Source organism: Corynebacterium sp. HMSC066C02, from assembly GCF_001814945.1.
Lineage (GTDB): Bacteria > Actinomycetota > Actinomycetes > Mycobacteriales > Mycobacteriaceae > Corynebacterium > Corynebacterium aurimucosum.
In genome coordinates, this window is the sequence record NZ_KV818474.1 from 123360 (window position 1) to 167968 (window position 44609).

General features: G+C 60.7%; 35 protein-coding genes and 4 tRNA genes. 29 read left to right on the forward strand and 10 right to left on the reverse strand.

Features of this window, described 5'->3' with window-relative positions; all coding sequences use genetic code 11:
- Positions 1-145: 145 nt before the first annotated feature.
- From cas2 to dcuC, 4 genes are all read right to left on the reverse strand, one after another.
- Complete coding sequence (cas2, locus tag HMPREF2996_RS10980) at positions 146-475, reverse strand: CRISPR-associated endonuclease Cas2 (protein WP_070533915.1); 330 nt, start codon at positions 473-475, stop codon at positions 146-148.
- Complete coding sequence (cas1, locus tag HMPREF2996_RS12540; RefSeq protein ID WP_083313811.1) at positions 459-1376, reverse strand: type II CRISPR-associated endonuclease Cas1; 918 nt, start codon at positions 1374-1376, stop codon at positions 459-461. The genes cas2 and cas1 overlap by 17 nt, the downstream gene beginning before the upstream one ends.
- Positions 1376-4675, reverse strand: a complete 3300-nt coding sequence (gene cas9, locus HMPREF2996_RS10985) for a type II CRISPR RNA-guided endonuclease Cas9 (RefSeq protein WP_070711043.1) — start codon at positions 4673-4675, stop codon at positions 1376-1378. Before cas9 ends, cas1 begins: the two co-directional genes overlap by 1 nt.
- Before the next feature lie 186 nt (positions 4676-4861).
- Positions 4862-6271 (reverse strand): C4-dicarboxylate transporter DcuC, encoded by a 1410-nt coding sequence (gene dcuC / locus HMPREF2996_RS10990; protein WP_070711044.1) that lies wholly within the window; start codon positions 6269-6271, stop codon positions 4862-4864.
- Positions 6272-6370: 99 nt separating this feature from the next.
- Here dcuC and HMPREF2996_RS10995 point away from each other — a divergent pair, with 99 nt between their 5' ends.
- Genes HMPREF2996_RS10995 through HMPREF2996_RS11025 form a run of 7 tightly spaced genes read left to right on the forward strand, consistent with a single transcriptional unit; the run spans position 6371 to position 14431 of the window.
- Positions 6371-7381 carry an o-succinylbenzoate synthase gene (locus HMPREF2996_RS10995; RefSeq protein WP_070731392.1) on the forward strand — a complete coding sequence of 337 codons (1011 nt, stop codon included), beginning with the start codon at positions 6371-6373 and terminating at the stop codon, positions 7379-7381.
- Between the two features lie 48 nt (positions 7382-7429).
- Positions 7430-9781 (forward strand): ATP-binding cassette domain-containing protein, encoded by a 2352-nt coding sequence (locus tag HMPREF2996_RS11000; RefSeq protein WP_070731364.1) that lies wholly within the window; start codon positions 7430-7432, stop codon positions 9779-9781.
- Between the two features lie 10 nt (positions 9782-9791).
- Positions 9792-10394 (forward strand): hypothetical protein, encoded by a 603-nt coding sequence (locus HMPREF2996_RS11005; RefSeq protein ID WP_070447990.1) that lies wholly within the window; start codon positions 9792-9794, stop codon positions 10392-10394.
- Positions 10387-12078, forward strand: a complete 1692-nt coding sequence (gene menD, locus HMPREF2996_RS11010; RefSeq protein ID WP_070731366.1) for a 2-succinyl-5-enolpyruvyl-6-hydroxy-3-cyclohexene-1-carboxylic-acid synthase — start codon at positions 10387-10389, stop codon at positions 12076-12078. Before HMPREF2996_RS11005 ends, menD begins: the two co-directional genes overlap by 8 nt.
- The gene (locus HMPREF2996_RS11015; protein ID WP_070718934.1) at positions 12079-12522 is read left to right on the forward strand and encodes a DUF3592 domain-containing protein; all 444 of its coding nucleotides are present in this window, start codon (positions 12079-12081) and stop codon (positions 12520-12522) included.
- 8 nt (positions 12523-12530) lie between these two features.
- Positions 12531-13730 carry a glycosyltransferase family 4 protein gene (locus HMPREF2996_RS11020; protein WP_070731394.1) on the forward strand — a complete coding sequence of 400 codons (1200 nt, stop codon included), beginning with the start codon at positions 12531-12533 and terminating at the stop codon, positions 13728-13730.
- 11 nt (positions 13731-13741) lie between these two features.
- Positions 13742-14431, forward strand: a complete 690-nt coding sequence (locus HMPREF2996_RS11025; protein ID WP_070731367.1) for a demethylmenaquinone methyltransferase — start codon at positions 13742-13744, stop codon at positions 14429-14431.
- Positions 14432-14451: 20 nt separating this feature from the next.
- Here HMPREF2996_RS11025 and HMPREF2996_RS11030 read toward each other — a convergent pair whose 3' ends face one another.
- A complete protein-coding gene (locus HMPREF2996_RS11030; protein WP_070731369.1) occupies positions 14452-15690 on the reverse strand; it encodes a geranylgeranyl reductase family protein in 1239 nt (412 codons plus the stop codon).
- Between the two features lie 93 nt (positions 15691-15783).
- Here HMPREF2996_RS11030 and HMPREF2996_RS11035 point away from each other — a divergent pair, with 93 nt between their 5' ends.
- Positions 15784-16788 carry a polyprenyl synthetase family protein gene (locus HMPREF2996_RS11035; protein WP_070447998.1) on the forward strand — a complete coding sequence of 335 codons (1005 nt, stop codon included), beginning with the start codon at positions 15784-15786 and terminating at the stop codon, positions 16786-16788.
- Between the two features lie 76 nt (positions 16789-16864).
- Positions 16865-16947, forward strand: a tRNA-Tyr gene (locus tag HMPREF2996_RS11040).
- 91 nt (positions 16948-17038) lie between these two features.
- Here the strand turns inward: HMPREF2996_RS11040 and HMPREF2996_RS11045 are convergent.
- On the reverse strand, positions 17039-18160 hold the full coding sequence (locus HMPREF2996_RS11045) for a glutathione S-transferase C-terminal domain-containing protein (RefSeq protein ID WP_070731371.1): 1122 nt from the start codon (positions 18158-18160) through the stop codon (positions 17039-17041).
- 244 nt (positions 18161-18404) lie between these two features.
- On the opposite strand from HMPREF2996_RS11045, the gene HMPREF2996_RS11050 reads away from it, so the two are divergent.
- The 7 genes from HMPREF2996_RS11050 (at position 18405) to rplA (ending at position 21600) form a co-directional block, all read left to right on the forward strand.
- Positions 18405-18480: transfer RNA gene (locus tag HMPREF2996_RS11050), tRNA-Thr, on the forward strand.
- 34 nt (positions 18481-18514) lie between these two features.
- Positions 18515-18586 (forward strand) — tRNA-Met (locus HMPREF2996_RS11055).
- Between the two features lie 127 nt (positions 18587-18713).
- Positions 18714-18789, forward strand: a tRNA-Trp gene (locus HMPREF2996_RS11060).
- A gap of 25 nt (positions 18790-18814) precedes the next feature.
- Positions 18815-19141 carry a preprotein translocase subunit SecE gene (gene secE / locus HMPREF2996_RS11065; RefSeq protein ID WP_070448002.1) on the forward strand — a complete coding sequence of 109 codons (327 nt, stop codon included), beginning with the start codon at positions 18815-18817 and terminating at the stop codon, positions 19139-19141.
- A gap of 139 nt (positions 19142-19280) precedes the next feature.
- Complete coding sequence (gene nusG / locus HMPREF2996_RS11070) at positions 19281-20189, forward strand: transcription termination/antitermination protein NusG (protein WP_070731373.1); 909 nt, start codon at positions 19281-19283, stop codon at positions 20187-20189.
- A 165-nt stretch (positions 20190-20354) separates the two neighbouring features.
- Positions 20355-20798 carry a 50S ribosomal protein L11 gene (gene rplK, locus HMPREF2996_RS11075; RefSeq protein ID WP_010189723.1) on the forward strand — a complete coding sequence of 148 codons (444 nt, stop codon included), beginning with the start codon at positions 20355-20357 and terminating at the stop codon, positions 20796-20798.
- Between the two features lie 97 nt (positions 20799-20895).
- Positions 20896-21600, forward strand: a complete 705-nt coding sequence (gene rplA / locus HMPREF2996_RS11080; protein ID WP_070731374.1) for a 50S ribosomal protein L1 — start codon at positions 20896-20898, stop codon at positions 21598-21600.
- Between the two features lie 102 nt (positions 21601-21702).
- Here the strand turns inward: rplA and HMPREF2996_RS11085 are convergent, their stop codons facing one another.
- The 4 genes from HMPREF2996_RS11085 to HMPREF2996_RS11100 form a co-directional block, all read right to left on the reverse strand.
- Entirely contained in the window at positions 21703-23091 is a 1389-nt protein-coding gene (locus tag HMPREF2996_RS11085) for a type III PLP-dependent enzyme domain-containing protein (protein WP_070731376.1), read from the reverse strand.
- A complete protein-coding gene (locus HMPREF2996_RS11090) occupies positions 23088-24389 on the reverse strand; it encodes an FAD/NAD(P)-binding protein (protein ID WP_070731378.1) in 1302 nt (433 codons plus the stop codon). The genes HMPREF2996_RS11085 and HMPREF2996_RS11090 overlap by 4 nt, the downstream gene beginning before the upstream one ends.
- Positions 24386-25402 carry a pyridoxal-phosphate dependent enzyme gene (locus tag HMPREF2996_RS11095; RefSeq protein WP_070644698.1) on the reverse strand — a complete coding sequence of 339 codons (1017 nt, stop codon included), beginning with the start codon at positions 25400-25402 and terminating at the stop codon, positions 24386-24388. The genes HMPREF2996_RS11090 and HMPREF2996_RS11095 overlap by 4 nt, the downstream gene beginning before the upstream one ends.
- Positions 25403-25877: 475 nt before the next feature.
- Complete coding sequence (locus HMPREF2996_RS11100; RefSeq protein WP_070448018.1) at positions 25878-26672, reverse strand: siderophore-interacting protein; 795 nt, start codon at positions 26670-26672, stop codon at positions 25878-25880.
- A gap of 125 nt (positions 26673-26797) precedes the next feature.
- Here HMPREF2996_RS11100 and HMPREF2996_RS11105 point away from each other — a divergent pair, with 125 nt between their 5' ends.
- The 13 genes from HMPREF2996_RS11105 to HMPREF2996_RS11160 form a co-directional block, all read left to right on the forward strand.
- Positions 26798-27742 (forward strand): ABC transporter substrate-binding protein, encoded by a 945-nt coding sequence (locus tag HMPREF2996_RS11105; RefSeq protein WP_070731379.1) that lies wholly within the window; start codon positions 26798-26800, stop codon positions 27740-27742.
- Positions 27743-28810, forward strand: a complete 1068-nt coding sequence (locus HMPREF2996_RS11110) for a FecCD family ABC transporter permease (protein ID WP_083313812.1) — start codon at positions 27743-27745, stop codon at positions 28808-28810.
- On the forward strand, positions 28807-29859 hold the full coding sequence (locus HMPREF2996_RS11115; protein ID WP_070731381.1) for a FecCD family ABC transporter permease: 1053 nt from the start codon (positions 28807-28809) through the stop codon (positions 29857-29859). The genes HMPREF2996_RS11110 and HMPREF2996_RS11115 overlap by 4 nt, the downstream gene beginning before the upstream one ends.
- Entirely contained in the window at positions 29837-30661 is an 825-nt protein-coding gene (locus tag HMPREF2996_RS11120) for an ABC transporter ATP-binding protein (protein WP_070731383.1), read from the forward strand. Before HMPREF2996_RS11115 ends, HMPREF2996_RS11120 begins: the two co-directional genes overlap by 23 nt.
- A gap of 338 nt (positions 30662-30999) precedes the next feature.
- Positions 31000-31521, forward strand: a complete 522-nt coding sequence (gene rplJ, locus HMPREF2996_RS11125; protein WP_070644693.1) for a 50S ribosomal protein L10 — start codon at positions 31000-31002, stop codon at positions 31519-31521.
- Between the two features lie 86 nt (positions 31522-31607).
- Positions 31608-31994: a 50S ribosomal protein L7/L12 gene (gene rplL, locus HMPREF2996_RS11130; protein WP_046647762.1), complete on the forward strand. Its 387-nt coding sequence runs from the start codon at positions 31608-31610 to the stop codon at positions 31992-31994.
- A gap of 222 nt (positions 31995-32216) precedes the next feature.
- Positions 32217-32450, forward strand: a complete 234-nt coding sequence (locus HMPREF2996_RS13035; protein ID WP_246815784.1) for a type II toxin-antitoxin system RelE/ParE family toxin — start codon at positions 32217-32219, stop codon at positions 32448-32450.
- A complete protein-coding gene (locus HMPREF2996_RS11135) occupies positions 32428-32772 on the forward strand; it encodes a HigA family addiction module antitoxin (protein WP_186312136.1) in 345 nt (114 codons plus the stop codon). The genes HMPREF2996_RS13035 and HMPREF2996_RS11135 overlap by 23 nt, the downstream gene beginning before the upstream one ends.
- Before the next feature lie 117 nt (positions 32773-32889).
- Positions 32890-33846, forward strand: coding sequence for a cell envelope lipid trafficking protein PgfA (locus HMPREF2996_RS11140; RefSeq protein ID WP_070644692.1), 957 nt, complete (start codon positions 32890-32892; stop codon positions 33844-33846).
- A gap of 277 nt (positions 33847-34123) precedes the next feature.
- The gene (locus tag HMPREF2996_RS11145; protein ID WP_070448029.1) at positions 34124-37603 is read left to right on the forward strand and encodes a DNA-directed RNA polymerase subunit beta; all 3480 of its coding nucleotides are present in this window, start codon (positions 34124-34126) and stop codon (positions 37601-37603) included.
- Between the two features lie 104 nt (positions 37604-37707).
- The gene (locus tag HMPREF2996_RS11150; protein ID WP_070731385.1) at positions 37708-41703 is read left to right on the forward strand and encodes a DNA-directed RNA polymerase subunit beta'; all 3996 of its coding nucleotides are present in this window, start codon (positions 37708-37710) and stop codon (positions 41701-41703) included.
- A gap of 123 nt (positions 41704-41826) precedes the next feature.
- Positions 41827-42252 (forward strand): ECF transporter S component, encoded by a 426-nt coding sequence (locus tag HMPREF2996_RS11155; RefSeq protein WP_246823035.1) that lies wholly within the window; start codon positions 41827-41829, stop codon positions 42250-42252.
- Positions 42253-42594: 342 nt separating this feature from the next.
- A partial coding sequence (locus HMPREF2996_RS11160) for a hypothetical protein (protein ID WP_210398931.1) occupies positions 42595-44609 on the forward strand: 2015 nt, incomplete at its 3' end.

Genomic DNA, 44609 nt, shown 5'->3' on the forward strand with positions numbered 1-44609 from the left:
GGTTCAGTTCTCATTACCCCTGATAGACTTCCCATACGAGGCCCTGCCAACTCCAACGCGCTGGGGTTCAGTTCTCATTACCCCTGATAGACTTCAGTGTGGCCCCAAAAGGGTCGTTTAACTGGAGTTTATCGGTGATCCTCCGCTAGAAAATCGTGAGCTGAGGTGGGGTATTCTCCATTTCGGAAGGCTCTGATTTGGAAAAGCGAATCGCTTTCGACCATTGAATATCAGTGACGGATATGATTCTCACATCTCCGCCTTCTGGTAGACCAGACTTGATTTGCTTGACGGTTGTCGCGATACGGGAGGCGAGGGGGAAATACTGAACGTAAACGCTTAGTTGGGATCTACAAAAGCCAAGGTCTAAGAGGTGGTTTCGAAACCGGTTGGCCTCTCTGGTTTGAATTCTTGATTTAACGGGAAGATCGAACATGACCACGCACCACATTGGTTCACTATCTTTCGCCGGCATCGAGTTTTCCTTCCCAGACGGGAACGTTTAGGTGTTTTAGATTTCCCTCGATATATAGGCCATATTGTTGGCTGAACTCATTAAAAGCTGTGCTTAAGGATTTTCCACTGGAATTGAAGGGGCTGTTTAGATACTGCGATATGAGGGTCTTTTGCGGAGATCCTAATGCTTGTCCGTCACTAGAAACGGTGAATACAACCTGATCAACCATTGGTCGAAATGGTTCAATAAGGTCATCGACCAATGCCCACTTGTTGCCGCGGCCGTGGTGGAATACGCCTAATGCTCCAGATAATCCAGCGCTAGCTACAGCTCGAATGCCGTGGCCGCGCAAAAGTGTGTAACCGTAATCGAGCGCAGAATTCCAGCCAGGTTCTCCGCTGCCAGGTAAACGTAAGTAAGCATGACCATGGGAGATGCAAGACCAGTATTTGCGCGCTGCCTGTGCTTCAAGATTCTCTGGATCGCCAGATTTAACGGTACGAGAGAGGGCGTAGAGTTCCTTGGCTCCAGGCTTAGCTAGTGCTTTTAGAACGGAAGCTTGACCAGAAATTTTGGCTGCGACAATTCGAGACCAAGCTTGCTTCTTTTTGGGCAAAGATAATTGTGATTGGGCTTGGTGGCGAGCACCGATCCGGGAATGTTCGTTCCATGGGTAAGCACCGGCGACCGGAACGTTTCTCCAGTCGCAAACTAAGAGGGCGATGTCGTAGTCACTGAGCTTCTGGAGAACGGCACCGCTGATTGTGCTTTCTGAGCCAATGAGGACGACTGCGATTTGGGCTAGCGGCAGCGAAACATCGGTTGGAGTATCTTCTCGATGGATGATGAGCTGGCCCCGGGAATACCGGAGAGACCCCTTCAAATTGAGACAATCAATGACCCGCCACCCAGAGTTCATTATTCTGCCTTCCAAGAAATGGGCAGATGAGCCTTGCTAGTCAGCCTTATTCTTCCCAGAGCATCTCGACGGACCACAGTCATGTTGCCTTCACCAAAAGCTTTGTTTACGGCTGGCAGCCAGCCCGGTCTATCTATTACTTTCTTGGAGGCTTGAGACACATCGGAAGATAGTCCCTCGGCACTCATATAAAGTGGGCGCAGTCGCAACTTAGAGTTTGAGAAGAACCCATCTAGGCGCCAGCGTTGAATTTGTCCAAACTCTTTTTGCACTTCCGCAATCTGTCCGGTGTTGAAGCTTGAGGTGTCGATGACTAGCTCATCGTCTACAACCAACCAACCAATATACTCTGCCGTGCCGTCGGCAAGGGCCTTGCGCAGTTTGGGCTCTGCCTGGCGGACTGACATTGTCTGCGGTTTGATCTCAGCGGAGAACAGGTCCCCATGTCGGTGCTGCATTAGATCGACATTATAAACCCGCAACATGCTGAAGGAGGAAGCCTTTTTCCCGGGGATTTTATAGATCCGGGCATGGTGGAAACGGCTTAGTTCAGCGTAACCACCTCGTACCTTGATAGCGCCTGCACCAACTGGAAAGACTTCGATTTCGTCGTCGGCATCGTACCAAGTGCCGTGCACACGAATTCGTCGTTCGGGATTCTCTGGCAGACCTTCTTTAGGATCGAAGTCTTCTTCGCGAGTGAGTGCACACCATAATGCTTCGGTGGATGCCCTGTCGATATCGGTGACCGAAATAGCATCGCCGACGCGTATCTTCTTTAACTCTCCGATTGTGTCCTCGTGGGCGCGTCCGTTGCCGATGCGTAGCCTTAGATTCGAGGTAACTACGACTCGGTCTTCATCCAACGCCTGCTGCAAGAGCATGGCGAGTTTTCGCATCTTAGGCAGCCAAGCATTCCACGCCGCGCGATGTGCTTCATCAGCTCCAGTGAATTCTTTCCACTGGGGTGCAGAGCGAAGCAGCTCAGCTTCTCGCTTTTTGTTTGAACGAATGGCAAGAGTTTCTGCGACGTAGTTTTGAGTAAAAGCTACTACTGCAGCATCGACAGCATGATGACGACGGTCGAGGCGAGATTTTCCAGTGCCATCGATGAAACGTAGTTGGCCTGATATTCCCGAAGCACGGCGAGCTTCCGCAGTGAGTGCACCTCGATAGACACTTACGGTAGTGCCGTTATCTTGAAAGCGCTGCGCAACTCTGCCGCGTAGTTCGTTCGCCATCCAAGCAACAGATTCCATCGAGCGGGCGTCGATCGGTTCATCCATGGCGGTTCGCTTCAGTCGCTCGCGGACGCTGGTACGGAATTTGTTGAAGTCCTTTGCTGACATGCCGGAATCTTCGGCCCAGTGGCGCGTACGGTCGAGTGCCTCCTTAACGCTCACACCTGGAATTCCAGACTGGGCTGCCCAAACAGCAAAGGGGAAGTTTTTCTTGGACAGATTACAGCGATGACACACAGCCACGAGGTTGTCACGAGTATTGGTGGAGCCTTGGCCAGCGCGGGGGACAATATGATCCATCTCGCACGTGGAATAAGTGATTGGTTCCCCGCAGTAGGCGCATTGGCAATTTTGGCGTTGTACTGATTGGAACCGCCAAAGGTCGGCACTGCGTGGCTTTCCTTCGATGCCTAGTTTCTCCTGCATATCTTGGAAAAGCTTTTGGTTGCGTTTATGGCGCGCGTTGTTCTCGCGATCAATTTCGTTAGCCTTCGATTTACTGACGAACCCATCGCGGACGTGTTCAATTACGACGGACTTTGGGGCACCCCATACGTCTGCGGCTGCTTCCAGCCACCTTGCCACGCCTTTCAGAACGCGATCTACAGCTGGGTTTCCTACTGGTTCACCAATTCGAGGAGCGGGAGGGGTCCAATCCTTGGGGATGTTAAATTCCGCCAAACGTGCCGCGTAAAGATCAAGATTTTCGTCCAGCATGCGGCTAGTTAGTCGCTTCAGAGTGTCTTCGCAGTATGCGGCACGGCCCATCGGCAGATGTAGAGAATCGAGCTTCTCATGCTCGGTCTCGTCGAGCTCCGCGAAGAAAGCTTGAACTTGAGCTCCTTCAGGGGAATCGAAATCATCAACTTCGGCATTCGACAGAGACTTGAGCATGGCGGCGCGTTCGTCATCCGAGGCCCGCTCCCACCAGGCAGCTAAAGGCTTCACCTTGCAGCCGAGAATCGTCCGGTTGGTGTCATGCACAGGTGGTCGAGCGCCTGCACGTTCGCCATCGTCAGTCATTATGGCCGTTCCTCTTAGTTGGCCACGGTCAATGCGCAAAAGCTCGGCTATGTCTAACCAGGTGGGTTCTTTCTTGTGAGAAAGATTGACAAGGTAATTAAAAACAATCAGCCGCTCATCGCGATCAAGGGGAGAGGTATCGCCGCCGCGGTTGATACGGAGGTTTCCGGTGAGAGCAGCGATACGGTACTGCTGAAAGACGTCAGAAGCTTTTAGAGCTCGGTCTTGACTGGGTTGCAGGGGGTCCTTGCCGACGCGCCCTTGTTGAGCACCTTTGGGGGATTCAGCCTCGAAGACTAGTTCTAAAATGTTTTTCCGTAGTGTGTCGTCTATCTTTTGGACACGGCAAATCTCGTTGATTTCGCGCGCGTGGTCTATCTGATGCAGCCGCGCAGAAATAACTGCCTGCTTCACCTCGTTTGCGGGCTTCTTGTCGTCTTTCTTCTTGCCACCGCCTCGTAGCCTGTCGGTACCCAATTGAGCAAAGGAAATGAGTTGCCCAACGGTGGCATCGTGAGGAATTGCGCGGCCGGTGGCCGCCTCCAGCTCCTTGCGTATTTGTTGAAAAGCCTCGCTAGGCTCGCTCGGTGCGTACAGGCTCGATACCTTCCAATATGGATTACGCCAACCTCGGTGGTTGGCAATATGGCGTAGCGCGATAGAAAGATATCGGCCTCGTTCTTCGTCATCGTGGATGAAGGAATTTACCAATTCCACGCGAGCCTTCCATGGAAGGTAAGGGTCGGAATAGTGCTCAAAAGGTAGAGTTTCCCAGCCTTGCGCTTTGAGAAACTTTTCAAGCTTAATCATGCGCTTGCGGCGACGGCGGTACAGACGTCGCGTACGTCGTGCGACTCCAGAAGAAGCAAGTCGGGTCACCGCTCGCTTTTGCTGGTCGGGATCTAGTCCTGAGTCGTGGATCAGCGAAACCGCACTGAGAATTTTTACTGGTAGATCATTTTCGTCGACTTCAATGGCGGTGCAGCCAAGCGAATAAGTTCCGACATCTATTCCAACGCGGTAAGAGAGAGACAAAGGATTAGCCCTTTCAGATAAAAAGAAAGCCGAACCCGAGGGTTCGGCTTGGAGCAATCAACGTCGGAAACGAGCCGACGCTTACTGAAGTTCAGTTCTGGTTAAGAACATAGCAGAATACGTCTCGTGTGTCTTGGTTTCCTCCACAAAATTGGCGGAAGACTATTGGGTTCGCACCGATGACTTTCATCCAATAAACATGAACGCAAACAGCGTGTTGAGCACCGTCGCCACAATCATGGGCACGGAGGTGCGCTTGACCAATTGGATGGGATTGACCTTGATGGCGCCGGCAACAATGAGTACCGCGGCGTTGACCGGGGAGACCTGGCGCATCAGGTTGGACGTACCCCAAATGGCGGTGAGCATCTGCGGGGCGTGGATGGAGGTCTGCGAGGCCAGGTTGGGCACTACCTCAGAGAAGGCGAAGTAAGGCGCGGTGCCGGAACCGGTGAGTGCGGCCATCGCGGCGGTCGCGGCGACGAAGATGAGAACGATGATGACGGCGGCGCCGGAGGAGCCTTCGGCGGCGTCGATGAGCATGTCAATGACGCCCATCTGCGTAATACCTTCGACCAGGACGGCGGCGGCAACCAGCAGGGCCACGACGCCCGCAGCACCTTCGCCCATGCCCTTGAAGAAGCTGGAGATGGAATCCACGGCACCCGTGACGGTGCGCTTGCGGATGGACTCGATGATCATCGCGATGAACAGGGAGACCACAGTCACTGGGAGGATGCCGCCCTCAAAGGGGATAACGCCCATGCGGTTGAGGATGGCGGAGACGATGATGAGTAGCAGCGGCATGAGCGGAAGCACGGCGTAGTAGCCCGGCAGGGAAGCGGCGCGGGCGATAGCTTCCTCGGTAGCGTCATCGTGCATCGAATCGGCGCTGACCTCACCGGAGCTTTCAGCCTTGCGGGCATCCACCTTATCGCAGTGGCGCTGCCACCACATGTGGACGAAGGCCGTGATGAGGAGCGTGGGAACGGTGGCATAGGCGACAGCACCGTAGACGAATTCCGTCGGCGTCATGTTGGTGAGATCGGCGCCCTGAATGAGGCCGGCCTCAAGTGGGGTGGGCACAATGGTAGAGGAGGTCACCACGATGGCGCCCACGGTCAGCGGGGTCAGGCCCGCAGCGATGAGCGCTGGCAGGAGAGTGGCCACAAGAAGCAAGGACAGCGCTGCGGCCGAGGGGATCACCAGCGAGAGCAGCGTGCCCAAGATGAAGCCCACTGGAACCAGCCAGTAGGAACCTTTGAAGCGCTTGAGCGGTGAGGAGAGCACCACGACCGTCTTGGCATCAGCACCAATGTGCCGCATATAGGACACGAAGCCGAAGAGCACCATAATCGCCATGCCGATGCCGGAGAAGCGTGCTTTGAATAGCGCGTCCACGACGAGCAGCTGATCGTAGAAGGCATTACCCGTGGCTTCGATTTCGGTGGTGCGGAAATCCGCGCGCCCAGTGAGGGCGGCGAGCATGAGCAGGACTACGCCAACGGCGAAGATGGAGGCCGCGGCGTGGACTTTCTTATAGATGAGGTAGACAACTGCGGCGATGGCCAGCAGTGCGATGAGAAGGTAAAGCATCTGAGGATCCTTCTTCTGGTTATATCCACTTACTGTTATAAGGTAACACCGGCTATGACAGGTGTCGCGCTCAACCCCCCCACACGTACGATGAACCTCATGCACATTGATGACGTCCTCGATCGCGCCCACGTGGTATCCCTGCCCCTCGCCGTGAAATTCCGCGGCATTACTACCCGGGAGGCGCTGCTTATCGATGGCCCCGCGGGCTGGGGTGAGTTCGCCCCCTTCCTGGAGTACGGAGCGGAGGAATCCGCCCGCTGGCTCGCCGCCGGGCTGGAAGCGGCCTACGAAGGCTTTCCGGAACCCGTGCGCGAGTGGGTAGAAGTCAACGGCACCGTCCCTGCGGTTCCTGCCGAGCAGGTGCCGGAGGTCATGGAGCGCTATCCCGGCTGCCGCACCTTCAAAATCAAGGTGGCGGAGAAGGGGCAGACCCTAGAGGACGACATCGCGCGCGTTCACGCTGTCCGTTCCCACATCGAAGCCCAGGGCCGCGTGCCGGTCCTGCGCGTCGATGCCAACTGTGGCTGGAGCGTCGAGGAAGCCGTCACCGCGGCCAAGGAGCTCATGCCGCTGGACTATATGGAGCAGCCGTGCCAGACCGTCGAGGAACTCAAGGAAGTGCGCACCCAGCTCATGCGCGCCGGGATTTTCGTGCGCGTGGCGGCAGACGAGTCCATCCGCAAGGCCAGCGACCCCTACCGGGTGGCGGAATTGCAGGCGGCGGATGTCGCCGTGGTCAAGCCCGCGCCGCTGGGTGGTGTGCGCAAGGTGCTCGAGGTGGCTTCCCATCTGCGCGAGCGCCACATGGACATCACGGTGGCCTCCGCCCTGGATACCTCGGTGGGAATCTCCATGGGGCTTGCCGCCGTGGCCGCCTTGCCTCAGATCTATGACGACGAAGACATCGACGTCACCCCAGCCGCCGCGGGCCTGGCCACCGGTTCGCTGTTCCTCGAGGATGTCACGGCACCGCGCGAGCTTGTCGACGGTCACCTGCGCGCCGAAGCCCTTGCCCCCGACCCGGATCGCCTCAGCGCGCTCGCCGCGCCGGGCGAGCGCCGCGAGTGGTGGTTTGAGCGCGTGCGCCAGTGCTGGCCGCACCTTTAAAAGCACAGCTCACGGTCCATGTCCGGAGGTCAGCGTAGGCTGGCGGGCATGACGATTTCCGTGAGAGACGCGCACCTGCACAACCTTCGCAACGTGGATGTGGACCTTCCACGCGGCCAGCTCGTGGCCGTGACGGGGGTGTCCGGTTCCGGCAAGTCCTCGCTGGCCTTCGGCACCATTCATGGCGAAGGCCAGCGCCGCTACCTGGAATCCGTCGCGCCCTTTGCTCGACGCCTCATCGCTTCAGCGGTGGACCCGCAGGTCGGCCGCATCGAGGGGCTGCCGCCGACGGTGGCGTTGCAGCAGTCGGCGTCGGCAAGCAGCGCGCGCTCCACCGTGGGCACGATCTCCGCCATGTCTAACTCCGTGCGCCTTCTTTACTCGCGCTGCGGTGACAACCCGGAGGGCCTGTACTCCGATTCCTTCTCCCCGAATACCCCAGAAGGCATGTGCCCGGAGTGCCAGGGCACCGGCGTGGTCCACGAACCCACGGAGGCCTCCATGGTGCCGGACCCCAGTCTGAGCATCGAGGAAGGCGCGATTGCTGCGTGGCCAGGGGCCTGGGCGGGCAAGAACTTCCACGACATTCTGCAAGAACTGGGCTATGACTTGGATTCACCGTGGGAGGATTTGCCGAAGAAAGACCGCGAGTGGATCCTCTTCACCGAGGAGCGCCCGGTGGTAACCGTCAAGCCGCGCCGCGGGGCGGATCAGATCCAGCGCAATTACGAGGGCACGTGGCGTTCCGTGGCCAGCTACCTGACCAAGACCTATGCGGAGACGAAGTCGGATACGCTGCGTGCCCGCGTCTTGAGCTTCATGGAAACCCGCCGCTGCGATACCTGTCAGGGGCGCCGGCTGACGGCGAAGGCGCTCAAGGTCACCTACGCCGGGCTGCCGATCGACGAATTCAATGCCCTTCCGTTGAGCGAAGCCCACGAGCTGCTAAGCGCTCAGAAGCCACAACCGAATGATGCCGAAGACCTGCTCCTCAAGGCCCTCCTTCCGGCCTTTGAATCCGCACTGGAACTCGGCCTGGGGCACCTCAGCCTGGATAGGCCGACGGACACGCTCTCGGGCGGTGAGGTGCAGCGCCTGCGCCTGGCTGCGCAGCTGCGCTCTGGACTCTATGGCGTGACCTATGTCCTGGATGAGCCCTCTGCGGGCCTGCACCCGGTGGAGCGGGGCGCGGTGCTTGATATGTGCCGGCGCTTCATCGCGGAGGGGAACTCGGTGCTGCTGGTGGAACACGACATGGAACTGGTCAAGCAGGCCGATTGGATCGTGGATGTCGGCCCGCTCGCCGGTGAGCGCGGCGGCCAGGTGGTGTACTCGGGTCCCGTCGCCGATTACATAGAGGCGGCGGACTCCGCAGATACTCCCACCGCGCGTGCCTTAGCCCGCCCGCGTCCCACGCCCAAGGCCGAAGCGCGCCCGGCGCACGGTGATATCGCGCTGTGCCGGGTGCACTCGCACACCATCGATGGCCTCGACGTGGACTTCGGACTCGGCCAGTTTACGGCCATTACTGGGCTTTCGGGTTCCGGCAAATCCACGTTGCTGGCCGCACTCCATGACATGCTCACGGGGCCGGACTGTCCGAAGCAGGTCAAGCGCGTGGTCTCCATTACCCAAAAGCCAATCGGCCGAACCCCGCGCTCCACGGTGGCGACGTACACCAACCTCTTCGACAACGTGCGCAAGCTCTTCGCGGCCACCCCGGAGGCCAAGAAGAAGAAATGGACGGTCTCGCGCTTTTCCTACAACGTTAAGCAAGGCCAGTGCCCCACCTGCGGTGGCGCCGGCCAGATCGAGGTCGAGCTGGTCTTCCTTCCAGGCTCCTATACCCAGTGCCCGGATTGCCAGGGACAGCGCTATAACGATGACACCTTGTCCATCCGCTGGAAGGACAGGACCATCGCGGACATCCTCGACCTTACGGTGGAAGAGGCCCTGGAGGTCTTTGCAGATGAAGCGCCGATCCTCCACGCGCTGCAAACCTTGGAGGCGGTCGGTCTGGGTTACCTGCGCTTGGGCCAGGGCGCTCCGGAGCTTTCCGGCGGTGAAGCGCAGCGCATCAAGCTTGCCACGGAGCTGCAGCGCTCCCGCAACTCGCGCCGGGGCCATACCGTCTACCTGCTGGATGAGCCCACCGTCGGGTTGCACCCGGCCGATATCGACCTGCTCATCGCTGAGCTGCACTCGCTGGTGGAGGCCTCCCATACTGTCGTGGTGGCAGATCATGACCGTCACCTCATCGCCGGCGCTGACCGGGTTATTGAGATGGGCCCGGGGTCTGGTTCGGATGGCGGAAAGATTGTGGCGGATGGCACGCCGGGTCAGGTTTCCACGGGACTAACGCCCACCGGGCGGGTGCTAAGTGGCGCGGGTGCACGATAAGGTAAATCCCATGACCAACAACAACGGCGACAACGAGACGCGGCAGTTCGGCCGCGTCACCGGTGAGAACGAAACCCGCCAGTTCGGCGCGCCCCAACAGCAGCCGCCACAGCGTCCCCAACAACACTTCCCGGAGCCCGGATCCCAAAACACGCAGGCCTATGGTCAGCCCTATCAGCAGGGCTATGACCAGAACTATCAGCAGCCGCAATATGACCCGGTCCCGTCCAGCTACCAGGTGGAGCAGCCGAAGAAGGGCGGGGGAGCCCTGTCCTATGTCTTCGCGGCCATCGCTGCTATCGCCGTCGTTTTCGCCGGCGTGCTGTTCTTCCTGTGGCGCGGTGCGGCAGCGGATGCTGACAAACCCGCCCCGGAGCCGGTTACCGAGACCGTGACCACCGAGGTTCCCACCACGGTGACCACCACCAAGAGCTCGCCGCGGGATAACCTCCCCACCGATATTCCGACGGAGCTGCCGACGGAGCTGCCGCCGGACGTCCAGGACCGTGTGGACCAGGGTGGAGCCGAATTGGAAGGGTTGATCAATGACCTCTTCGAGCAATTCGATTCGGGCATGGAAGAGCTCGATACGGGTGGTGCAGGCAATGCCTAATACTGAGCCTCGTGCCGAGAGCACTGCCGCCGTGCAGCCGGAGTCGATGCAGCTGGCCGAAGCACTGGCGGCCCAGCTTTCGCGGCACCTCACTGACGTGGTTATCTGCCCGGGTTCGCGCAACGCACCGCTGTCTTTGGCGCTTCTCGCGCGCAGCGATATTCGCGTGCATACCCGCCTGGATGAGCGCTCCGCCGCCTTCGCTGCTTTAGGTTTGGCACGCGTCCAACGCCGGCACGTCGGCATCGTGATGACCTCCGGCACCGCGGTGGCTAATGCCCTGCCCGCGATGGTGGAGGCGCATTACTCGCATACCCCGCTGGCCGTCATCAGCGCGGACCGGCCGGCCCGCTTGGTGGGCACGGGGGCCTCCCAGACTATTGAGCAGCCCGGCATCTTCAGCGTGTACGCAGAGACCACCCAGGTGGAGAGCACGAGAGATATCCCGCTTATCGCGGAGCGCTTTTTGAATGACCGCCAGGTGCACATCAACGTGGCTCTCGATGCCCCGCTGGTAGGCGAAGAGCTGCCCGGTAGCCCGACGGATTACACGCAGCACCGCGCTCGTACCCCGCGGTGGGCGAATCACGGAGAGGTGGCCGTCGATCTCAGCCGCAACACGCTCGTCATCGCCGGCGATGAGGCCTGGGAAGTCGAAGGCCTGGAGGATGTCCCCACCATCGCCGAGCCCACGGCACCTGCGCCCTATCACCCGGTGCACCCGGCCGCGGCGCACCTCTTCCGCCGCGCTCAGGTGTCCGCCAATGACTACGTGGTCAACACCAAGGTGGAGCAGGTCATCGTCGTGGGCCACCCCACTTTGCACCGCGGGGTTATGGCGCTGCTGAGTGATCCCGATATCGACCTCATCTGCCTGTCCCGCATGGAAGATTTCACTAACCCGCGCGGCGGGGCCGCGCAGCTAGGAACCACCGTCAAGACCAGCGGCGAGCCCACGCGAGAGTGGATGAAAATCTGCGAAGGCGCGGCCCAGATGGCGGCCGACGGTGTTCGTGAGGTTCTCGCGGAGACCACCGGTGAGGAGGCTACTCAGCCCGAGATTGGCTTTACCGGCCTCCACGTTGCCGCCGCGGTAGGGGATACCCTCGCCGTTGGTGACACCCTCGTCCTGGGCGCCTCCAACGCAGTGCGGGATGCTTCCTTCATTGGCCTGCCTTTTGATGGGGTGGAGACCTATTCGCCGCGCGGGGCTGCCGGCATCGACGGCACCGTCGCGCAGGCCATCGGTATCGCCCTGGCCACCCAGTCCCGCGAAGCCGATGCCCCGCGCGCACCGCGCACCGTGGCGCTCATGGGGGATGTCACCTTCCTCCACGACGCGACTTCGCTCATCCTCCCCGAAGACAACCCGCGCCCGGAGAACCTCACCATCGTCGTCTCAAACGACGACGGCGGCGGCATCTTCGAGGTGCTCGAACAGGGCCGCGAGCCCCTGCGCGACTCCTTCGAGAAGGCGTTTGGAACGCCGCATGGGGTGGGCGTGGCCAAGCTAGCGGAAGCCTGCGGTGCTGAGCACCGCGAGGTGAGCTCGGCGCAGGAGCTGCTCGACGTTTTGGCAGAACTCAAGGAATACTCCACCGGCATCACCGTGGTGGAGGCGCATACCACGAGGTCCTCGCGCCGCGCGCTGCAGGAAGCTTTGAATGCCAAGGTAGGTCAGTAAATGACGCGGCGCCGGGTACGCCAGCTGATCCTGGTGCTGTACGCCGCAGCTCTCGTGGGCATGGCGGGAATGGTCATCGGCCCTTTTCTCAATGACCGCACCATCGGCGCCAACCCCGGGCGCGCCCTGGCCACGGTGACGGATGTCGGCACCTTGCGTACCTTCGTGGATTTCCAGGACTCCGAGGGTATCTATCACACCCCGCCCACCGGCCTGCTTTATCCCACCGGGCTGGGGGAGGGACAGCAGGTCTGGGTGCTCTATGCCAAGAACAACCCGGACCTAGTCAAGGTGGAAGGCCGAGAATGGACGCTATCGATCATTCCGGCGCTGTCCTCTGCAGTTGTGGCGACCCTGATTGCCGGTGCGTGCTGGTGGGCAAGCGGGAAAATTAACCGGAATTTAGCACGTGCTTTACCAGCTGAGCACCCAGGAAAGGAATGATGGGGCGCATGCGTGTAGCCATCGTCGCGGAATCCTTCTTGCCTAACGTCAACGGAGTGACCAACTCCGTGCTGCGTGTCCTCGAATACCTCCACGAGCACGGCCACGAGGCCATCGTCATCGCTCCTGGTGCCCGGGATGGGCAGGAGGAGATCCCTGATTACCTCGGGTTCACCATCGTGCGCGTGCCCACCGTGCGGGTGCCGCTGGTGGATTCGCTCCCGGTCGGGGTGCCCACCTCCGCTGTGGACGAGGCGCTGCGCGAGTTCAAGCCGGACATCATCCACCTGGCCAGCCCCTTTGTTCTCGGAGCGGCGGGTGCCTTCTCCGCCCGCCAACAGCGTATTCCGGCAGTGGCGCTGTACCAGACGGACGTCGCGGGATTCGCCACCAAGTACCATGCCTCCGCGCTGGCCTATGGGGTGTGGGAGTGGCTGCGCACCATCCACAACGCGTGCCAAATGACTCTCGCGCCCTCCTCACTGACCATCAGCGACTTGGAGAAGCACCACATCAAGAACGTGCGCCACTGGGGCCGCGGCGTAGACTCGGAGCGCTTCCACCCCTCGAAGCGCTCGGCGGCGCTGCGCCGGAACTGGGACTCTACGGGGAAGAAGAAGATCGTCGGCTTCGTCGGCCGCCTGGCCGCGGAGAAGGGCGTGCACCGCCTGTCGGCCCTTAACGGTCGCGACGACATTCAGCTCGTCATTGTTGGCGATGGCCCAGAGCGCCCGCTGCTGGAGGCCCAGCTGCCGGATGCGGTCTTTACCGGGGCATTGGGCGGCGAGGAGCTCGCAGCCGCATATGCAAGCCTTGATATCTTCGTGCACGCCGGCGAGTTCGAGACTTTCTGCCAGGCCATCCAGGAGGCGCAGGCCTCAGGCGTGCCCACCATCGGCCCCCGCGCGGGCGGCCCAGTGGACCTCATTGAGGAGGGCTATAACGGGTTGCTTCTCGATGTCCCCACGTTCGTCGAGGATCTCCCGAATGCCGTCGACGCGCTTCTCAATCCGGAGATTCACCAGGAGATGCGGGAGAACGCCCGGAAGTCGATTGCCTCCAAGACCTGGCCGGCGTTGTGCGAGCAGCTGCTGGGCTACTACGACGAGGTTTTGGAGAATGTCCGTGAGGTCCCGCTGACCATTTTGGGCCAGCGTCCGGAGCTGCCGCGTTGGGCCGCTCGCGCTCTGGGAGCGCGCGTCGCCTAAACTAGGCGCTTGTGTCTAAGGCAGATCTGGAGAAGAAGCCCTTCGATGTCGCGCGCATGTTTGACGCGGTGGGCAAGAAATACGACATCACCAACACAGTGCTGTCCTTTGGGCAGGACGCGCGCTGGCGCCGTCTGACGCGCGAGCGGCTCAACCTGCAGCCAGGGGAGAAGGTCCTCGACCTGGCTGCCGGAACGGCCGTCTCGACGGAAGAGCTGTCCAAGTCCGGCGCGTGGTGCGTGGCCTGTGACTTTTCCCTCGGCATGCTCGCGGCTGGCGCGGAACGCGATGTTCCCAAGGTGGCCGGCGATGGAATGCGCCTGCCCTTTGCGGATAACACTTTTGACGCGGTGACCATTTCCTACGGTCTGCGCAATATCCACGACTTCGAGCTGGGGCTTCGGGAGATGGCGCGCGTGACCAAGCCCGGCGGGCGCCTAGCAGTGGCGGAGTTCTCCAAGCCGGTCATTCCGGTCTTTGGCACCGTCTACAAGGAGTATCTGACCCGCCTGTTACCGCCGATTGCCAAGGTCGTCTCCTCCAACCCGGAGGCCTATATCTACCTCGCGGAGTCCATCCGTGCGTGGCCGGAGCAGCATGAGCTAGCTGCCGCTATTAACCGCAACGGCTGGGAACAAGCAGGTTGGCGCAACCTGACCTGGGGCATCGTGGCGCTGCACTCCGCAGTGAAGCCCGCCTAGGGGGCCTAAGGCCAAAGGGCTCAGGACCAAAGGGGAGTATTGCGCCGCAGCGTGGAGACCGCCCCGCCGGCCAGCCGCCAGGCGCGGGCAAGCAGATCCTTGTCCTCGTCGGTGATGAGGTTGCCCATAAGACGCGCTGCGGCCGGCATGAGCATGCGGCCCACCGGCCCGCGCATGGCCACAGGCCCAGCCAGCGGCAGGAATTGTGGGTAGGTCAGCAGGCGCGCGGCGGTGCGGGCAAGTAGGAAGGCCTCGCCATACTCGGCGCGCAGCCGGTCTGGCCACGCCAAGGTGAGGTCCTTGGTGCCGAGCATCTCCACGGCGAGTGCTGCCGTTTCCAGGCCATAGTCGATGCCCTCGCCGTTCAGCGGATTTACGCAGGCCGCAGCGTCACCGATGAGCATCCAATTGGCGCCGGCAACTCCAGACACCGCACCACCCATCGGCAGCATCGCCGAGGTGACGTTGCGCAGCTCGCCTAGACCCCACTCCGAACGCTGCTGTTCGGCGTAGAAATCCAGCGCCTTCTTCGTGTTGAGGCGGGCCGGGCGGGCGGCCGTAGAGAGCGCGCCCAAGCCGATATTGACCCCCTGGCCCAGCGGAAAGATCCAGCCATAGCCCGGCTGCACCACGCCCTCGGGGTCCTTGAGCTCAACGTGGGAGTGCATCCATTCCTCGCCGCCCTGCGGTGAATCGGCATAAGCGCGTGCAGCAATGCCATAGACCTCCTCGCGGTGCCAGGTGCGGCCCAACTGCTTGCCAAATGTTGAGCGCACCCCGTCGGCCACGATGACCCACTGGGCGCGCACGCGGCGCTTGCCGACGGAGAACTCCACCAGCCGGTTACCGTCCAGCTGCGGCTGTGTCGCCGCGCCGGTTATCAGTTGCGCGCCGGCTGCCTGCGCAGCCTCAACCAGCAGCGCGTCGAATTCATAGCGCGGCAGGGCCGTGCCTTTGTGCGAGGGGTAGGTCTTAGGCCACGGGGCGGTGACGGTGCCGCCGAAGCCATGCAGTTTGAGGCCGCGGTTGCGGTAGGAAGCATTGACTTCGATGCCAAGGAGCTCTAGCTGGTGCATGGCACGTGGGGTCAGACCATCGCCGCAGGTCTTGTCGCGGGGGAAAGGGGAGGCGTCGACAAGCAGCGTCTCATGGCCGGCGCGTGCGGCGTGGATAGCGGCGGCAGCGCCGGCGGGCCCGGCACCTACGATGGCGACGTCAACAAGGGTGGAATCGATCTGCTCCGACATGGGGACTATCATTGCACGGGATAGTGGCCACAAGTGTGTTGAGGGCCGTGCCATGGGCTACGGTAAGTAAACACTAGGATTTTTGAGCTTAAAGGAACACGTTTAATGTCACACGGCCAAACTCACGCCAAGCACGTGGACTTGGGGGATGCGCAGCTCACCGAGCGTATCAACGCCGGGATGGCTGCTGTAGAGGACCTGCTGAATACGGAGCTCGACCGCGGGCAGGACTTCATCAAGGACAAAGTGCGCCACCTGTCCCTGGCTGGTGGCAAGCGTTTCCGCCCGATGATGGCGTTGTTGGCCTCCGAGTTCGGTGAACGTTCACAATCCCCCGAGGTGGTGAAGGCGGCAACCGTGGTGGAAATGGTCCACGTGGCTACGCTCTACCACGACGATGTCATGGATGAGGCGGAGCGCCGACGCGGCGTGGATTCCGCGAACTTCCGGTGGACTAACTCGGTGGCCATTCTGGCGGGCGATGCACTGCTCGCGCACGCCTCGCGGCTGATGAGCCAGCTGGATACCCACACGGTGGAGCATTTCGCGGAGACTTTCGAGGAGCTCGTCACCGGCCAGATGCGGGAAACCATCGGTGCTGGCGAAGCCAATGCCGTAGAGCACTACACGGCGGTGATCCGGGAAAAGACCGCGGTGCTGATTGCCTCCGCCGGCTACCTGGGTGCCTACCACGCGGGTGCGGGTCCAGAACAGTGCGAGGCGCTGCGCCAAATCGGTGCGGCCGTAGGCATGATTTTCCAGATCGTCGACGATGTCATCGACATCTTCTCCGACTCCGAGGAATCCGGGAAGACCCCGGGCACGGACCTGCGCGAGGGCGTGTTCACCCTGCCGGTGCTCTATGCCCTGGAGGAGGAAGGCGAGGTCGGCGATGAGCTGCGCGCCCTGCTGACAGGCCCGCTGGAGGATGACGCTTCCGTGCAACGCGCCATCGAGCTGCTGTGGCAGTCGGGCGGCCGTGATAAGGCGCTGGCCGACGTCAACGCCTACCTGCGCGTGGTCGAGGACCAGCTCTCCCTGCTGCCGGAATGCACGGCTAGTGAAGCACTGCGCCAGTTGGCGGACTATACCGTTCAGCGCGTGGGTTAAAAGCCCCTCCTGCCTGGCGATTTGCATGTTAGGCGGGAGTTCGTAGTAAAGTACATAACCGCACTCAAGAGTGCCTGCCAGGTTGCCCGAGCGGCCAAAGGGAGCGGACTGTAAATCCGCCGGCTTTCGCCTTCAGAAGTTCGAATCTTCTACCTGGCACAACATGAATCCCGCAGACACATCACATGGGTCTGCGGGATTTTTCGATCGCGGGGCGGCCCGGCCCAGCGCAGGGCAGGGTTAAGGGCGGCTAATCCAAGCTGAACAGCTCTCGCTGGAAATCCGTGGGGTTCTTCAACCGCTCAGTTTCAGGCAACGGCCCCGGCAGGGTGGTGCCTTCAGCGAAGGGCGCACCCGGCAGGTAATCGCGGCCGTGGGGCTGTGCCAAACCATTAAGGTCGGGACCGGCCGGCACCACTTGGGTGGGATTAATTTCGCGGTGGACTATGTAGTAGTGCTGCTTGATCTCGGTGAAGTCGGTGGTATCGCCGAAACCAGGGAGCTGGAATAGCTCGCGCAAGTAGCCATAAACGTTCGGCATCTCGCTGGTTTTGTTCCGGTTGGTCTTGAAGTGGCCGTGGTAGACAACGTCAAAGCGGATCAAGGTGGTGTATGCCCGGATATCGGTCTCCGTGATGTGCTCGCCCATGATGAAGCGGCGGTGGTCTAGCCGCTCCTCCAGCCAGTCGAGGACCTCGAAGACATCCGCATAGGCCTCTTCATAAGCCTCCTGGGATGCGGAGAATCCCGCGCGATACACGCCGTTGTTGAGTTTCCTGAAGATGAAGTCGTTAATTTCTTCCATCTCCTCCTTCTGCTCGGCCGGCGGCAGCAGGTTGGGTGCGCCTTCTCGTTGGAAGTCGGTCCACTCTGTCTGGAAGTCCCGCACCATGGAGTTGAAGTCGTTGGTGACAACCTTGCCGCTGGACTCTTCCACAATGGCTGGCACCGTGATGCCCCGCGGATAGGCAGGAAAGCGCGCGAAATACGCATCCTGCAGGCGGGGGATGCGCAGGACGGGGTCGAGCCCGTCGGGGTCGAGGTCGAAAGTCCAGGAGCGCTTGTCGTGGGTGGGGCCCGCCAGGCCTAAGGAGATGACATTTTCCAGTCCCAACAGGCGCCGCACGATGACGGCGCGGTGTGCCCACGGGCAAGCGCGCGCAGCAATGAGGCGATACCGGTGGGGCTGCACCGGCCAGTCGAGGGCCTCGCCGCTACCAGCCACGGAAGGCTGTGGTTCGTCACCGGTGACCGAGGCAAGAATGCGGTCGCCGATGTAGTTGGTGTCTCGCTTGAATTCGCCGTCCGTCGAGGCATTCTGGGCGTCGCCGGCCCAGTCCTTCGGTGTCTGCTTCTGGGTACCAGAGCTCATGTGTCCTCCCTAGAGCACATAAAGTATTTGATACGTCAACAATAGCTGGGTTTGGTGCGCCTGGAGCAGGGACGGTCTACCGCGAGAGTGGTGCAAGGGTGATGTGTGCGAGTTTAGGTGCCTGAAAAGTGCGCAAAAACCATTGCCGTACTGGCGATTTGTGTTGTTTAAGCGTTTCGGGTTAATCTTTTCAAGGCTTCAACGAGAGCACAGCGGAAGAAACTCCGTGACTCTAAGAGGCTGTGCCCCCTTAGCTCAGTCGGCAGAGCGTTTCCATGGTAAGGAAAAGGTCGACAGTTCGATTCTGTCAGGGGGCTCCATTCATGTTTCTGGAAGCTTTCAGAAAGTGAATATGGCGGTGTAGCTCAGTGGTAGAGCAAGCGACTCATAATCGCTGTGTCGCGAGTTCAATTCTCGCCATCGCTACCGGGAAAGAAAAGCGCCCGCATACGGGCGCTTTTTCACTACCGACTCCCAGCCTTATACGGCACGTGGTTTCCATGGGGAATCACCGTTCTGGTAGGGTTGTGCGTTGTCCCAAAAGGGCACGCAGAGGGGCGTGGCGCAATTGGTAGCGCAACGGTCTCCAAAACCGTAGGTTGCAGGTTCGAGTCCTGTCGCCCCTGCCACATCACTTCCAAGGAGGGAATCGCCGTGAGCGAGGAAAAGCAGCCGAGCACCGGGGCTCCGCGCCCAACCGGCAAGCGTCAGCTCTCTGGCGCAGCGACCACCTCTACTGATTCCTACACCGACAAGCGCGTCGTGCGCGTCGAGGATAAGAAGGAAGATTCTTTCGGCGGATCCGTCGGCTCCTTCCCGGGTGAAGTCGTCTCTGAGATGAAGAAGGTCGTGTGGCCTACCGGCAAGGAAATGCTTCAGTACGTTCTGGTGACCTTCGCCTTTCTTATCGTCCTCACCGCTCTGGTGTGGGGCGTGGACACGCTGACCGGCCTCGGAGTTGAAGCAATCCTCGCGCCTTAGTACACTAATTTCATACTTTCATCCCGCCGCCTTCCCGCTAGCTCGACTAGGGGAAACGGCGGGATACTTTTTGCCCTAGTCCCGCCGAGTACCCTGGTGGGGGACTAGAAGAATGAACACCAATTTGGAGTAGCAGACAATGAGCGAAGAAAACACTGGCACCTCCCTCGAGCAGGCCATGATCGATAACGTCCAGGAACAGGCCGCCGAAGCGGTCGAGGCTACTGAGGAATCCCAGCAGCCGCAGGAGGAACTGTCCGCTGAGGAGAAGGAAGCTGCCGAAAAGGAAGCTGCTACCAAGGCCGCTGAGGCTGCTCTCGGTGGCGTCACGGATGAGGCTGAAGGCGAGGGTGCAGGGGAGGCGTCGGCAAGCGCTGAGGCAGACGCCGCCGCAGTAGCCGACGCCGAGTATAAGTCCCGCCTGCGCGCCTTTACCCGCGAGCTGAAGAAGCAGCCGGGCCAGTGGTACATCATCCAGTGCTACTCCGGTTATGAGAACAAGGTGAAGACCAACCTCGATATGCGTGCCCAGACACTCGAGGTGGAGGATTCCATCTTTGAAGTCGTTGTGCCGGTCGAGCAGGCCATTGAAAAGAAGGACGGCAAGAAGAAGGTAGTCAAGCGCAAGCTGCTGCCGGGCTACGTGCTGGTGCGCATGGAGCTTAACGACGCCGCCTGGTCCGTCGTCCGCGATACCCCGGGCGTGACCTCCTTCGTGGGCAATGAGGGCAACGCGACCCCGGTGAAGATCCGCGACGTTGCTAAGTTCCTCATGCCGAACGATCCGACGGTCTCTCCGGAGGACTCCGCAGCAGACTCCGAGGGCGAGCAGGTTGTGGCCATGCCGGAGAAGGAGGCCGCCAAGGCCTACGCGCACGACTTCGAGGTGGGCGAGGCCGTCACCATCCTGTCTGGCCCGCTGGCTTCCGTCTCCGCCACCATCTCCGAGATCGACCCAGAGACCGGCAAGATGCAGGGCCTGGTGTCCATCTTCGGCCGCGAGACCCCGGTGGAGCTGTCCCCGACGGAGATCGAGCGCATCTCCTAAAAAGCGATTTTGAGCTGGGCGCACGGTGTTCTAGACTTGAACGCCGTGCGCTTTTGCGCATCTTGAAACGTTCATCCTCCGGTGGCCCACAATGCGTGAGCATCCGGACGGGGCGCTGTTATTCATCGTGGCGGCACTCCGGTACCACAGGAAAGAGGTAATTCGATGGCTCCCAAGAAGAAGGTCACTGGCCTGATCAAGCTCCAGATCGAGGCAGGCGCTGCTAACCCGGCTCCGCCGGTCGGCCCGGCACTCGGTGCCCACGGCGTCAACATCATGGAGTTCTGCAAGGCCTACAACGCTGCGACCGAGTCCCAGCGCGGCAACGTCGTGCCGGTGGAGATCACCGTGTACGAGGACCGCTCCTTCGACTTCAAGCTGAAGACCCCGCCGGCAGCTAAGCTCCTGCTCAAGGCCGCTGGCATCAAGAAGGGCTCCGGCGTTCCGCACACCGACAAGGTTGGCTCCGTGACCTGGGATCAGTGCAAGGAGATTGCACAGACCAAGTTTGAGGACCTCAACGCTCGTGACATCGAGAACGGCGCCCGCATCATTGCTGGTACCGCTCGCTCCATGGGCATCACCGTTGACGGCGTCCCGGCTAAGTAAAAATTCGATTTAATGCGCGATACGTTCTGTATCGCGCGTGGCAGGGCCAGCTTCGGCCCGCTAACACCACATCAATCCAAGAAAAGGAATTGCACTTATGAGCACCAAGTCCAAGGCATACAAGGCTGCCGCTGAGCTGGTAGACCGCTCCCGCCTGTACCGTCCGATCGAGGCCGCCAAGCTGGCCAAGGAGACCTCCTCCAAGAACTTCGACGCCACCGTTGATGTTGTCTTCCGTCTCGGCGTTGACCCGCGTAAGGCTGACCAGCTGGTTCGCGGCACTGTCTCCCTGCCCCACGGCACCGGTAAGGACGTCCGCGTGGCTGTCTTCGCTGAGGGCGACAACGCTGAGGCTGCGAAGGCTGCTGGCGCCGACATCGTGGGCACCGAAGAGCTGATCGCTGCTATCAACGAGGGCAACATCGACTTCGACGTTGCTATCGCTACCCCGGATCAGATGGCCAAGGTTGGCCGCGTTGCCCGCGTGCTGGGCCCGCGTGGTCTCATGCCGAACCCGAAGACCGGCACCGTGACCGCTGACGTGTCCAAGGCCGTTGCTGACGTCAAGGGCGGTAAGATTTCCTTCCGCGTTGACAAGGCTTCCAACCTGCACGCCATCATCGGCAAGGCTTCCTTCGATGCTGAGAAGCTGGCTGAGAACTACGGCGCGCTGTACGACGAGATCATTCGCCTGAAGCCGGCCTCCGCTAAGGGCATCTACGCCAAGAAGGTCACCATCTCCACCACCTTCGGCCCGGGCATCCCGGTCGACGCTTCCGTGGAGAAGAACTACACCGAGTAAATCGGTCTAGCGCATCGCGCTAAATGGCACAGGGCTTCGAGGTTTACCCTCGGAGCCCTTTTCCTATGCCTGCCAGTCCCGTGGAGATAGCGGCTCGGATCGCTAGGCGTCGATATCGTCTGGCTCCCAGCCCCGGCCGTCTGCGTCCAGGTAGACATTGCGTGCTAACGGAATCTGGTGAGAGGCAGATTCCAAAATATGCATGAAGTAACCGGCGGTGTTGGGGATAGCGAGGGTATCGCCCACCGCTATGCCCTCCGGGAAATCGAGCTCGCGGCGTAGGATGACTTCATCTTCGATGCAATAGGCCCCCACCACGAACCCGGTGCGCGGTTCCCGGTCCAGCGCACCGCGGTCTCCGGCAGTGGGCACGAGGAGCGGGTCGAGCAAGATATCATCCGCCGCGGTACGGCACTGGGTGCGGTTCATGGCGGCGCCGATGAGAGGTAGGCCGTCGGAGCGCTCTTTGAGGAAGCTGACCTCGGCGAGGATGATGCCGCAGCCATCGAGCAGGCTGCGCCCTGGCTCCAAATGAAGAGAAATATTCCGCTCGCTCAAGGCACGGCCGGCAGGTCCAAACCCGGCCACCTCACCAGAAAGAAGTTGGTCTAACCACTGGCCGCGGGTGGGTGTTTGCCAGAAGGGGTAGGTATTTGAGAGCGGGTCGGACTTCCAGGTGAAAGGCTCACCGGTGCCGGCGCGCTGGGCTGCGATGCGTTGCTGGTAATACTCCCATTGCTCGCGGGATTCGAGGTAGCTCATGGGAACACCGCCGCCGATATCGATGAAGGAAGCAGGCTGGCCAACTAAGCGGAGGTGCTCGATGAGGGCGATGGCCTCCGCGAGTGCGGTGCGGCGGTCCGATTCGCTATAACCATGCAGGTGTACGTGAACGCCGTCAGCGTGGATGGTTTCGGGCCACGCGTGGCTTTGCCATGCGTGAAGGAGCTCACCGAAGCGCGTCGGCGGTAGGTTATCCGGGTTGGGGGCAAGGCGCGGTGCGACGTGCGCGGTGTGGTTGAGGGCCTTGGCAAGGGCAGCGATGCGCTCGGCTTCCGCTCGCGAATCGCAGGAAATGGTGACTCCGCGGTCGATAGCTAGTCGCAGCAACGCGTCGGTCTTAATAGCCGCGCTGAGGATAATCCGCTCGGGCGCGACTCCACGGTTAAGCACTTGGCGCAGCTCATTTTCACTGGCGACGTCCACGCCCAGACCAGCCTCGCGGGCGGCATCGACGAAGCACAAGGCTTTATTGGCCTTGCGAGCGAAAAATACCTGGGTGTCCACGCCATGAGAGGCGCCGGCATCGAGGAGCTCTTGGGCGTTGCGGCCCAGCGGTGCGGGGTTGAGCACATTAACGGGCGAGCCATACTCGGAGGTAAGGCGGGAAACTTGCTGTGGGTCGCCCACCAATTCCGTCATCCACTCTTCCCACCGCGCGCGCAGCGCAACGGTGCCATGAACGGGTAACGGGGTGGTGTGGTTGGTCATGGGTTTACTACTTTCTCCGCCCAACGGGGGATGTCATCGTGCACGGAACGGTTCAACGAGTCATGGCCGGGAAGCTCAAGCTCATTCATGCGGCCGATTTCCACGACGCCGGGGACATCGTGGAAAGGGGTGAGGATGGCTTGGGGAGCTACGGTGGCATCGATAAGCAGATCAATGCCACCCTGCTCGCGCCAGTGGTCTATCTGGTCCGGGGCGGCGAGGTAGCGGGTATCTACCACGCCTGTGCGGATGAGCTCGAGCAGGTGCCGCGCGGTGACCGGTGGTGGGCCAAAGGCCACGCGCTCGAGGGTGCGCGAGAGCTCACGGAAGCCGGGCATGGCGCCATGAGTCTTATGCCATTCAACGCATTCTTGAAAGAGCCCCCGAAACGCCGCGCCTACAGCCGCAGCCGGGGTAAGCGTCCCGGTGCCCTCGGCGGCGCGGAGGGAGGCATCCAGCTCCGCGACGGCATCGCCGGAAAAGTCGTGGCCGTCGAGCACTGCAGCGAGGTCCCCGGTGGAAAACTCACCCATCGATCCGGCGGCCGCCAGGAGGATGTCGCGCAAATCATCGGCATTGTGCACGCCGGCACAGGCGCGCCTTACGTCGGCCGGGATCTCGGGCTGCGGCGTGCCCGGGGCGGGCTTGACCTCCATGAAACGCCCGCTGCGGCTCACCGGGAAGATGAGCTCGGCGGTATCGCCGTACAGCAGGCAGACATCGATGAAGCTCAAGGCAGCACCGCGCACCCCAATCCGTCGCGGGGCACTGGGCAAATCGGCGCCGAAGTAGAGTCCGGTAATCGGAACGCGGGAAGGCTCGTGAACTAAGGCACCGGGGTGGAGGTGATCGTGGCCGGTGCAGACGAGGACTTCGTCGAAGGGCGAGCCATCGACGATGAACCCGTCGTCAGCGGTAGACACCGAACGCACACGCTGGGGTAGGTGTCGAATGCGTACGTGCTGCGGGGCGCGGTGCAGGGCAGCAGCCCACGTATCGGCCAGGAATTGCCCTACCTGCGCGCGCGGCGGGAAGGCATCGGTGGTGGATTCCCCGCGGCGGGTGCGCCAAGCGTTGAAGCTATCGTGTGCGGTGGTGACGATGGCGCAATTGACGTTAAGGCGCCATTGCGACGGCTGCTGCGGGCGATACACCGCGCCGGCGCCGGCGGGGTAGGGATCAAAGACGGTGATATCCACGGGGATGCGGGCGCGCTCGATGAGTTCTTCTACGGCCCACAGCCCGCGTGGACCGCCGCCGATGATGGCGATGCGGCGGGAAGGTTCCTGCGGGCTCACTCTGAATCCCCTTCGACGCGCGCGGCGAGCTCGGGAGGAGAGATGTCGAAGTGCTCGCAGACCCAGGAATCGTTGTAGATGGTATCGAGGTAAGGCTGGCCACCGTCGTGGAGTACGGCCACGACCTCTGCACCGGCCGGAAGGGTAGGCGCGAGACGCTGGAATGCCGCGATGACCGCGCCGCCGGAGGCCCCAGGCAGAAGGCCTTCGGCCTGGGCGAGGCGACGAGCTGCCACAATGGCATCCAGATCGGGCACACGCTCTACTGAGGACGGCGAGAATTTGGTGGATAGATCGGTGACAATGCCAGCACCATAGCCCGGCAGCATGCGGGTGCCGCGCTGGCCCCCAAACAACACGGAGCCTTCGGCATCGACACCGATGGTCTCCGTATCCGCGCCAATCTCAGTGAGCTTTCGCACGCAGCCGCCGAGAGTACCGGTGGTGCTCATAGCGACGAGCAAGTGGGTGGGTGCCTGTCCGAGCTGGTCCACGATTTCCGTCATCGTGCCTTCGGCGTGGGCGTAAAAGGCGGCCTCGTTGGAATACTGGTTGAGATTGAAAGAATTGGGGATCTCTTCTAGAAGCTCGGCCACGCGGGTGCGGCGAGCGGTGAGCCAATCGCCGGTTTCCGGGTCCGGGTGATCCAGCAATTCTACGTGGGCGCCGTAGGCCCGCATCGTGGCCACGGTGGAGGAATTGACGCGCGGATCGACCACGCAGTGGAATTTCATACCCGCAAGTGGGGCCTGGCGGGCCAGTGCCATGCCGAGGTTGCCCGAGGAAGACTCCACCAGGGTGGATCCGGGGCCTATGTCGCCGGCGTCAAGCGCGGCTTGGATGAGTGCGCGTGCGGTGCGGTCCTTGGCGGATCCGCCCAGGTTGAATTGCTCTAGCTTGAGATAGAGGTGCACATCGGTACGGGGATTAATGGCGTCCACGCGCATCAGCGGGGTATGGCCAATAGGTGGTTGGGCTTGAGAATGAATCCGTGGGTTCATCATTAGCCCCATGGTAGACCTCTGCCTGCGGCTTTTCCCGTGTCTAGTGCTGGATTTGTGTAGGGTAACGGCACTTTTCTCACTAACAGGCAATTGGCAGGTTGGTGGTATGGGATTACAAGGAACATGCCGCATAATAATCTTGTGCGTTTGAGAGAGGCGCATGAGAGATAGAGAGAACACCCTGAGTCTTGCAGGGCGGGCGGCGTGAGAAACCGCCTGATAGACAAGACCCCTTACAACGCGGGTCCCAGATTTTACTGGGACCCGCGTTGTACTGTGTGCGGAGACTTTAGCCCCAGGTGGCTTTAACCCCCAGCGCACCTGAGGCACGTGACTGGAGGAGGGGAAGGGGGACCAGACTAAAGACACCATATGCAGCGCTGAATCGAGATAAGCCCAGGTGAATGCATGCGCTCCTTTGCATAAGGTGCCATTGCTTTGGTCCCTGTGCCCCAGGCGGCAGGCTCTAGAGGCGAAGACTGCTCTAAGGCCGCGGCCTCCCTTTCATCCAGTACACGGACCAGATGACCTCTTCGCGCGGAACGCCCCAGTCATGCACGGCTAATGAGCGCACAGCTTTTGCGAGATCCCCTTCACCGGCAACCCATACCGAATCTGGTGCGGTATCGGGGGTGAAGCGGGAGCCGAGAAGTTGTCTGGCGCGTGTGCAGTGTTCGTCGTGTGGAGCCAGGACCATGGTGAGTGAGCGGACCTTGCCGCGCCACGTCTCCTCCAAGCCGTCTTCAACTTCATCGTCGTCTGTGATCATGGCAACGACGTCGACTGCATCCAAGATTTCCGGTGAGAAGGCTTCGTAGTGCTCGAGGATGTGCCACAGTGCCGGTAGAGCAGAGGCATCCGCGAGTAACAGTTGTGACTTCCTAGGGGCCTGCCACAGTGCTTGCCCGGTATATATTCCGGCGGTATCCCCGGGTTGGGCATTGAGGATCCAGTGTGAACCCGGGCCATTATCGCCATGGGTCACCACGTCGACATCGATGGTGCACGCTTCTTGGTTGAGCTTGCGAATGGTGTACCAGCGCAATGCTGGGCGAATGTCGTCGGGCAATCGGGTGACGGCGGCGCGAACATTGGCATCGTCGACCGGGAAGGGCGAAAAATCCTGCTCGTCTTGGGGCATGAGGAGCCCAAAATACTCGTCAGGTCCGGCTAAGGGGTAGTCACTAAAGGCCGGCGAGTGAAAAGTTAAACGGTGCAGTCGCGGCTTGAGGCGGGTGTTCCCGGTGAGGGTTACGGGAAGTAGGCGGTGATGCGTCAAGGGAATTGATCCTAGGTAGAGGCCAAATTTGAAACCATCATAACGCGCAGGTTAGGCTAGCCTCAAATAAGTTAGGGGGCGCGTTAATGTGCGTGCCGCTTCCCTGTGAAGGAAAGGTTCATTCCATGGTTGCTATCAACCGGCGCGCGAAAGCAGTGCTCGCTATTGTCTCAGCGGCAGCGATTGCTTTAGCGGGGTGCTCGCGCGGAAGTGGCGAGGACAGCGCGGGTGCGGACAGTGCTGAGGAGGTGCGCGTTGCCAGCCTGGGGCTCGGTGATGCCGATACCGTGCTGGCACTCGGAATCACTCCGGTTGCTGTGGCCCCCTGGGGTGCGAAAGGGGATGGTGATCCCTCCGGCGTTGGCCCATGGGCGAAGGAACTTTTGGGTGACGCCCAGCCCGAGGTGATTTATAACACCGCTTCCGGTTTCACGGCAGAGGTTCTTGAACAGGTCACGGCCTCGGATCCCACGCAGATCATCGCCGTGAACCAAGCTGTGGATCAGGAGGCGAAGAAATCCCTCGAGGATATCGCCCCGCTGACCGTGAAGCCCGAAGGTTTCGAAGACTGGCAGATTCCCTGGGAGGAACAAGTCAAGACCATCGCCTCTGCCGTGGATAAGGAAGAGGAGGGGGAGAAGCTCATTGACCAAGCAGAGGACGCCTTTAAGCAGTTCAAGGACTCCCACCCGGAGCTGCAGGGCAAGCGCGCAGCCATCGTCATGCCCTATGAGGGGAAGCTGGGCCTCTACACAGCAGAAGACGGCCGCGGCCAGTTCATTGAGAACCTCGGCTTTGACATTCCGAAGGAACTGCAGGGTGATGGTTCCAGCTTCTTCGTGGACTATGCCCCGGAAAACTACTCCCAGCTCAACAACGTGGACTACCTGTTCGTCTTGGATTACAACGGCGCGGCCGATGAACTCAAGAAGGATTCCACGTTCCAGGGCCTCGACGTGGTCAAGGATGGCCGTGTTCGCTACCTGGACACGGACACCGGCAATGCGATGAGCATGCCAAATCCGCTGACTATTCCGTGGGCCGTCGACAAGTTCGAAGAGAAGCTTTAAGTGCTCGCATTACCGAGGAAGGCTGAGGCTATCCACGGTTCTGCGGGTGCGCGCCACGGCGGTGAGGCAGCCGCATTGGATTCGCGGGGGAGAAGCCGCGCACTGCTCACCACGGCCCTAGTTGTGTCGACCCTCCTCCTTTTGCTGTGCTCATTGGCGGTGGGCTCGAGGGCTATTCCGCTGCCGGATCTGTTGTCTGCGCTCCTCCGCGGAGGCGAAGCAGATATCGAGAACATCGTGTGGGATTTGCGTATCCCCCGCACGTTCGTGGCCTACTTCGCGGGTGCCGCAATCGCGGTATCGGGTGTAATCGCCCAGTCTTGGACTAGAAATCCCCTGGCCGATCCGGGCTTCATCGGTATTACCGCGGGAGCTTCGTTCCTGGTTGCCCTCGGGACGGCGTTAGGTGTCGCCACCTCAACCGGGATGCGGACCGCGCTGGCCCTCGTAGGCGCCGGCCTGGCCACAGCATTAGTACTGGGTGTATCCCGGCGGTTTCAGGATCCCCTGACGCTGGTCCTAGTCGGCGCGGGAGTTGCTGCTGCCTTGAGCTCTGGCGCCATGCTGATCGGCCTGTACTCCACGGATGTCCTCGACAGCATGCGCCGGTGGACCATTGGCTCCACGTTTGGGCGCGGCCCAGAGGATGTCGCCATCGCAGGTGCCGGATTGTTCATCGGGTTTATTATCGCCGCACGTGTGGCGCGCCCGCTCGATCTTCTGGCAATGGGGGAGGAATCCTCGGTTGCCCTAGGCGGCTCTCCCACGCTGGCGCGGCGCGGCGCTGCCTTGAGCATCGTTGTCCTAGCAGGATGCGCTACCGCGGCGACGGGGCCCATTGCTTTCGTCGGATTCGCCATCCCCCATCTGCTGCGCCGGTTCACGGGGCCAGAAGTTACCGCGATGATTGCACCGGCCGCATTGCTCGGTGGTTGCTCCGTACTCGCTGCGGATATTCTCGGCCGCCTCATCGCGGGGCCCTCTGAGCTGGAGATGTCCATCGTCTTGGCCTTTGTGGGCGCACCATTTCTCATCTGGGCCGTACACCGTGGGGAGCACAAGCTATGAGTGGGTTGCAGAAGGGGGACGTCGCCAAGCAACTGCGTTCCCAAGAGCGGCAGCGCCGGACATGGATATGGGCAGCGACCTGCTTCTTTGTTCTGGTCGCAGCAAGCTCCTATGTCCTCCTTTTGGGTCAGGGGCCTGTGGCCTTGAGCCCGGGGCGGGTCCTGGAGATTCTCAACGGCGGCGGAAGCCGAAGCGAAATCCGCGTTGTCTGGGACCTTCGCATGCCGGTAGCTCTAGCGACCCTCATCGTGGGTGCCGCGCTCGGGCTGGCGGGATCGTGGACGCAGTCAATGTCACGCAATCCGCTGGCCTCGCCTGACATTCTTGGCGTGACTGGTGGCGCGTCCGTCATGGTGGTTCTCGGAACGGTAGTCTCCCGGCCGCTGCTTGCCGACGGGCTCTCCATGTTCTGGTGGAGGGCCGGACTCGCGCTGTTGGGTGCCGTGCTAGCAGCCATCCTGCTGGTGGCACTTGGGGGAATCGGCACGAGCAACCGCATCGTCATCGTCGGAATCGCGCTCTCCCTGCTGTTTCAAGCGCTGGTGGCGTATCTCTTGCGCGCAGCCGAGCTCCTTCGCGCGGCGCAATCCCAGCTGTGGCTGGCGGGAACCACGGGCTTCGTGCGGATGGAAGTCATTCTTCCTTTGCTCGTGGGGTTGACTCCTTTTGTGGTGCTTGGCCTGTGGTGTGCTCGGGAGTTGCCGCTTCTTGCGCATGATGATCTCTCGGCCCTTTCCCTCGGGGTTAACATCACGCGAACACGGGCGCTGCTGCTGGTCGCAGCTACGGGCATCTGCGCGGTGACCGTATCCGTGGCCGGCCCCATTGGTTTCATCGCGCTCCTGGCCCCGCATGTGGGGCGCATTGTTGCCCGAACGCCCACGCCGGTGCCCCTAGTCTCCTGCGCTGCCGGCGCCGCCTTGTTGAGCGCGTGCGCTGTCATTGCTGGAATGCTGCCGATAGACGCTCCAGTGGGTGCTGTCTCCTCCATCATCGGAGGTTGTGCCCTGGTCATCTTGGTGTGGAATGCCGCACGGCGGAGAGGATAAAAAACTTGTGAAAGACAGAGAAATTACAGCTACCGGTATTCATGCCGGTTATAAGGACGGGGAAGACATCCTGTCCGGCGTTGACTTGGTGGCCCGCCCGGGTGAAATCACCACGCTTATTGGACCGAATGGTTGCGGCAAGTCCACGCTGTTGAAGACCTTGTCTAAGATTCTTCGCCCGCGACAGGGGAGCGTGCACATCGGCGAGCTAGACGTGCACGCTATGAGCCCGAAAGAAGCAGCTGCCCACGTGGCGCTTCTTCCGCAGCAGCCGATGGCACCGGACGGGCTGCGTGTGGGCGAGCTCGTAGCGCGCGGCCGCTACCCGCACCTGGGCCGCGGGCGGGGACTGTCCGCGAAAGACCGCGACATCATCGCGCAGGCCTGCGTGGAGACGGGCATTACGGACTTTATCGACCGTGACATCGCGGCGCTCTCGGGCGGCCAACGCCAGCGCGTGTGGCTGGCGCTTGCTTTGGCGCAGGACACGCCGGTGCTGCTTCTCGACGAACCCACCACCTTCCTCGACCCAGCCCACGCCATTAGCGTTTTAGAGCTCGTGCGCAAACAAGCCGACTCGGGGAAAACAGTCGTCGTCGTGTTGCACGATCTCATGTTGGCCGGTCAGTACTCCGACACCATGGTGGTCATGAACAATGGCGAGGTCATCGCGCAGGGAACTCCCCGCCAAGCGTTGCGGAAAGACGTGCTGGCAGCCGCTTATGGCATCGATGTGGAAATCTGGGATGACCCGCGAGGTGACTCTCCGGTTATCGTTCCGCGTGGGGTGCTCGGTGACTAGACATGCTCATACACGAGCTCGAGTAGGAAACTCGTAGCGGAGCGATTTGGAGTTGTGGCAGGTCGGGTTGTAAAGTACCTAGCGAAGTTTGAACGGCCCGCTGAGGCCGAGTCAAAGTTCACCGAAGACCGTCGGTCATCCGGATACCCGGATCGAAGGTTCCTCATCCTAGAGGGCGGCCCACGCAGGAGACACTTTGCGAATGAGCGCGGATTTCCGCGCGCGCCCTGTGCTCTTGCACGGGGCTTTTGTTATTTCGGTTGTCCATCGGGCAAGCGGAGTAGGGAAGGCCCCGGCGGAAAACACAAGAGATGTTTCGAAAGGAGGCGAAGTAGAAAATGGCAAACCCGAAGAACACCGCAGACCTGGCGGCACTGAAGGAGAAGCTCGAGGGTGCAAACTCCATCGTGCTGACCGAGTACCGTGGCCTGACCGTGGGTCAGCTCCAGGAGCTGCGTACCAACCTCGGTTTTGACGTTGAGTACTCCGTCGCCAAGAACACCCTTTTCAAGATCGCTGCCAACGAAGCTGGCATCGAGGGTCTTGACGAGCACCTGACTGGCCCGACCGCTATTGCGTTCATCAAGGGCGAGGCAGTGGATGCTGCGAAGGTCATCACCAAGTTCGCTGATGACAACAAGGCACTCGTTATCAAGGGTGGCTACATGGACGGCAACGCTCTGTCTGCCGACCAGGTTGAGGCCATCGCCAAGCTGGACAACCGCGAGACCACCCTCGCAAAGCTGGCTGGCGCCATGAAGGGTTCTATGGCAAAGGCTGCCGCCGTATTCAACGCTCCTGCAACCAAGATGGTCCGCACCGCTGCGGCCCTGCAGGACAAGAAGGCTGCGGAAGCTTAAGACGCCACTTACAGGCGCACAACTTAAACACACACACTTATCTGGCTGCCTAGCGCGGCCAGGAACAATGAGAAAGGATGCCAATCATGGCTAAGCTCACCAAGGACGAGCTCATTGAAGCTTTCAAGGAAATGACCCTCATCGAGCTCTCCGAGTTCGTTAAGGAGTTCGAGGAGGTCTTCGACGTTGAGGCCGCCGCTCCGGTTGCTGCTGTTGCTGCTGGTGCCCCGGCTGCCGGCGGTGCCGCTGAGGAAGAGAAGACCGAGTTCGACGTCGTTCTGACCGACGCTGGCGCTAAGAAGATCGGCGTTATTAAGGCTGTCCGTGAGATCGTCTCCGGCCTGGGCCTGAAGGAAGCTAAGGAGCTCGTTGAGGGTGCTCCGAAGGCTATCCTCGAGGGTGCTTCCAAGGACGACGCTGACGCTGCTAAGGCTAAGCTCGAAGAGGCTGGCGCTTCCGTCGAGCTCAAGTAATTCACCTGAATTACTCAGCTTTCCTGCGCAGCACACTCGCTGCGCGCCAACAACCCCGTTCCGCTTTCCTGCGGTGCGGGGTTGTTCCCGTTTTGCCGGAACCCCGATGGCCCGGCGGATTCTAAACATTTCGTGTCAAGTCTTGACACTAGGGTCAAAAAGAGACACTATTGGAGTGTGCAATTTCGGCGTAGAAGTCTCGAGCGGTTCCATCAGGATGGTGTGCCGCCGCGATATATTCCATCGGAATTGCGCTCGGTAGTGCGCCGCAAGTTACTTATGATTGGGCGGTCTGTAAATGTCACGGACCTTCGGATTCCACCAGCAAACCGGTTGGAGCGGCTCAAGGGTGACCTTGGTGGTTACTACTCAATTCGCGTCAACTCGCAGTGGCGCATCATATTCAAGTGGACACCCGAAGGAGCTGTTGACGTTGACTTTATCGACTACCACTGACGCGCATACTCATGTTGATGTTGTTCCCGTTCCGCATCCTGGAGAAGTCCTTCTCCTAGAATTCCTCAAACCCTGCGGTATCACCCAGTATCGCCTGGCCAACGACATTGGCACTACTCGTTCCCAAGTTTCCAAAATCACTCGCGGTGCGCTCGGTATCAGTGCCGATATGGCTTTGCGTTTGTCGGCCTACTTTGGGAATTCCGCGGAGTTCTGGCTCGGGCTTCAAGAGGAATACGATCTGTGGAAAGCTCGCCAGACTACGGATGTCAGCGCCATCGTCCCGTGGAATCACAAAGAAGAAGCCGACTCTCACTCATAGAAACAGATAACTTGCGCTCAATGCGAGGTAAGGGTCGCCCCGCAGCGCCCCATAAATCTGAAACGCACCCTCCAGGGAAATGTGTTTTGAACAAACGAGTCGGTAGGATAAGCCACCATGCTGCCCAAGTCCCGCATCTTCTCCGTCCTCCTGCTCGGCCTTGGCGTTGCGCTGATCGCAGCTGGCCTAGCGGCTTCGAGCTTCTTGAGCTTTAGCCCGCGCCTGCCGCTGGATATCAAGGACACTACGTGGACGATGCAGGATGAGAATGCCACTGGGCAGGCACTGTCCGCAGAGGGTGTTACGCAATACGAGGAGCCGATGACCTATCAGCTCAACCTGGACATCCAGGACCCGGCGGACAAGGACACGGCGACGCTGCGGGTGGGGGAGTCAGCCATCCGTGGCGGCACCGGCAATGTGGAGGACTTAAGCTTTGCGCGCGTGTGGAATTATCCCGTCGACCGCCTCAGCGGTGAGGCCACGGGCCCGGCGGCGCTCTCCCACACCATGGGCTCGCCCACGGCGGAGGTCCCAATCGAGGGCTACTGGCTGAAGCTGCCTGCTGATGCCGAGCAGACCACCTACCCGGTCTTTGACCCGGTCCTGCGCAAGGCTGCCGACGCCGTCTTCGAGGAATCCCTCGACATCGATGGTCGCACGGTCTACCGCTACCACCAGGAGATTGAACCCACCAACGTGGCTACCCTTTATGCCGGGAACACGACTACCACGCTGAGCAATGAAGATGGCTCCACCGAGCAGGGCTACCTCTTCCACGCCGCAACCCGGGACCTCTTTGTAGACCAAGCCACCGGACTCGTCGTGGGCATGGACGTCGATATCAAGGACTACTGGGCCGACCGCGAGGGCAACGAGCGCGAGGTGCAGTTCGCCTTCAACGGTGCCACTGATGAGGAATCCCGCGCGGAGCTGCTCCAGCAAGCAGAGCGCTTCCCGCGGAGTGCTGTGGGGCAGTGGGTGCGCTGGGGTGGCGTCGGCATCGGCGCCCTTCTGGTGCTGCTCGGAGCGCTGGGCGCTTTCCGCCGTCCCGCCAGCCGTCACTCTCGCTAGCCGCGCGTGCGAATCTCCGCAGCGACACGCCGACGGCACGTTTCGCCTTTACAAGGCTGCCATTATGCTATAGGCTATTTCGTTGCGCTGGAATCTGGATCTTTAGTGCACATTTAGCCTTTCGAGCGGTGATGGTAAAACCGACTTGACAAGGTGATTTTGTGCATTCTAAACCCAGTCATTCCACAGCAGACCGAATGCTAAATCTACCAGCGGTTTTGCACCTCACCGGCCAGGGTGGGGCCGCAATCCGCCAGAGGTACTGGAAGGACCCATCTTGGCAGTCTCCCGCCAGACCAAGTCAGTGGCCAACATCCCTGGAGCCCCGAAGCGATACTCCTTCGCTAAAATCAGCGAGCCTATCGCTGTCCCGGGCCTCCTCGATCTACAACTCGATTCTTACGCGTGGCTCATCGGCACCCCCGAGTGGCGCGAGCGCGAGCAGGCAGAGCGCGGCGAAGACGCACGCGTGACGAGCGGCCTTGAGGATATCCTCGAGGAGCTTTCTCCGATCCAGGATTACTCGGGCAACATGTCCCTGTCCCTGTCGGAGCCTCGCTTCGAGCCGGTGAAGAACACCGTGGACGAGTGCAAAGAGAAGGACATCAACTACTCGGCGCCACTGTATGTCACCGCAGAATTCATCAATAACGACACCCAGGAGATTAAGTCCCAGACCGTCTTCATCGGCGATTTCCCGATGATGACCGATAAGGGCACCTTCATCGTCAACGGCACCGAGCGCGTTATCGTTTCGCAGCTCGTGCGTTCCCCGGGTGTCTACTTCGACCAGACCATCGACAAGTCCACCGAGCGCCCGCTGCACTCCGTGAAGGTGATTCCTTCCCGCGGTGCATGGTTGGAGTTTGACGTCGACAAGCGCGACACCGTCGGCGTTCGTATCGACCGCAAGCGCCGCCAGCCGGTCACCGTGTTGCTCAAGGCCCTGGGGTGGAGCGAAGAGCAGATCAAGGAGCGCTTCGGCTTCTCCGAGCTCATGATGTCCACCCTTGAGTCCGATGGCGTGGCCAACACCGATGAGGCTCTGCTGGAGATCTACCGCAAGCAGCGCCCAGGCGAGCAGCCCACGCGTGACCTCGCACAGGCACTGCTGGATAACTCCTTCTTCCGCGCCAAGCGCTATGACCTGGCCAAGGTGGGCCGCTACAAGGTCAACCGCAAGCTCGGCCTGGGCGGAGACCACGATGGTCTGATGACCCTGACCGAGGAAGACATCGCCGTCACCCTCGAGTACCTCGTGCGCCTGCACGCCGGCGAGCGTGAGATGAAGGCCCCGAACGGTGAGATGATCTCCATCCACACCGACGACATCGACCACTTTGGTAACCGTCGTCTGCGCACCGTCGGCGAGCTCATCCAGAACCAGGTCCGCGTGGGCCTGTCCCGCATGGAGCGCGTCGTCCGCGAGCGCATGACCACCCAGGACGCCGAGTCGATTACCCCGACTTCCCTGATCAACGTCCGTCCGGTTTCTGCTGCCATCCGCGAGTTCTTCGGTACCTCCCAGCTCTCGCAGTTCATGGACCAGAACAACTCCCTGTCCGGCCTGACCCACAAGCGCCGCCTGTCCGCGCTGGGCCCGGGCGGTCTGTCCCGTGAGCGCGCCGGCATTGAGGTGCGAGACGTTCACGCTTCGCACTACGGCCGCATGTGCCCGATTGAGACCCCGGAAGGCCCGAACATTGGCCTGATCGGTTCGCTGGCTTCCTACGCCCGCGTCAACGCTTTCGGCTTCATCGAGACCCCGTACCGCAAGGTGGTGGACGGCAAGGTCACCGACCAGGTGGAGTACCTCACCGCCGATGAAGAGGATCGCTTCGCTATCGCGCAGGCTGAGGTTGAGAAGGATGCCGACGGCACCCTGACCGGCGACCGCATCGAGGTCCGCCTCAAGGATGGCGATATCGGTGTGACCGACGCCTCCGGCGTGGACTACGTTGACGTGTCCCCGCGCCAGATGGTCTCCGTGGCAACCGCCATGATTCCGTTCCTCGAGCACGACGATGCTAACCGTGCGCTCATGGGCGCGAACATGCAGCGCCAGGCCGTGCCGCTGGTGCGTTCCGAGGCCCCGTACGTGGGCACCGGTATGGAGCAGCGCGCTGCCTACGATGCCGGTGACCTCATCATCACCCCGAAGGCGGGCGTGGTGGAGAACGTCACCGCTGACCTCATCACCATCATGGATGATGAGGGCCAGCGTGATACCTACATGCTGCGCAAGTTCGAGCGCACCAACCAGAACACCAACTACAACCAGACTCCGCTGGTCTCCCTGGGTGACCGTGTGGAGGCAGGCCAGGTGCTTGCCGACGGCCCCGGTACCCACAACGGTGAGATGTCCCTCGGCCGCAACCTGCTGGTTGCCTTCATGCCGTGGGAAGGCCACAACTACGAGGACGCCATCATCCTCAACCAGCGCATCGTGGAGGAAGACATCCTCACCTCGATCCACATCGAGGAGCACGAGATCGATGCTCGCGATACCAAGCTGGGCCCGGAGGAGATCACCCGCGAGATTCCGAACGTCTCCGATGACGTTCTGCGTGACCTCGACGAGCGCGGCATCGTCCGCATCGGTGCTGACGTCCGCGCGGGCGATATCCTCGTTGGTAAGGTCACCCCGAAGGGTGAGACCGAGCTGACTCCGGAGGAGCGCCTGCTGCGCGCCATCTTTGGTGAGAAGGCCCGCGAGGTTCGCGATACCTCCATGAAGGTGCCGCACGGTGAGACCGGTAAGGTCATCGGCGTTTCCCGCTTCTCCCGCGAGGATGATGACGATCTGGCCCCGGGCGTCAACGAGATGATCCGCGTCTACGTGGCTCAGAAGCGCAAGATCCAGGACGGCGATAAGCTCGCCGGCCGCCACGGTAACAAGGGCGTTGTGGGCAAGATCCTCCCGCCGGAGGATATGCCGTTCATGGAGGATGGCACCCCGGTGGACATCATCCTCAACACCCACGGTGTGCCTCGTCGTATGAACATCGGTCAGGTTCTCGAGGTTCACCTCGGCTGGCTGGCACACGCCGGTTGGAAGATCGACACCGAGGACCCGGCCAACGCCGAGCTGCTCAAGACCCTTCCGGAAGAGCTGTACGACGTCCCGCCGGAGTCGCTCACCGCAACCCCGGTCTTCGACGGTGCCACCAACGAGGAGATCTCTCGCCTGCTGGCTTCCTCCAAGCCGAACCGCGATGGTGACGTCATGGTGGATGAGCACGGCAAGGCCCGCCTCTTCGACGGCCGCTCCGGCGAGCCTTACCTGTACCCGGTTTCCGTCGGTTACATGTACATGCTCAAGCTGCACCACCTCGTCGACGAGAAGATTCACGCCCGCTCCACCGGTCCGTACTCCATGATTACCCAGCAGCCGCTGGGTGGTAAGGCACAGTTCGGTGGCCAGCGCTTCGGTGAGATGGAGGTGTGGGCAATGCAGGCATACGGCGCTGCCTACACCCTGCAGGAGCTGTTGACCATCAAGTCCGATGACGTGGTCGGCCGCGTCAAGGTCTACGAGGCCATTGTCAAGGGTGACAACATCCCGGATCCGGGTATTCCGGAGTCCTTCAAGGTCCTCCTCAAGGAGCTGCAGTCCCTCTGCCTGAACGTGGAGGTTCTCTCCACCGACGGCACCCCGATGGAACTGTCCGGCTCCGACGATGACGACATGGACGGCGCTCCGTCCCTGGGCATTAACCTGTCCCGCGACGAGCGCTCCGACGCAGACATCGCCTAGCTTCTTGGTCCGCCGCCTATCAACAGCGGCGGGCATAACGAAACACCACCTACATTCAAAGCCATCAACTTCCCCCCTGACGGGGGATGAAAGGGAGACATTACGTGTTTGACGTAAATCTCTTCGACGAGCTCCGCATCGGGCTGGCCACCGCAGAGGACATCCGTCGCTGGTCCAAGGGCGAGGTCAAGAAACCCGAAACCATTAATTACCGCACCCTCAAGCCGGAGAAGGACGGCCTCTTCTGTGAGCGCATCTTCGGCCCGACCCGTGACTGGGAGTGTGCCTGCGGTAAGTACAAGCGCGTGCGCTACAAGGGCATCATCTGTGAGCGCTGTGGCGTCGAGGTGACCAAGTCCAAGGTGCGCCGTGAGCGCATGGGTCACATCGAGCTGGCCGCGCCGGTTACCCACATCTGGTACTTCAAGGGCGTTCCTTCCCGCCTGGGCTACCTGCTGGACCTGGCTCCGAAGGACCTTGAGCGCATCATCTACTTCGCCGCCAACATCATCACCTCCGTGGACGAGGAAGCTCGCCACAATGACCAGTCCACTCTGGAAGCAGAAATGCTGCTGGAGAAGAAGGACGTGGAGGATGACGTCGAGGCAGAGATCGCTGAGCGCGCTGCCAAGCTCGAGCAGGATCTGGCCGAGCTGGAGGCCGTCGGCGCTAAGGCCGACGCCCGCCGCAAGGTCCAGAACGCTGCCGACAAGGAGATGCAGCACATCCGCGAGCGCGGTGAGCGCGAGGTTGCTCGCCTCGATGAAATCTGGAATACCTTCATCAAGCTGGCTCCGAAGCAGATGATCATCGATGAGACCATCTACGAAGAGCTGGTTGACCGCTACGAGGATTACTTCACCGGCGGCATGGGTGCTGAGGCTATCCAGACCCTGATCCGCAACTTCGACCTCGAGGCTGAGGCCGAGGAGCTCAAGGAGATCATTAACAACGGCAAGGGCCAGAAGAAGATGCGTGCCCTTAAGCGCCTGAAGGTTGTTGCAGCCTTCCTGCGCTCGGGCAATGACCCGGCCGGTATGGTCCTGGATGCTATCCCGGTGATCCCGCCGGAGCTGCGCCCGATGGTGCAGCTGGACGGTGGCCGCTTCGCTACCTCCGACCTCAACGACCTCTACCGTCGCGTGATCAACCGCAACAACCGCCTCAAGCGCATGATCGACCTCGGTGCTCCCGAGATCATTGTGAACAACGAGAAGCGCATGCTGCAGGAGTCCGTTGACGCGCTCTTCGACAACGGCCGTCGCGGCCGTCCGGTCACCGGCCCGGGTAACCGCCCGCTGAAGTCCCTGTCTGACCTGCTCAAGGGTAAGCAGGGCCGCTTCCGCCAGAACCTGCTGGGTAAGCGCGTGGACTACTCCGGCCGTTCCGTGATTATCGTTGGTCCGCAGCTCAAGCTGCACGAGTGTGGTCTGCCGAAGCTCATGGCACTGGAGCTGTTTAAGCCCTTCGTCATGAAGCGCCTCGTGGAAAACGACTACGCGCAAAACATCAAGTCCGCTAAGCGCATGGTGGAGCGCCAGCGCTCCGAGGTGTGGGACGTCCTCGAAGAGGCCATTTCCGAGCACCCGGTGATGCTGAACCGCGCACCTACCCTGCACCGCCTGGGTATCCAGGCCTTCGAGCCGAAGCTCGTCGAGGGTAAGGCCATTCAGCTGCACCCGTTGGCTTGTGAGGCTTTCAACGCTGACTTCGACGGTGACCAGATGGCAGTCCACCTGCCCCTGTCCGCCGAGGCACAGGCTGAGGCACGTGTGCTGATGTTGGCTTCCAACAACATTCTGTCCCCGGCCTCCGGTAAGCCGCTGGCTATGCCGCGCCTGGATATGGTTACCGGCCTGTACTACCTCACCATGGACAAGGCCGAGGACGAGATCGGCGGTGAGGGTCGTTACCAGCCCGCCACCGAAGACCGTCCGGAGCAGGGCGTGTACTCCTCCTACGCGGAGGCCATCATGGCTCGTGACCGCGGTGTCCTGGGCCTGCAGGCCCCGATCAAGGTGCGCATCTCTCACCTGCGTCCGCCATCAGACATTGAGGCAGAGCAGTTCCCGGATGGTTGGCAGAAGGGCCAGGCTTGGCTCGCTGAGACCACCCTGGGCCGCATCATGTTCAATGACCTGCTGCCGTGGAACTACCCGTACCTCGAGGGCGTCATGGTCCGTAAGGGCGGCGCTGGCAACAAGATGCTGCTGGGCGACGTCATTAATGACCTCGCTGCCAAGTACCCGATGATCACCGTTGCCCAGGTTCTGGACAAGATGAAGGACGCGGGCTTCTACTGGGCCACCCGTTCCGGCGTGACCATCACCATGCACGACGTTCTGGTTCTGCCGAACAAGACCGAGGTTCTCGAGTCTTATGAGAAGGAAGCAGAGCGCATTGAGCGCAAGTACTGGGAGCAGGGTGCCCTGACCGAGCGCGAGCGCTACGACCGCCTGGTGGAGCTGTGGAAGGATGCCACGGACACCGTTGGTAACGCCGTCGAGGAGATGTACCCCGACGACAACCCGATTCCGATGATCGTGAAGTCCGGTGCTGCCGGTAACATGCGTCAGATCTGGACCCTGGCCGGCATGAAGGGCATGGTTGTGAACTCCAAGGGTGACTACATCACCCGTCCGATTAAGACCTCCTTCCGCGAGGGCCTGTCGGTTCTGGAGTACTTCAACAACTCGCACGGTTCCCGTAAGGGTCTGGCGGATACCGCTCTGCGTACCGCTGACTCCGGCTACCTCACCCGTCGTCTGGTGGACGTGGCGCAGGACGTCATCGTCCGCGAGGAGGACTGTGGCACCCGCCAGGGCGTGCGCGTCCCGCTCGGTATCGAGGTGGCCGAAGGCTCCTACGACCTGCACGAGCTGTGGGAGACCTCCGCATCCGGCCGCGTCGTGGCTAATGACGTCAAGGATGAAAACGGTGAGGTTATCGCCGAGGCCGGCGCTGACCTGACCGAGGAGCTCAGCCGCACGATCGTCAACGCTGGTGTTCTGGAGATCAAGGTTCGCTCCGTGCTGACCTGCCAGACCCCGGCCGGTGTATGTGCCAAGTGCTACGGCAAGTCCATGGCCTCCGGCAAGCTCGTCGATATCGGCGAGGCAGTCGGCATCGTGGCAGCACAGTCCATTGGTGAGCCGGGTACCCAGCTGACCATGCGTACTTTCCACCAGGGTGGTGTCGGTGGCGATATTACCGGCGGTCTGCCGCGTGTTCAGGAGCTCTTCGAGGCCCGTAACCCGAAGAACCGTGCTCCTATCGCCTCCGTCGACGGCACCGTGTCGCTGTCCGATGAGGGCAACTTCTGGACGCTGACCATCACCCCGGATGATGGCTCTGACAATGTGGTCTACGAGAAGCTGTCGAAGCGTCAGGGCTTGGCTCAGGTCCGCCGCCCGATGGAGTCCAACCCGGACGCCATGATTGAGCGCTCGCTTCGCGACGGCGACCACGTCACCACCGGTGACCGTCTCATGCGTGGTGCGGCTGACCCGCACGACGTGCTGGAGGTCCTCGGCCGCCGCGGTGTGGAGAAGCACCTCATCGACGAGGTTCAGGCCGTCTACCGTGCACAGGGTGTGGCCATCCACGACAAGCACATCGAGATCATCATCCGCCAGATGCTGCGTCGCGGTACCGTCATCGACGCTGGTACCACCGACCTGCTGCCGGGCAACCTCATTGACCTTTCTGAGGCCAAGCAGGTTAACGCCGCTCAGGTTGCTGAGGGCGGCCAGCCGGCACAGCTGCGCAGTGAGATCATGGGTATCACCAAGGCCTCCCTGGCTACGGAGTCCTGGCTGTCCGCGGCCTCCTTCCAGGAGACCACGCGCGTGCTTACCGACGCCGCCATCAACAAGCGCTCGGATCAGCTCATTGGTCTGAAGGAGAACGTCATCATCGGTAAGCTGATCCCGGCCGGTACGGGTATCTCCCGCTACCGCAACATCAGCGTCAAGCCGACTGAGGCCGCACGCAATGCTGCGTACTCCATCCCGACCTACGGTGATTCCATCTACGGCGACGATGGCTTCGGTGAGTTCACCGGCGCTTCCGTTCCGCTGGAGGAGGACTACACGTTCTAGGACCTAGTCCTTAGCCCTTGAACACCAAAGGGAAACCGAAGACCCGCGCTTCACCCCGCCACACGCTGGTGGGGGAGGAGGCGCGGGTCTTTTCTTGGCGTTTGTCTCAGCTGGGAAGGCTTGATGACTTTGCTCTCTGCTTTAGGGGTGCTGCAGTTTATGGGTGCTCTGTGCGCGGCCTTGACCACCCGCAAGCCGGGTGCGGCCTTCGTGGGCTATGTCATGACCGTTATTTTGTGCCGTGCGTTGGTTGGGAGCTTTGAGCAGTTGGGGTGGCCAACAATCCTCCTCACCGCCCTGGCAATGGAGGCAGCCTTTTTCGCCTTCAAATACACCCGCTTCACCATTCTCACCGGCGCACAATCCGGTGCCGCTGCTGTGCTCGTTACCGGAATCGATGCCTTCGTCACCCTCGACCTCGCTCCCGGTGATGCCGCGCTCCAATTCCGCGCCGAAGTCATTCAGCTGCTCGTCACCGTCGTGACCGTTGCGCCGGTGTCCTACCTTTTGGCCATAGCAGTGCGGTCGGCGTTCTATAAAACTTCTTAGGTTGAACCTCAGGTTGATACCCCCGCCAAGACCCCTCAGTTGGGAGCTTGACGGGGGTACCTAATGTGCGACCTGGATTCCGAACGTAAATAAACCTGTAAACGTCATGAACATTGGAACCGGCTGTGGCCTGCAACTTTACAAATTTCATCCTACGGAAACAGTGTGACGTGCATGGACGCCGTTAACCGCCGACGAAATTAGCTCTTGCGGAGAGTGGCGGGGGGGGGTAACGTCTCAGCTTGAGTCCAGTCTGCCTTCAGGAACGCTTAACAGGCTTCGAAATCTGACCTAGGGCAGCAGTTGACCCATTCCCTAATTGTTCTCATGAAAGGATTCTTCATGAACTTGAAGAGTTTCAACGGTTCCGCTCGTCGCCGTGGTACGACGATTGCAGCCGCCGCGCTCTCTGTCGCGATGGTTGCGCCCTTCGTTCACCCAGTCGTAAGTCCGAATGCTGCGCCGGCCGCTATTGCTCAGGACACCACGCCTGACCAGAAGCCCAGTGTGGATACCCGAGGCACCTCGGAAGCGACCGCTATCCGCGCAGATGGTACCTGGATGCAGAAGCAAGGCTACCAGGGCACGGTCTATTTGGACCGTGACTCAAACCTGAGTGACCAGGATAAAGCCGACGAGGCAATGGCGGGTGTCAAGGTTTTCTTGCAGTACGTCAACGGCAAGGGCCAAGTATCGCCAATTTATTACACCACATCGGATTCCGAGGGCAAGTTCGTCTTCGACCTTTCTAATGCGCCTAAGGACGGTTTGGGCAACCCGATTGAATTCAAACTGGCAGGAGATTCGAAGTTCCAGGTCCGCACCTGGGCCGAAAACCCAGACCCGGCAAAATACACCTTGACAGCCGGTGGCGACATGTACAGCGGCCGCTTCCACAACCGTTTGACCCGTAAATGGGAAAGCTGGGACTTTACGGCTGGAATTAACCGCATCGTAGGCGCGAAGGTCGTATTCCAGGAGCGCCCAAACATTCACGGTTGGCTTGCTAAGCCTGAAGCTGAGTGGACAGAGGCACCGACTGCCGATAAGAAGTGGCCAGAGGGCGGTATTTTTGGTACCGCACGCGGCAGTGTTTGGTGGGAGAATAACGAGGCTGGTGGCACCCTAGCGCAGATATATTTCAAGGGTTCTTCAGACCGAGCTGCTACCGACGTTAAGGTAGTTGGGTCTTATGTTAACGACGAAGTGGCCCGTCAGTTCGATGCTTGGAAGGACGCCAACAAGAACTACACCCGTGAGCAGTTCCGTGTCGCACAAAAGGAAATCGTCGACAAATACCAGGCTGAGCACGGCGAAGGCTCCCACATTGCGGAGTCCCGCGTTGCCTATGTAAAAGACGATGGGTCCTTCTATTTGCCGTTCGCTGGCTTGTATGGCGTCAGCCACACCAACAAGGGAAACAAGACCACTGATGAAGAGTGGGGCAAGCTCGTCTCTGCTGAGGAAGAAGAGCATGGCAACCTGATGCAGTGGAACGGCACACTTGGCCAGCGTCACCGCCACATCAACACGGACTATATGTACCTGTATCCGGTAGTTGGTGAGAACCGTGACCTGTGGATGGGTAACTACCAGGACAACATGTTCCAGCCCTCGAATGAATTGTTCCTCGGTCAAGCGAACACGTCAGCGAATATTTCTGTCCAGAACTTCGCCTTGCTGACTCCGCGCCCGATCCACGACGTGTTCAACTACGATAACGCGTCTGCTATTGCAGCTCCTGGTGATACTGCCAAGTCGAAGACCACTGGTTTGGTTCCCAACCAGGAGTACGCTATTGAGTGGTTTGCCGACGGTGAATCCACTGGTGAAGTCTGTACCGTTACCGCTAACGAGCTCGGTGAGCTGGAGTCCTGCGACTTCACCGTTCCGAACGGTCTCTCCAAGCCGACTGTGTACTCTTCTCAGGTATTCGCTGCCGATGCTTCGGGTAAGCCAACGGGCACCCTTCTTTTGGCCGACTCCTTCTTGGCAGACCCGACCGTTGTTAACTACGACGAGACCAAGGGGACTGCCAAGGAAAAGGATCTTGAAGTAAAGCCTTCCTTCGACAACCCGAATACTGATGCCGAAGAGAAGATGCCGGAAGGTGCAACTTTCGAGTTCGTAGATCCTGCCGCTGCTGAGAAGCTGGGCCTGAAGATCGACGCTACGACCGGTGTGATCACCTGGCCTGCAGATAAGCAGGTTGAAGGCCAAAATGAGGCCTTGGTAAAGGTTACTTGGACCCCGGCTGAGGGGGCTGATCCGGTATCTCGCGAGGTTCCTGCGAAGTTTGACCTGGATGCACCTGCTGCAAAGGACAATGAGACCTTTGAGCCTGGTTATGAGGATGG

Bases quoted from the DNA above. Each gene is read 5' to 3' on its own strand.
- cas2 (WP_070533915.1), bottom strand. From the start codon at position 475: ATGCCGGCGAAAGATAGTGAACCAATGTGGTGCGTGGTCATGTTCGAT.
- cas1 (WP_083313811.1), bottom strand. From the start codon at position 1,376: ATGAACTCTGGGTGGCGGGTCATTGATTGTCTCAATTTGAAGGGGTCT.
- dcuC (WP_070711044.1), bottom strand. From the start codon at position 6,271: ATGCTTTACCTTCTCATCGCACTGCTGGCCATCGCCGCAGTTGTCTAC.
- HMPREF2996_RS10995 (WP_070731392.1), top strand. From the start codon at position 6,371: ATGCACATTGATGACGTCCTCGATCGCGCCCACGTGGTATCCCTGCCC.
- HMPREF2996_RS11000 (WP_070731364.1), top strand. From the start codon at position 7,430: ATGACGATTTCCGTGAGAGACGCGCACCTGCACAACCTTCGCAACGTG.
- HMPREF2996_RS11005 (WP_070447990.1), top strand. From the start codon at position 9,792: ATGACCAACAACAACGGCGACAACGAGACGCGGCAGTTCGGCCGCGTC.
- menD (WP_070731366.1), top strand. From the start codon at position 10,387: ATGCCTAATACTGAGCCTCGTGCCGAGAGCACTGCCGCCGTGCAGCCG.
- HMPREF2996_RS11015 (WP_070718934.1), top strand. From the start codon at position 12,079: ATGACGCGGCGCCGGGTACGCCAGCTGATCCTGGTGCTGTACGCCGCA.
- HMPREF2996_RS11020 (WP_070731394.1), top strand. From the start codon at position 12,531: ATGCGTGTAGCCATCGTCGCGGAATCCTTCTTGCCTAACGTCAACGGA.
- HMPREF2996_RS11030 (WP_070731369.1), bottom strand. From the start codon at position 15,690: ATGATAGTCCCCATGTCGGAGCAGATCGATTCCACCCTTGTTGACGTC.
- HMPREF2996_RS11035 (WP_070447998.1), top strand. From the start codon at position 15,784: ATGTCACACGGCCAAACTCACGCCAAGCACGTGGACTTGGGGGATGCG.
- HMPREF2996_RS11045 (WP_070731371.1), bottom strand. From the start codon at position 18,160: ATGAGCTCTGGTACCCAGAAGCAGACACCGAAGGACTGGGCCGGCGAC.
- nusG (WP_070731373.1), top strand. From the start codon at position 19,281: ATGAGCGAAGAAAACACTGGCACCTCCCTCGAGCAGGCCATGATCGAT.
- rplK (WP_010189723.1), top strand. From the start codon at position 20,355: ATGGCTCCCAAGAAGAAGGTCACTGGCCTGATCAAGCTCCAGATCGAG.
- rplA (WP_070731374.1), top strand. From the start codon at position 20,896: ATGAGCACCAAGTCCAAGGCATACAAGGCTGCCGCTGAGCTGGTAGAC.
- HMPREF2996_RS11085 (WP_070731376.1), bottom strand. From the start codon at position 23,091: ATGACCAACCACACCACCCCGTTACCCGTTCATGGCACCGTTGCGCTG.
- HMPREF2996_RS11095 (WP_070644698.1), bottom strand. From the start codon at position 25,402: ATGGGGCTAATGATGAACCCACGGATTCATTCTCAAGCCCAACCACCT.
- HMPREF2996_RS11105 (WP_070731379.1), top strand. From the start codon at position 26,798: ATGGTTGCTATCAACCGGCGCGCGAAAGCAGTGCTCGCTATTGTCTCA.
- HMPREF2996_RS11115 (WP_070731381.1), top strand. From the start codon at position 28,807: ATGAGTGGGTTGCAGAAGGGGGACGTCGCCAAGCAACTGCGTTCCCAA.
- HMPREF2996_RS11120 (WP_070731383.1), top strand. From the start codon at position 29,837: ATGCCGCACGGCGGAGAGGATAAAAAACTTGTGAAAGACAGAGAAATT.
- rplJ (WP_070644693.1), top strand. From the start codon at position 31,000: ATGGCAAACCCGAAGAACACCGCAGACCTGGCGGCACTGAAGGAGAAG.
- rplL (WP_046647762.1), top strand. From the start codon at position 31,608: ATGGCTAAGCTCACCAAGGACGAGCTCATTGAAGCTTTCAAGGAAATG.
- HMPREF2996_RS11140 (WP_070644692.1), top strand. From the start codon at position 32,890: ATGCTGCCCAAGTCCCGCATCTTCTCCGTCCTCCTGCTCGGCCTTGGC.
- HMPREF2996_RS11155 (WP_246823035.1), top strand. From the start codon at position 41,827: ATGACTTTGCTCTCTGCTTTAGGGGTGCTGCAGTTTATGGGTGCTCTG.